At 60.4% G+C, this 57,671-nt stretch carries 45 protein-coding genes (2 of these 45 cut by a window edge); 20 read left to right on the top strand and 25 right to left on the bottom strand.

Going from position 1 to position 57,671, the window contains the following annotated elements; all coding sequences use genetic code 11:
* The 3 genes in view from JK176_RS12280 to hydA are tightly spaced (at most 30 nt apart) and all read left to right on the top strand, a layout consistent with a single transcriptional unit that may run on beyond the window.
* Positions 1-610 carry the 3' portion of a dihydrodipicolinate synthase family protein gene (locus JK176_RS12280; RefSeq protein WP_211573897.1) on the top strand. It extends 332 nt beyond the left edge of the window, so only the last 610 of its 942 coding nucleotides appear in the window; the start codon falls outside the window, past its left edge; the stop codon is at positions 608-610.
* The gene (locus JK176_RS12275) at positions 610-1,263 is read left to right on the top strand and encodes a GntR family transcriptional regulator (protein WP_211588088.1); all 654 of its coding nucleotides are present in this window, start codon (positions 610-612) and stop codon (positions 1,261-1,263) included. Before JK176_RS12280 ends, JK176_RS12275 begins: the two co-directional genes overlap by 1 nt.
* A gap of 30 nt (positions 1,264-1,293) precedes the next feature.
* Positions 1,294-2,682, top strand: a complete 1,389-nt coding sequence (gene hydA / locus JK176_RS12270; RefSeq protein ID WP_211588087.1) for a dihydropyrimidinase — start codon at positions 1,294-1,296, stop codon at positions 2,680-2,682.
* A 34-nt stretch (positions 2,683-2,716) separates the two neighbouring features.
* Here the strand turns inward: hydA and JK176_RS12265 are convergent, their stop codons facing one another.
* Positions 2,717-3,508: a deaminated glutathione amidase gene (locus JK176_RS12265; RefSeq protein ID WP_249194487.1), complete on the bottom strand. Its 792-nt coding sequence runs from the start codon at positions 3,506-3,508 to the stop codon at positions 2,717-2,719.
* Positions 3,509-4,003: 495 nt separating this feature from the next.
* Between JK176_RS12265 and JK176_RS12260 the strand changes: the two genes are divergently transcribed.
* On the top strand, positions 4,004-5,935 hold the full coding sequence (locus JK176_RS12260) for a hypothetical protein (RefSeq protein ID WP_211588114.1): 1,932 nt from the start codon (positions 4,004-4,006) through the stop codon (positions 5,933-5,935).
* Positions 5,936-5,957: 22 nt separating this feature from the next.
* On the opposite strand, the gene JK176_RS12255 is transcribed toward JK176_RS12260, so the two are convergent.
* Genes JK176_RS12255 through JK176_RS12245 form a run of 3 tightly spaced genes read right to left on the bottom strand, consistent with a single transcriptional unit; the run spans position 5,958 to position 11,359 of the window.
* Entirely contained in the window at positions 5,958-9,035 is a 3,078-nt protein-coding gene (locus JK176_RS12255; protein ID WP_211588086.1) for an efflux RND transporter permease subunit, read from the bottom strand.
* A gap of 9 nt (positions 9,036-9,044) precedes the next feature.
* Positions 9,045-10,208: an efflux RND transporter periplasmic adaptor subunit gene (locus tag JK176_RS12250; protein ID WP_211588085.1), complete on the bottom strand. Its 1,164-nt coding sequence runs from the start codon at positions 10,206-10,208 to the stop codon at positions 9,045-9,047.
* Positions 10,205-11,359, bottom strand: a complete 1,155-nt coding sequence (locus JK176_RS12245) for a TolC family protein (protein WP_249194492.1) — start codon at positions 11,357-11,359, stop codon at positions 10,205-10,207. Before JK176_RS12245 ends, JK176_RS12250 begins: the two co-directional genes overlap by 4 nt.
* Before the next feature lie 302 nt (positions 11,360-11,661).
* Between JK176_RS12245 and JK176_RS12240 the strand changes: the two genes are divergently transcribed.
* Entirely contained in the window at positions 11,662-12,345 is a 684-nt protein-coding gene (locus tag JK176_RS12240) for a Fe2+-dependent dioxygenase (protein ID WP_211588083.1), read from the top strand.
* A gap of 287 nt (positions 12,346-12,632) precedes the next feature.
* The gene (locus JK176_RS12235) at positions 12,633-14,390 is read left to right on the top strand and encodes a bifunctional diguanylate cyclase/phosphodiesterase (RefSeq protein WP_211588082.1); all 1,758 of its coding nucleotides are present in this window, start codon (positions 12,633-12,635) and stop codon (positions 14,388-14,390) included.
* Positions 14,391-14,444: 54 nt separating this feature from the next.
* On the opposite strand, the gene JK176_RS12230 is transcribed toward JK176_RS12235, so the two are convergent.
* Positions 14,445-16,751 (bottom strand): TonB-dependent receptor, encoded by a 2,307-nt coding sequence (locus JK176_RS12230; RefSeq protein WP_194261728.1) that lies wholly within the window; start codon positions 16,749-16,751, stop codon positions 14,445-14,447.
* 237 nt (positions 16,752-16,988) lie between these two features.
* Here JK176_RS12230 and JK176_RS12225 point away from each other — a divergent pair, with 237 nt between their 5' ends.
* On the top strand, positions 16,989-19,313 hold the full coding sequence (locus tag JK176_RS12225) for a TonB-dependent receptor (RefSeq protein ID WP_211588081.1): 2,325 nt from the start codon (positions 16,989-16,991) through the stop codon (positions 19,311-19,313).
* 15 nt (positions 19,314-19,328) lie between these two features.
* Here JK176_RS12225 and JK176_RS12220 read toward each other — a convergent pair whose 3' ends face one another.
* Both JK176_RS12220 and JK176_RS12215 read right to left on the bottom strand, forming a co-directional pair.
* On the bottom strand, positions 19,329-19,982 hold the full coding sequence (locus JK176_RS12220; RefSeq protein ID WP_211588080.1) for a TetR/AcrR family transcriptional regulator: 654 nt from the start codon (positions 19,980-19,982) through the stop codon (positions 19,329-19,331).
* A gap of 130 nt (positions 19,983-20,112) precedes the next feature.
* On the bottom strand, positions 20,113-20,586 hold the full coding sequence (locus tag JK176_RS12215; protein WP_249194486.1) for a cytochrome c: 474 nt from the start codon (positions 20,584-20,586) through the stop codon (positions 20,113-20,115).
* Positions 20,587-20,762: 176 nt separating this feature from the next.
* Between JK176_RS12215 and petA the strand changes: the two genes are divergently transcribed.
* From petA to JK176_RS12200, 3 genes are read left to right on the top strand one after another with little or no spacing between them, the layout of a single operon-like run.
* Positions 20,763-21,395: a ubiquinol-cytochrome c reductase iron-sulfur subunit gene (petA, locus tag JK176_RS12210; protein WP_211565837.1), complete on the top strand. Its 633-nt coding sequence runs from the start codon at positions 20,763-20,765 to the stop codon at positions 21,393-21,395.
* 12 nt (positions 21,396-21,407) lie between these two features.
* The gene (locus JK176_RS12205; protein ID WP_211588079.1) at positions 21,408-22,571 is read left to right on the top strand and encodes a cytochrome b N-terminal domain-containing protein; all 1,164 of its coding nucleotides are present in this window, start codon (positions 21,408-21,410) and stop codon (positions 22,569-22,571) included.
* Positions 22,568-23,260 carry a cytochrome c1 gene (locus JK176_RS12200; RefSeq protein ID WP_211588078.1) on the top strand — a complete coding sequence of 231 codons (693 nt, stop codon included), beginning with the start codon at positions 22,568-22,570 and terminating at the stop codon, positions 23,258-23,260. Before JK176_RS12205 ends, JK176_RS12200 begins: the two co-directional genes overlap by 4 nt.
* 15 nt (positions 23,261-23,275) lie before the next feature.
* Here JK176_RS12200 and JK176_RS12195 read toward each other — a convergent pair whose 3' ends face one another.
* Together JK176_RS12195 and JK176_RS12190 are read right to left on the bottom strand one after the other, a co-directional pair.
* Positions 23,276-23,698, bottom strand: a complete 423-nt coding sequence (locus tag JK176_RS12195; protein WP_211588077.1) for a hypothetical protein — start codon at positions 23,696-23,698, stop codon at positions 23,276-23,278.
* A 122-nt stretch (positions 23,699-23,820) separates the two neighbouring features.
* The gene (locus JK176_RS12190) at positions 23,821-24,363 is read right to left on the bottom strand and encodes a cupin domain-containing protein (protein WP_194261721.1); all 543 of its coding nucleotides are present in this window, start codon (positions 24,361-24,363) and stop codon (positions 23,821-23,823) included.
* Positions 24,364-24,617: 254 nt separating this feature from the next.
* Between JK176_RS12190 and JK176_RS12185 the strand changes: the two genes are divergently transcribed.
* Entirely contained in the window at positions 24,618-24,968 is a 351-nt protein-coding gene (locus tag JK176_RS12185; RefSeq protein WP_194261720.1) for a hypothetical protein, read from the top strand.
* Between the two features lie 6 nt (positions 24,969-24,974).
* Here the strand turns inward: JK176_RS12185 and JK176_RS12180 are convergent, their stop codons facing one another.
* From JK176_RS12180 to JK176_RS12170, 3 genes are read right to left on the bottom strand one after another with little or no spacing between them, the layout of a single operon-like run.
* Positions 24,975-25,769: a sulfite exporter TauE/SafE family protein gene (locus tag JK176_RS12180; RefSeq protein ID WP_211588076.1), complete on the bottom strand. Its 795-nt coding sequence runs from the start codon at positions 25,767-25,769 to the stop codon at positions 24,975-24,977.
* Positions 25,750-27,438: a bifunctional protein tyrosine phosphatase family protein/NAD(P)/FAD-dependent oxidoreductase gene (locus JK176_RS12175; RefSeq protein ID WP_211588075.1), complete on the bottom strand. Its 1,689-nt coding sequence runs from the start codon at positions 27,436-27,438 to the stop codon at positions 25,750-25,752. The genes JK176_RS12180 and JK176_RS12175 overlap by 20 nt, the downstream gene beginning before the upstream one ends.
* A gap of 51 nt (positions 27,439-27,489) precedes the next feature.
* The gene (locus JK176_RS12170; protein ID WP_211588074.1) at positions 27,490-28,416 is read right to left on the bottom strand and encodes an MBL fold metallo-hydrolase; all 927 of its coding nucleotides are present in this window, start codon (positions 28,414-28,416) and stop codon (positions 27,490-27,492) included.
* A 108-nt stretch (positions 28,417-28,524) separates the two neighbouring features.
* Here JK176_RS12170 and JK176_RS12165 point away from each other — a divergent pair, with 108 nt between their 5' ends.
* The 4 genes from JK176_RS12165 (at position 28,525) to JK176_RS12150 (ending at position 31,215) form a co-directional block, all read left to right on the top strand.
* The gene (locus JK176_RS12165) at positions 28,525-29,172 is read left to right on the top strand and encodes a peroxiredoxin (RefSeq protein ID WP_211588073.1); all 648 of its coding nucleotides are present in this window, start codon (positions 28,525-28,527) and stop codon (positions 29,170-29,172) included.
* On the top strand, positions 29,169-29,552 hold the full coding sequence (locus tag JK176_RS12160; protein ID WP_211588072.1) for a helix-turn-helix transcriptional regulator: 384 nt from the start codon (positions 29,169-29,171) through the stop codon (positions 29,550-29,552). Before JK176_RS12165 ends, JK176_RS12160 begins: the two co-directional genes overlap by 4 nt.
* Before the next feature lie 128 nt (positions 29,553-29,680).
* On the top strand, positions 29,681-29,938 hold the full coding sequence (locus JK176_RS12155) for a hypothetical protein (RefSeq protein WP_194267619.1): 258 nt from the start codon (positions 29,681-29,683) through the stop codon (positions 29,936-29,938).
* Positions 29,939-30,141: 203 nt separating this feature from the next.
* Entirely contained in the window at positions 30,142-31,215 is a 1,074-nt protein-coding gene (locus JK176_RS12150) for a LacI family DNA-binding transcriptional regulator (protein WP_099286334.1), read from the top strand.
* 15 nt (positions 31,216-31,230) lie between these two features.
* On the opposite strand, the gene JK176_RS12145 is transcribed toward JK176_RS12150, so the two are convergent.
* The 5 genes from JK176_RS12145 to JK176_RS12125 form a co-directional block, all read right to left on the bottom strand.
* Positions 31,231-31,896: an HAD family hydrolase gene (locus JK176_RS12145; protein ID WP_211588071.1), complete on the bottom strand. Its 666-nt coding sequence runs from the start codon at positions 31,894-31,896 to the stop codon at positions 31,231-31,233.
* A 61-nt stretch (positions 31,897-31,957) separates the two neighbouring features.
* Positions 31,958-34,123, bottom strand: coding sequence for a family 20 glycosylhydrolase (locus JK176_RS12140; protein WP_211588070.1), 2,166 nt, complete (start codon positions 34,121-34,123; stop codon positions 31,958-31,960).
* A 25-nt stretch (positions 34,124-34,148) separates the two neighbouring features.
* Positions 34,149-35,159, bottom strand: a complete 1,011-nt coding sequence (locus JK176_RS12135) for an ABC transporter substrate-binding protein (protein ID WP_249194485.1) — start codon at positions 35,157-35,159, stop codon at positions 34,149-34,151.
* Positions 35,156-35,938: an ABC transporter ATP-binding protein gene (locus JK176_RS12130; RefSeq protein WP_211588069.1), complete on the bottom strand. Its 783-nt coding sequence runs from the start codon at positions 35,936-35,938 to the stop codon at positions 35,156-35,158. The genes JK176_RS12135 and JK176_RS12130 overlap by 4 nt, the downstream gene beginning before the upstream one ends.
* Positions 35,935-37,053: an iron ABC transporter permease gene (locus JK176_RS12125; protein ID WP_349291930.1), complete on the bottom strand. Its 1,119-nt coding sequence runs from the start codon at positions 37,051-37,053 to the stop codon at positions 35,935-35,937. The genes JK176_RS12130 and JK176_RS12125 overlap by 4 nt, the downstream gene beginning before the upstream one ends.
* Positions 37,054-37,424: 371 nt before the next feature.
* Between JK176_RS12125 and JK176_RS12120 the strand changes: the two genes are divergently transcribed.
* The 4 genes from JK176_RS12120 to JK176_RS12105 all read left to right on the top strand — a co-directional run bounded on the left by JK176_RS12120 (position 37,425) and on the right by JK176_RS12105 (position 42,351).
* On the top strand, positions 37,425-38,759 hold the full coding sequence (locus JK176_RS12120) for a cytochrome c (protein WP_194261710.1): 1,335 nt from the start codon (positions 37,425-37,427) through the stop codon (positions 38,757-38,759).
* 26 nt (positions 38,760-38,785) lie between these two features.
* On the top strand, positions 38,786-39,262 hold the full coding sequence (locus tag JK176_RS12115; protein WP_062031771.1) for a (2Fe-2S)-binding protein: 477 nt from the start codon (positions 38,786-38,788) through the stop codon (positions 39,260-39,262).
* Entirely contained in the window at positions 39,255-41,570 is a 2,316-nt protein-coding gene (locus tag JK176_RS12110; RefSeq protein ID WP_211588068.1) for a xanthine dehydrogenase family protein molybdopterin-binding subunit, read from the top strand. Before JK176_RS12115 ends, JK176_RS12110 begins: the two co-directional genes overlap by 8 nt.
* 187 nt (positions 41,571-41,757) lie before the next feature.
* A complete protein-coding gene (locus JK176_RS12105; RefSeq protein WP_211588067.1) occupies positions 41,758-42,351 on the top strand; it encodes a DUF4339 domain-containing protein in 594 nt (197 codons plus the stop codon).
* 3 nt (positions 42,352-42,354) lie between these two features.
* On the opposite strand, the gene JK176_RS12100 is transcribed toward JK176_RS12105, so the two are convergent.
* Both JK176_RS12100 and JK176_RS12095 read right to left on the bottom strand, forming a co-directional pair.
* On the bottom strand, positions 42,355-43,395 hold the full coding sequence (locus tag JK176_RS12100; protein ID WP_211588066.1) for a glycosyltransferase: 1,041 nt from the start codon (positions 43,393-43,395) through the stop codon (positions 42,355-42,357).
* A 47-nt stretch (positions 43,396-43,442) separates the two neighbouring features.
* Complete coding sequence (locus JK176_RS12095; protein ID WP_194267611.1) at positions 43,443-43,973, bottom strand: hypothetical protein; 531 nt, start codon at positions 43,971-43,973, stop codon at positions 43,443-43,445.
* 165 nt (positions 43,974-44,138) lie between these two features.
* Here JK176_RS12095 and JK176_RS12090 point away from each other — a divergent pair, with 165 nt between their 5' ends.
* On the top strand, positions 44,139-46,838 hold the full coding sequence (locus JK176_RS12090) for a pitrilysin family protein (protein WP_211588065.1): 2,700 nt from the start codon (positions 44,139-44,141) through the stop codon (positions 46,836-46,838).
* A gap of 74 nt (positions 46,839-46,912) precedes the next feature.
* On the opposite strand, the gene JK176_RS12085 is transcribed toward JK176_RS12090, so the two are convergent.
* The 6 genes from JK176_RS12085 to aroA all read right to left on the bottom strand — a co-directional run.
* On the bottom strand, positions 46,913-47,881 hold the full coding sequence (locus tag JK176_RS12085) for a glycosyltransferase (RefSeq protein WP_211588110.1): 969 nt from the start codon (positions 47,879-47,881) through the stop codon (positions 46,913-46,915).
* A 117-nt stretch (positions 47,882-47,998) separates the two neighbouring features.
* Entirely contained in the window at positions 47,999-50,989 is a 2,991-nt protein-coding gene (locus JK176_RS12080; protein WP_211588064.1) for a glycosyltransferase, read from the bottom strand.
* 25 nt (positions 50,990-51,014) lie between these two features.
* Positions 51,015-54,362, bottom strand: coding sequence for a glycosyltransferase (locus JK176_RS12075; protein WP_211588063.1), 3,348 nt, complete (start codon positions 54,360-54,362; stop codon positions 51,015-51,017).
* A gap of 243 nt (positions 54,363-54,605) precedes the next feature.
* Positions 54,606-56,318, bottom strand: coding sequence for a 30S ribosomal protein S1 (rpsA, locus tag JK176_RS12070; RefSeq protein ID WP_099286339.1), 1,713 nt, complete (start codon positions 56,316-56,318; stop codon positions 54,606-54,608).
* 254 nt (positions 56,319-56,572) lie between these two features.
* The gene (cmk, locus tag JK176_RS12065; protein ID WP_211588062.1) at positions 56,573-57,214 is read right to left on the bottom strand and encodes a (d)CMP kinase; all 642 of its coding nucleotides are present in this window, start codon (positions 57,212-57,214) and stop codon (positions 56,573-56,575) included.
* Positions 57,211-57,671, bottom strand: partial view of a 3-phosphoshikimate 1-carboxyvinyltransferase gene (gene aroA / locus JK176_RS12060; protein WP_211588061.1) — the 3' end only. The gene runs 868 nt beyond the window's last position; 461 of the gene's 1,329 nt are visible here — the last part of the coding sequence; its start codon lies off the right edge, out of view; its stop codon occupies positions 57,211-57,213. The genes cmk and aroA overlap by 4 nt, the downstream gene beginning before the upstream one ends.

Genomic DNA, 57,671 nt, shown 5'->3' with positions numbered 1-57,671 from the left:
CCCGCCGTTTTCATGGGCAGTCTCACAGGATCACGACGCCATCATCGCCCATCATGCCGCGATCTGCGAGGCCGTTGATGCTCCGATCATGCTGTATCAATCCTCCGTCGGCAGCGGCGGCATGGCCTATTCTCTCCCCATTCTGGAAAGCCTGCTCAGGCTCCCCGGCATCGTCGCCATCAAGGAAGGAAGCTGGGAAACCAACGCCTATGACAAACACCGCAGGCTGGCCGCGCGCGTGGCCCCGCATGTGGACGTCATGGCATCGGGCGACGAACATCTCCTGCCCTGCTTCGCCATCGGGACGACCGGCAGCCTCGTCAGCCTCGCGGCCATCCTCCCTGTGTCGCTCGCCAAACTGTGGCGCGCGATGGAGAACGATGACCTGCCTGCTGCGCGCCGTGTCCATGACGCGATCCAGCCGCTGGCAAACCTGATTTACGGTCGTGCGCCCTCGGGTCGGGCCACGCTGCGTCTGAAGGCCTGTCTGGTCATGCAGGGCAAATGGCCCTCCTGCCGCACCCGCAAGGCTTCTGATATCATCGCCCCAGAAGAATGGCAGGAGCTGTCAGCAGCCTTGCACGATGCAATGGCACTGGAAGGACCGTAATGGGCGATTATATAGTGGCCGAACGCGAGCTGAATCTCGCGGAACTGGCCTATACACAGATCCGGCGCATGATCCTTGAAAAAGAACTCCCCGGCGGAATGTCCGTCGTGGAGGGGCGCCTGGCGGATCATCTCGAAATCTCGCGCACTCCCGTTCGCGAGGCCCTGATGCGACTCGCCGCCGAGGATCTTCTGGTCAAGCAGGGCTCGCGCTCGTTTGCAGTTCGGAACGTCTCGGCTACCGAATTCTTTCAGGGCATCCATATCCGTGAGATCCTTGAAAGCGAAGCCATCAACCTGTCATTCGACAGGCTTGATCGCAAAGTGCTGGAAAATCTCCGCCGCGAAGTCATCGAACTTGGCGAGACACCCGAACAGACTGCCGCGCAGTGGCAACTCGACGACCGCATCCATCTGATGTTTCCCAAAGTCTCGGGCAACACGGTCCTGCTCCGTTCCATCAACGAACTGCGGACCCTGACCCGTCTGTGCGAAGTCAGCTACCCGCTCGGACGTGTTCCCGCATCCACGCGCGAACATCTGGCCATTCTGGACGCGCTGCTCGACGGCGACAGCACCGGCGCGCGCGACGCCATGGTCATGCATCTGCGCAATGTCGCGACAGACTGCATGGACATTCTCAGGGGCGGCTGACCACCCCTGCCCATTTCAGGAGAAACCGTCATGACGACTTTTGACATCGTTATCCGCAACGGCATGATCGTGACCGCCACGGATAAATATACTGCCGATATCGGAATAAACGGCTCAAAGATCGTCGATATCGGTTTCGACCTGAAAGGCCATGAGACGATTGATGCCACCGGCCTGCTCGTCTTGCCGGGCGGAATTGACGGTCATTGTCATATCGAACAGGAAGAAGCCGACGGCACGATCCATGAAGACGATTTCGTCTCCGCCACCGGATCGGCACTGCTGGGCGGAACCACAACGGTCGTCTGTTTCGCGTCCCACGTCCCCGGCCGGGGCCTTGTGGAGCAGTTCGACGCCTATCGCGAAAAAGGCGGCAATTCCCGCATTGATTTCGCCATCCACCAAATCATCACCCGCACTGACGAACAGACCATCCGCGACGACATTCCCGTCGTGGCCGAGCGTGGCGCGGCAGGGCTGAAGGTCTTCATGACCTATGACGATTTCCATCTGACGGACGGCCAGTTTCTTCAGGTTCTGGAAGCGGCCCGCAAAAGCGACATCATCGTATCCGTCCACTGCGAAAACTATGACGCCATCCGTCACCTGATCCTGCAGCATCTTGCGGAAGGACGCACCGAGCCGCACGGACACGCAACCTCGCGCCCGCCTGCCGTAGAACGTGAAGCCACATATCGCGCCATGACAATGAGCGAACTGGTTGACCAGAAGATCCAGATCTTTCACGTCTCCTGCCCCGACGTCGCCGAAGAGATCGCCCGCGCACAGTCCCGGGATGTGAAAGTCGTTGCAGAAACCTGCCCGCATTACCTGACCCTGACGGAAGACGACCTCAAGCGGGACGGTTTTGAGGGGACGAAATATATCTGCAGCCCGCCTCTGCGCACGAAAGCCGCTCAGGACGGCATGTGGCAGTATCTTCGCAACGGTGTCATCAGCATCATTTCTTCGGATCACTGCGGCTATACGTTCGATGGGGCCGTCGGCAAGGGACGCCACGGCCGGGATGCTGATTTCTCGCTGATTCCCAATGGTATGCCGGGCCTCGGAACACGCCTTCCGGTCTTCTACGATGCCGCCATCAACAGCGGAAAAATCGACCTGACGGACTTCGTGCGTCTGACCGCCACCACCCCGGCCCAGCGCTATGGGCTCTATCCCGAAAAAGGAACGATTGCTCCGGGTTCGGACGCAGATCTCGTCCTGTGGGACCCGAACAAATCCGTCACGATCACCAACGCCCTGTTCCAGAGCAATATCGACTACACGCCCTATGAAGGGCGGCAGGTTCAGGGGTGGCCGGTCAAAGTGTTCCAGAGAGGCGTGCTGGCCATGGAGAACGGCACCGTTACCGCCCAACCCGGCACGGGACGTTTCCTCAGGTCACGCCGGGACTGAGGCTTCCGCCCCAGCCTCATGAGTGAAGGCCGACTTACCGGTCGGCCAGAACCGGATCAGCGAAGCGGCGGTTTTCCAAAACAGGGAGTACGCGCCGCGCATGGGCGATCCGCTCGCGATCCAGTGTGGCAAAACCCAGAGCGGGCGCTTCACCCAACGCGAGCGTAATCACGCCCAGCGGATCGACCACCATGCTGGCGCCGCAGTTGCGCGCGCCACATTCTCCGACCGCCACGACATAACAGGTGTTCTCCAGAGCCCGCGCCACGGCCATGATTTCCCAGTGCCGTTCCTTCATCGGACCTCTGACCCATGCCGCAGGCAACAATATGGCCTCGGCCCCCGCCAGAGCGAGATGGCGCGCCAGTTCCGGGAAGCGCACATCATAGCAGGTCATCAGACCGACCTTCATGTCACCGATCTGCACCACGGGCGGCAGCTCCAGCCCCGGTGATGTCCGCTGGGATTCCTTCATGCTGAACGCATCATAGAGATGCAGCTTGCGATACTGTGCGATAAACGTCCCGTCGCGCAGGACGAACTGCGTGTTGTAGAACCGCCCGTGCCCGTCCGGCACATTCACACATCCCGCCACGGCAATGCCCTGGCTGGCGGCGCGCAGTCCTTCCATGAACGGGCCATCCAGCGGCTGTGCCGTCTGAGGCAGAAGCTCCGGATTGTTGATGTCCTGCGCCAGAATGCCTTCGGGCAGAAGCAGCAGTTCAGCACCGCCCGCCTTTGCCTGCGCGATCAGATCCAGACATTGCCGCTGGTTGGTTTCCCAGTCCGGCGCAACAGCAAACTGTCCCAGAGCAACTTTCATCATTGCATTCCATTTTCCAAAAGAGCGGATACACGCCTACATCTAGGCCCCCACCATGCCCGACCCGTACGTCACGGTGAAGATGCAGGAGGTTGATACTTTTTATTACAGGAACAAATTCCTCAAACAGGAATCAGGAAAAAATAAATTCTAAAACAAATTCCGGAAAATAAAACATAAATTCCGAATAATATAATGTATTAATAATATTAATCAGCTTATCTCCTTAAATTTTCAGACAAGTTTTATCAAAATTTATCCTGATTTTTTCTTTCCTCAGTTCAGACCAACATTCCTATCTTTAAAAAAGACTTCACGATTCCGTTATGTTGATCAGATCCCTCCGAGAATATTGTCACTTTCCCGCCCGTCCCTTGCGGTTTCCGGCCTTCTGCCATTCCTCTGAAAATATTTTTAAGAGCTATCGGGCCCATGTTCATGCACATGCTCCTGACATCTTTTGACACGGGGGATTACTTGATTCTGCTCACCTTTCACATGCTGCGGTCCCTGCGTTATTCGGGACGCACATCCCTGTTTCTTGGAACGGCTCTGGGCGCACTCGCACTGAGCGCACAGGCGCGCGCTGACGACGATATTGTTTCGAAAATGGAACAGGAAATGAGCCGCCTTCAAGCCGCTCAGGCCCATGTGCAGGAAGAACAGCGCGCCATCAATCACGACATGGCCCTCCTGAAAGCAGAAATCGCCCGACACCACGCCTCAGGCGCATCACCGATCCGCACTGCTTCCCCCCATGCCGAACAGATTGCTACACAGGAAAATCATTCCGGGCACATCATCACCGCATCCGTCTATCATCACGGCAACAAAACGACTGAACCGCCCGAAACCTCCGGTGCCGAGCGTGAAATGACAGCAGCCTCCGGTTCGGAGCCAGTGCGTGGCGCTCATGCGCGGCGCGACAGGGTGTCCCTCTCGCCAAGCGGACGTGACCTGATAGACACCGGCAAAGGATCTGAACTTGCCGTTGTGGGGCATCGCGCCGAAGATGTTCTGGTTCATTTCGCAGAGAACGGCGTCGGCCCTCATCCGCGTGAAACCGTTGGCGCGCAGTCTGCGGGTGCAATTGGTGATCACGGGGTTTTCCATCTCGGCCCCGTCACACTCATGCTGGGTGGTTTCGTCGATACCGCCGCTGTGCTCGAAAACCGCCATATCGCTTCGGACACGTTCAATTACTGGCAGGACATGCCGTATCCGAACGAGCCGCGCTATCACACCAACAATTTCACGGGCGGCGCGCGTTACAGCCGCCTGTCCCTGCTGGCTCGCGGCAATATTGATGCGGAATCAACGATTTCCGGCTTTTTCGAGTCCGATTTCGGCGCCGGTGCTGTCACGACTGACCCTTACGAAAGCAACAGCTATTCCTTCCGTCTGCGTCAGGCCTATCTCGCCTATGACGACAACACGGAAGGCTGGCATTTCCTTGGCGGTCAGGCCTGGAGCCTCCTGACTCCAGGCCGTGCAGGCATCGTCGCGCGGCAGGAAAGTCTTCCGGAAACGATCGAGGCCTCCATGCTCGCGGGTCAGACATGGTCCCGGCAATGGCAGGTCCGTATCGTGAAGGATTTCTTCCATCACCGCCTCTGGACCGGCCTTTCCATCGAAAACCCCGCCACGCTGTATGATACGACCGGCTTTTCAAACACGAACGGCGCTGTCGCGATGCCCAATGGCTCGACCGTCACAATCGGCGAGAACGGTGTCGGTCTGACCAATGATACGACCAATTTTTCCAACGAAATCGCCCCGGATGTCATTGGCAAGGTCGCTTACGATCCCGTCTGGGGTCACTACGAAATGGAAGGCATCCTGCACTTCCCCCATGACCGCGTAACCATGGGCCATACCGGCCATAACAACACCGCTGTCGGCGGAGGAGCGGGTGGTTCCATGATCCTGCCCCTCATCCCCGGCAAACTGGAACTGCGTATGGCTGGCCTCGCGGGCTGGGGCATCAACCGCTACGGCTCCGTGCTGCTGCCCGACGCCACGCTCAAGGCCAATGGCAGCCCTGATCCACTCTTCGGCGTTCAGGCGCAGGCGGGCATCATCGCGCATCCCAATCCGCGGATTGATGTGTACGGATACTTCGGCACACAGCGCGTCGGCCATTCCTATTTCAACGAAAACGGCGGGTCTTACGGCTACGGCAACCCCGCCTACTCCAACGCTGGCTGCCTTCAGGAACTCTCCGCCCTGTCCTGCACGGCCAACACGCGCGGCGTGTCCGAAGTCACGATCGGCGGCTGGTGGCGCTTCTTCAAGGGCAAGTTCGGCACTGTCGAAGCAGGTACGCAGCTTGCCTATTCCCGACGTCAGATCTGGTCCGGCATCGGTGGCGATCCACATACCAGCATGAGTCAAATCTTCTTCGACTTCCGCTACCTGCCCTTCCAGTAAGCGCCCCCTGCACCGGGCAGATTTACTTCTGCTCCGGTGCGTCCTGATCGTCGCGGCCAAAGAAGCGGGCATAAAGCGTCGGCAGCACAAACAGCGTCAGCAGCGTGGAGGACATCAGCCCTCCAATCACGACAGACGCCAGAGGTCGCTCGACTTCCGCGCCAGATCCGCCCGAAAACGCCATCGGGAAAAAGCCCAGACTGGCTACCGATGCCGTCGCCAAAACCGGTCGCAACCGGCTCCGAGCCGCCTGAAACGCCGCATCCGCCGCTGCCAGCCCCTGTTCCCGGAACACGCGGATCTGACTGACCAGCACCACACCGTTCAGGATCGCCACGCCAAACAGTGCGATGAACCCGATCCCCGCTGCAATACTGAAAGGCAGCCCACGCAGCGCCAGCATGAAAATGCCGCCCGTCGCCGCCATCGGCAGGTTGGCAAACACAAGCGAGGCTGCGCCGAACGATCCCAGAGCCGCCACCAGCAGCAGGAAAATCAGCGCCAGCGCGATCGGCACGACAATGAACAGACGGTGCAGCGCCGATTGCAGATTGCGAAACTGCCCGGCCCAGACCATCCGGTAGCCCTGTGGCAGCTTCACAGTCTGCGCCACCGCTTTCTGCGCGGCCGCCACGAACGAACTGACGTCCCGCCCGCGGATATTGGCCTGCACGATCACCCGGCGATGGATGTTGTCCCGGTCGATGCGCGGCACGCCATCCGACAGCACGATATCCGCGACCTGTGACAGCAGAACCCAGCCCTTCCCATCTGCCCGGCGCACCTGCAGATGCCCGATCCTGTCCGGCGAACTAACCGCATCCGCCCGCAGACGCACCTGCGTCGGAATGATCGCGCCTTGCACCGTCACGGGCTTGCCCACATGACCGCCCACGGCCTCCACCACTGCCAGAATGTCCGGCACCGCGACCCCAAGCCGTGCGGCAGCATCGCGGTTGACGTCGATATGCAGGAACGGCACGGTCCCGCTTCCCTGCAATGCTACATCCGCCGCGCCCCGCACGGTTTGCAGCGTCGTGACAACCTGTCCGGCAATGCGGTTCAGCTCCGACAGGTCATCGCCATAGATCGAAATCGCAAGCTGTGTCCTGACCCCGGCGAGCAGATCGTCCATCCGCATCTGGATCGGCTGAGACCACGAATACGCCGCATCCGGCAGGGTTTTCTGTAGGGCGTCATTGATTTTCGTGACCAGCTCCGTCTGGGTAGACGCCGTTTTCCATTCGTCATGGGGCCTCAGAAAAACGAACGTATCGGTCTCGTTCGTCCCCATCGGATCGGTCGGGATTGCCGCTGTCCCCGTGCTGCTCACAACCGTCTGGACTTCAGGGAAAGAGCGCAGGATCTTTTCTTCCGCCGTCACGCTGGCCAGCACCGTCTCCAGCGAAGCTCCGGGCAGGCGCGTCGAGGTCACGACCAGCGAGCCTTCTTCAAGCTGCGGCACGAACTCCCCACCCAGTCGTCCGCCGATCAGTACCGCCGTAATAAATGCGACACCCGTGACGATCAGCAGCCGCCCGCTATGGTGCTCGGTCCAGCGCAGAGCCGGTTCGTAATACCGGCGCACGGTCCGGACAAACACGGTTTCCCGATCCGCCTGAACCTTGCGCATCAACATTGCCGCAAGGACCGGCACGCAGACGAAGCAGTAAACCAGCGACGCCAGCAGGGCCATGATGACCGTCTGCGCCATTGGCCGGAACATCTTGCCCTCGATGCCCTGAAGCGTGAGCACCGGCAGATAGACCATGATGATGACGAAAATCGCAAAACTCACCGGCCGTATCACGGCGCGCGCCGCGTCCGCTGTCAGCGCGGCAAAGGGCTTTCCCTCCCGGTTTTCGCCGCGCTCGACCATGATGTGTTCCACCACGACGAGCGAACTGTCCACGATCATCCCGAAATCAATCGCGCCCAGACTCAGCAGATTGGCCGACACGCCAAACAGCCGCATCCCCGCCATCGCCGCAACCAGGGACGCCGGAATGACAGACACGATCACCAGCGCCGCCCGCCAGTCTCCCAGAACGACCACCAGCACAAACAGCACCAGAGCCGCGCCGATCAACAGATTTTCCTTGACCGTATGGATGGTCTGGCCCGTCAGATCCGCCCGGCTGTAAAACGGCTCCAGCGTGACACCCGGCGGCAGGGACTGGCGGATCGTCGGCAGGACATGCCGGATCGCATCCAGCGTCGCATTCGAACTTGCGCCGGTCTGCATCATCACAACGCCAATGACTGCCTCGCCCTGCCCGTCCCGCGTCACGGCCCCAAGCCGCGTACGCGGCCCTGCGGACACAACGCCCATGTCGCGCAGCCGGATCACGTGACCATTCGTGCCAAATTTTACGGGTATGGCGCCAAAATCCGCCAGACTGCCCACGAGCGCACGCCCGACCACGACATTCTGCTCGGCATGATGCGCGATCCAGCCACCACCCGATGAGGCATTATTGGTGTCCACGGCCTGAACGATGTCGCCGATCGACACACCAAACGCCCGCATCCGAGCCGGATCGACCGCCACCTGATACGTCTCGACCGCCCCGCCATTGACGTTGACATCCACCACGCCCGGCACCAGCCGAAGCTGCGGCACGACCGTCCAGGTCATGAGCCGGTTCAGTTCCATCAGCGACAGGCCACCGCCGCGGATCTGGAGCTGCATGATCTCACCCATGCCCGTCGCAAGTGGTCCCATCGACACACTTACGCCCGGAAGCGTGATGCTGTCTCGCGCCGCCTGCAGCCGTTCCGACACCCGCGCCCGGTCCAGATCAATATCCGTCGCATCATCGAACTGGAGATAGACCGCCGACACGCCCGTCCGGGACACAGACCGCAGATCCGTCACGCCCGGAATTCCGGTCAGACTGGCCTCGACGGGGAAGGTAATAAGTTTTTCGACTTCTTCCGTCGCCAGCCCCGGCGCCGTGACAGAGACCATGACCTGTTTGGGCGAAATATCCGGTACCGGCTCGACCGGCAGTCCCGGCACGGTCATGATCCCGCCGATCATCAGCGCGACGAGCAGACCCAGCAGGACAAAACGGTTGGACTGGAAAAAACGCAGCATGAAACCCGCTCAGTCCGTATCCAGCCCGCTGACGAGCGACATGGATTTCAGGGCAAAACTGCCTTCCGTCACCACGCTGTCCCCCACTTTCAGAGGGCCCTGCACGACGGCGCTTTCATCGGTAGCCAGCCTGACCCGGACTTCGCGCGGCGCATACTGGCCTTCTGACGTCTGGACATAGACAAGATCATGCCCCTCGATCGTCTGCACAGCGTCGGCCGGGACGATCATGCCCTCAACCGCCTCGCTGGTTTCAAGGGTCGCATCCAGCATCACCCCCGGCCTCAAAAACGCCACAGGCCGGTCCACGACACAGACAACCTTGACCAGCCCCGTCACTGGGTCCGCAACGCCGTCGATCGTCGTAATCTTCGCCCGGAACGGCTCGGCCCGCGCATTGCCCGAAGGCCGAACCGTCACGACACTTCCCACGCCCAGTCGGGACACCTCATCGGGCCGCAGATCCGCGACGATCCACACGCCCGACAGATCCACAACCGTCGCCACAGCCTGTCCCGGCGTCACATCCGACGCTACGGAGGTCTGGATGGACTGCACCACACCCCGCACCGGCGAAATAAGCGTGGAGGCTTCATCCTGCACGATCTTTTCCGTCACGGAGGTGAACTCTTCCGTCAAACGATGTTCGATCAGCCCGATATCCGCTTCCCGCGCCACAACCATGCTGCGGGCCTGCTGCACCGCCGCCTGACGTCGCCGCACTTCCCCGACCGACACCGTACTGCCCACAAGTGCCTGCCCCCGGCGGTAGGCCAGTTCGGCCTCCCCGAGCGTCGCTTTCGCCGAAGCCAGAGCCGCCTGATCCTGCTCCATCTGAAGATGCAGCACATGCAGTGAATGATCGGTGTAATCAATAAGCGCCTGCCCCGGCTCCACGGTCTGCCCCGGCGTCACCCGAACCGCCGTGACCTTGCCGTCGCCGCTCGCACGGATCACGACCGTCCGTGACAGATCCGCGCTCACCTGAGCCAGCGCCGAGACCGTGTCATGCAAGGTTCCCTGCCGTACGATCACGGTCCGCAGATGCTCCGCATCCCGCGCCTGCGTCCCCAGTGTCAGCGGCTGCATCCAGCCCGGCGTTTCAGCCGCATGCGCGCAACCCACAGCACATGCAGCCACCCCGACAAGCAGAAAACGTGAAAAGCGGCTCATGGAATGGTCCCCGTCGCAATGCCCATCCGAATAACGGCCGCATGCCAGGCAATCTCCGCACGATTCAGATCCAGAAGCGCGCGATACGCATCCGTCCGGGCCCGAAGCGCCTCGATCAGTGGCGTCTCGCCTACCCGCCAGGACCGCTCCATCCCGTCTGCCCGATGCAGCATGGAACTGGCTTCGATACGGGCGTTGGAACGCGCGCCGGTCGCCGCCACCAGCCGCGCCCGGACCTGCGCCATTTCGTTCCGCACGGCCCGGCGCGCTTCGACTTCCTGTCGTGTCGCAGCCGCCATGCGGTCTCGGGCGGCGGATTCCTGCGGCGTATTCGTCACCGCACTCGGCAGCGGCACCCGCAGATTAACACCCACCTGCGTGTCCCACGGGCTGTCATACTGCCCCTGATCGATCGCATCGATGCCCACTTCGGGGTTGGGCATGAAGCTCCTGCGGACCAGCTTCATCTGATTCTGCGCCGCGATCACGGCCTGATGCGTTGCCCGCACCCGCGGATCAATGTCTTCAACCCAGCGTCCGTCATTCGCCCGTGTCAGCGCAAGCCAGTGGTCATCCGCCTGCGTGATATCCGGCACCCCCGGCAGACCGGTCAGGGTCCGCAACTGGCTCGCAGTGGTTTCGATGTCCTCGGCGGCCATGTCGGCTTCGGTCCGGGCCTGAGCAAGCTGCGCTTCTACGGCCTGCTGGTCCGACATCGCCGTCTCGCCCGCATGTCCGGCCCGCTGCACATCGGCCTCGATCCGGCGCAATGCGGACACCGTCGCCAATGCCGCAGTCTGCCGACGCATCGCCATAATCGCAGCCCCGGTCGCATCCACGACCCTTACCGCAACAGACATGCGCTCCACATCCAGACGCACGGTCGCAGTTTTGGCTTCGGCCTTCGCAACATTCTCGGTCGCCGTGCCCTGACCCGGCAGCCAGAGCGGCACCGAAACCCCTCCCTGCCAGGTGATGTAGCCGTGATTGTCCCCGCTGATACGGTCATCATAATATTCGCCGCTCAGCGTCGGGCCGCCCGCAAACCAGGACTGCGCCGCCTTCGCCCGCGCATCCGCGGACTCCTGATTGGTCTCAAGCTCGATCCGGACGGGATCGTTTTTCCAAGCTGCAGCAATCGCATCATGCATCGAAAGTGGTGCGGCCAGACTCCCTTCGGCACGGCCATAATCTGCGCCTGCGACACAGATTATGGTCAGAACCGCCACGCTGGCCAACAGCCTGCGCGACCCTCCTGCACATCGCGCAACGCAAAGGGGATGAAATGCCATTCCCGTCTCATCCCCCGCCCGACAGGACGTGTCAACGGACGGAAATGCGCTCTTTTGCCCAGTTCCGTATGCCGCACGGGGCTCCAGAGCCAATTGCTCCTCTTCTTAAACGATCTTATGACTCCAAGCTAAGAGTTATTCTCATTTGAGGCCCGACACCCATGCTGATCCACATTCCAAACGTCCTTACTCCCGAACAGGTCCGCCATTTCCGCGACAAACTGGAAGCAGCCGAGTGGACGGATGGTCGCATCACTGCAGGAGAACAGTCCGCACAGGCCAAACTGAACCTCCAGATCCCGCAGGACTCTGCGGAATGCCGGGAACTTGGGGAAATCGTCCTGCGCGCCCTGGGCCGCAATCCGACATTCAACAGTGCAGCCCTGCCGTTGCGCGTCTATCCGCCGCTCTTCAACCGCTACGACACCGGCATGCATTTCGATGCCCATGTGGACAATGCCATCCGCCCCATTCCCGGAACCGGGCTGCGCATCCGCACCGACGTGTCCTCCACGCTGTTCCTCACCGGCCCGGAGGAATATGAAGGCGGCGAACTCGTCATTCAGGACACTTACGGCACCCAGAGTGTGAAACTTCCTGCCGGGGATATGGTGCTCTATCCCTCGACCAGCCTGCACAGTGTCAACCGCATCACCAGCGGCAGTCGCTGGGCCTCGTTCTTCTGGTCCCAGTCCATGGTACGTGACGACACGAAACGCAGACTACTCTACGACTTCGACTGCTCCATCATCGAAACCCGCAAAGCCCTGCCGGACAGCCACCCTGCCGTCCTCGGCCTGACATCGACCTATCACAACCTTCTGCGGCAATGGGCGGAACTCTGAATCCGACCGTAACATTCCCGGTTATCGACACATATAAAAACAGGAAAACGGGTTCTCAAGCGCATATCAGAGGCGTTATGGAAGATCAGATTGCTGACGCGGTCTGACAAAAACCATCTTTATTGAAAGAGATTAAATAAAAGCTGACATCATCCGCGCAGAAAAGAAAAAATCCTGCAACAAATCCGGGAACGCTCCACCCGAACATACCCGGACAGCCTTTTAACGAACGTTTAATTATTGTAGGATAATAGTCAATTCTCCTATCGAGAGAGTCAATTCGGGTGATGGAAAAGCAAAAGGATGACTTCAGGGAAAGCCTGAATTCTGTCCAAAACTGGCCTCAGGGCGCCCGTGATGACTTTGTCCTTCACGCCCTGGACTGTTCCGCTATTGTCGCCATCACCGATACACGCGGTCGCATTCTTTCAGTCAACAACCGGTTTGAGGAAATCAGCGGTTATACCCGTGACCAACTCATCGGAAACGACCACCGCATGCTGCGTTCAAAGCAGCACGACAAGAAATTCTTCCGACAGATGTACCGCACAATTGCCTCAGGGAATGTCTGGCACGGCGAAATCTGCAATCGTCGTCAGGATGGCAGCCTTTACTGGGTCGACACCACAATTGTACCCCATATTTCGGAAAGCGGAAAAGTCACGAGCTATGTGGCCATCCGCTTTGACATCACTGACCGCAAGCAGGCTGAAAACCATCTCAAATCAAGTCGGCAGAAATTACAGAAAGTCGTCAATACCGATTTCCTGACCAAGATTTCCAACCGACTGCATTTTTCCCATATCCTGCGCAAGACCCTCCGCACGAGCACCGCAAGCCATCTCTGTCTGGCCCTGCTCGACATCGACACCTTCAAAACAATCAACGATACGTCCGGCCATGATTCCGGCGACCGCCTTTTGCGCAAGGTCGCCGAAAAACTGCAGGAATTCGAAAGCGAGAACTGTTTCATTGCCCGCATCGGCGGTGATGAATTTGCCGTCCTCATGACAGGCGACACTCTGGCTCTATTTGAAACGATCCTTCAGGACATCCTGGAACAGATGCGCTTCAGCATCCGCAACCGGACCATGACCCATGCCTGTACCGTGAGTATTGGTTATGTGTCCGTGCCCCTCTCCGATGCGCGGGAAAAAACTCTCCTGAAATGCGCCGATCTGGCCCTTTATGCCGCAAAGACCGAAGGCCGGAACCGCATGCGGGAATACCATCCCGTCATGGAGGAAAAACTGGACCTCGCGGCCCGTCTGCGTCGGCGCGTTCAGACCGGTTTGCGAGATCAGAGCATCAAAGTCTTCTATCAGCCGATTTTTTCCCTCAGCATCCCCGGGCGTATTTCATTTGAAGCCCTCCTGCACTGGGACCACCCACAACATAAAGTACTTTCTCCGCAGTATTTTCCTGAGGTGTTTGAAGACCACAGCCTGACCATGACCCTGAATACTTTTGTAACGCACAGGGTTATGGAAGATGTGAGCAGACTTCGCGAACAAAACATCCGCTTTGAGCGCATCGCCATTAACATCACCTCCTGCGATTTCGAGAATACCGACTTTTTCCGGAAACTCGACAGCCTCGCAGATGGCATGAATGTTCCGCTCAATTCTCTGGCGCTCGAAATTACCGAAAATATCTTTTCCCGACCGCACCACCAGCAGGTCGAGCGCGAACTTGATACCCTGCATCGCAAGGGGGTCCAGATTTCGCTGGACGATTTCGGCACGGGCTTTGCGTCCCTGACCCACCTCAAAACCATCACGTTCGACTACGTCAAGATCAACCGCGCATTCGTGGCAGGCCTGGAGCGTCACGGGACCGATGCGGCAATTATCAGGGGTGTGATCGACATCGTCCACAGCCTCGGACGCAAGGTGGTCGCCGAAGGAATCAGGAGCGCCTCGCAGGTCCGCGCGCTTTTGGAAATGGAATGTGATTTCGTACAGGGAGATTTTCTGTGCGAAGCGGTGCCTGTGATGGATATTCCGGCCGCGCTGGAAAAAATCCGGTACAAGGCGCTTCTGTAAAGGCTTTGTACCGGAGACATCTGACGGGAGTTTCAGCCCGTCAGATCGTGTTACTCAGAAACGCTGATCAATACCGGTCAGGATCGTGCGGCGCAGACCGTATTGCGGTGCCCCGACGCCGATGCCGCTACCGTCACGCAGCAGATAGGTTCGGTCAAACAGATTGGTCACATCCAGACGAAGCTGCGTCCGCTTGAGGAACGGAACCTGAAACAGATCCTTAAAGGACTGAACCAGAGACAGGTTGAATGTGGCGTATTGCGGAACCGAAGCACCGTTGGGTGTCGCACCATCAGCCCGCAGACCGCTGCCATAGACCATCGTAGCCGACAGACGCAGCGGATGACCGGTCCTGTGGAAGAAGGAGTAGCTTCCACCTGCCGAAGCAGTCCAACGCTGATCATGATCCAGATGGATCCAGCGCTTGCTGGTATAGGCCAGATCGTCCGGATCGAAGTTCCACTGAGCGGTCGTGATGTCCTTGCCGATCGCGCGGGACCACGAGAAATTGCCGTAAACGCTGAATGCGCCGCGGGTATAATCCGTGGCGAATTCATAACCATGAACCTGACCACGACGATAGTTGAACGCCGACAGGATAACCGGCGAGCCGAACTGGCCTTCATCAATCATGTTCTTGGCGAGCTTCACATACGCATCAAAAGAAGCGTGCCAGCCCGGCAGAATGGTCTGTGCGAAACCCGCATCGAAATAATGGTCACGCTCAGCCTTGACGTTGCTGTTCAGGAACGTTCCTGGAGCCGCAGACGTATTGGCGAACTTGTTAAGCGACGTACCCCCCACCAGTTCGAACGGCGGCGGCGTGAAGTAACGGGAATATCCCGCATGGAACGTGCCGCCATGCCAGGGCTTATAAACAATGTTCAGACGCGGGCTGACCTGCTTGGCATGCGTGTATTCATCCACGCCATCAAAACGCAGACCGTAATTGACTGTCAGGTTCTTGAGCGGACGCCATTCGTCCTGCGCATAAAGGCCATACATCCAGCCCGTACGGCCCGTGCCGTCATGAATGGTGAGCGGATTGTCGGAATAAATCGCTCCTCCGTCGGCGTCTTCGCCCGTCTGCGGATAGACGGTTGAATCCGATTTAGAAACGTTTCGCTCCACATAAATCTGGTAGCCGAAGCGGACAGTATGATCCTTCGCGGCCTGCCATGTCGCGTCGGACTGCGTTCCCGTCGAAAAGACCGAACGGGCCGCACGCTGTGCAATGCCGTTATAGACCAGATCGCCCAGCGGATCAGGCGAATAGCGCAGGGAACTGTAGCGCATCACGGCGGACGTCTGGAAACTCAGCTTGCCCATGTCCTTTTGCAGGGACAGGATGCCGAAATCCGTAATTTCCTTCTGATGCTCGTTCAGACTTGAGCTGTCGCCATTCCCGTAAAGCTGCTGCGACAGGTCACTGTTGGCAAAGGACGGATTGGCGAACTGGCGCTGCTGCCCGGGGTTATTGGGAAGCTGGTATTCAGCGTTGGACACACCGGCCGTAAAGCTGATCCGGGTGTTCTCATCAACCGTATAACGGCCGTGACCGAGGAAATGATACTGGTTGGTCAGATCGTGCAGAGCATTGAAGCTCGGCGTCGTGTTTTCGATACCGACGCGGTTATGCACGAAATCACCCGTCGCAAACCAGTCCCACTTACCGTGATGACCACCGAACTGCACGGACGGAAAGAAGTAATCGCGCGCGCCACCATAAATCGAAACGTCACCACCAGCATCCGAATAGCCGTTCTTGGTGGTGATATCGATCACACCTGCCTGAAGAAATCCGTATTCGCTGGGAAGCGCGCCAGTCGTCAGCGACATGGAATGGGCAAAACGCGTCATGAGCGTCTGTCCGAACACGCTCATGCCTTCCGGAAGCGCCACGCCATCGAGACGGAACTGCACTTCATTATGGTCACCGCGGATATGGATCTGCCCGTAACTATCCTGCGCCACGCCCGGAGCCTGAAGCAGCAGAGCGTTCAGCGGCGCATTGTCGCCGCCCGGATTGGTCTCGATCGCCTGACGCGAGAAATTATAAACCGTAGCCCCCGTTGACGGCTGAAGCGCAGCGCGGGCGCGTTCGAGATGGGCGTTGACCGTCACCGCATCCTCACCTGCCCGGCTTGTCTCCGTCGTTGTCGTTCCATGCTGGTCGTCAGCATGGCCGAAGCTGGAACGGGCGGCGGAAGCCTCATCGTCCGTCTGGGCATCGGCGGGAGCCGCAGTTGTCTGGGAAGAGGTTGCGGACGGCGTGACCGACTGGGCAAACGCGGAATCGGCAAGGGCGGTAGTGCAGCCCAGCAGCAGCAGAAAGGAACGGGCAGACACGAAAGACGGCATGAAACCTCCGGACGGGGATGCAGGCTAAAGACGAAGGATTGTCAGAGCGGCCCTCTTATTATGTTATATCATAACGATTCAAGCGAAATCTGCCCTGCCAACCCGCCACAAGGCGTTGCGCGTTGGCGCTGTTGCACAAGTACAATATAAGCACCGTGAATTGCCGGGTTTGCCTGCGCTCTCAGGCAGACTACCCCCACGACTGACGCCGTCCTTTTCAGGAGCTCCGACCTTTCCATGACGCTTCGCAAGGCTCTTCTCCTGAGCGCCAGCCTCCTCGGCCCGTCCCTCGCTCTCGCCGCCCCGACGGAGAAAGCGAAGCCGCTGCACGGAAAAACCGGAGCCCCCCATCACGCGAATGCCCATCCGTCAGGGGCAAAGCCAGCCCCGCGCAAAACCACTCCACAATCCGTTCAGGCCCGTAATACCGAAACGATCGCCGTCACCGCGCGCCGCACGGATTTCGCCTTCGTCGCAGCACAACACCTACCCGATGCCGACACCCGCCTGAGCGCAGAACGCCTGATCCAGCGCGGCGTCGTCACCCTGCGCGGTCTGGAGCGCGTGGCCCCCAACCTGACAATCCAGTCGGTCAACGGCACGGCCTCCAACAATTTCTATCTGCGTGGGGTCGGCTTCAACGACTTCACCCAGAACAATATTCCTACCGTCATGACCTATTTCGATGACGTGCCGTTCGCGTTCTCGACCCTATCGAGCGGGCTGATGTTCGATCTGGCGGACGTCACGGTTGCTCCGGGCCCGGTCGGGACCACGCATGGGCAGTCCGATACCGGCGGCGAAATCCGCTTCCGCACCGCCGACCCGACCAGCACATGGCACTACGGCGCCAGTCAGGACATCGCGTCTTACGCCCGAAGCCGGAGCGAGGCCTATATTTCAGGCCCGATCGCCAAGGGGCTCGATTTCCGTCTGGCCGGACAGATCCGGCAGGGCGGTGGCTGGCAGACCGATCCGCAGAACGGTGCCCATCTGGGAGACGCGGACTCCTACGCCCTGCGTGGCAAGCTGCGCTGGCATTCGGACGACAACCGCACCACGATCCTGCTGTCCGGGCATTTCGTGCAGGACAACAGTCAGGTCGTCACCAGTCAGGCCGTCCATCGCCTGATCGGCACAGCCGCTCTTCCGCATCTGGGTCAGCAGCAGGCCGAATGGTCGATGCGACCGCAATTCGCTAACCTGATCGGACGTCCGGAAGGTCTCAAACCCAGCGAACACAACCAGTTCTGGGGCTGGGACCTGCATATGGACCATGATTTCGGAGTTGCAAAACTCACCTCCGTCACGGCCTTCGAAACCGGACGACAGGGCGAATACACCGATCAGGACGGCACATCACGGGCCGAAGCCGACACCTACCGCACCATCAGTGCCAACGCCTTCACGCAGGAACTGCGTCTGGGCTCCAGCAATCCGGACAGCCGCCTGCAATGGGTCGTCGGCGCGTTCTACCAGCGCAGCCGGATGAAACAGCGCTTCTTCTTTGACTATACCGACTATGCGGCCCGCGGTTACATGATGGCGACGTCCTTTTCGATGAATCAGGAAAGCACGTCCGAATTCGGCCATGTCAGCTATCGCCTGCCTCATAACGTCACGCTGTTTGCGGGTCTGCTGCACGAAATCGACGACCGCAGCCTGCCGGGCCTGACGTCTGAAATTTTCGGCGGAAAGACGACGGCCTTCCACGGTGAGAGCACGGCTGCGGCCCAGTTCGCCGGACAGGTCGGCGTCTCATGGCAGGCGACAAAAACCACGCTCGTCTATTACAAGATGAGCAAGGGCTTCAAACCCGGAGGCTTCAGCGCCAACAATACCCAGATCCAGGCCCAGCTTGACCCGTTCGGCCCCGAGACGGTTCTGACCTACGAATTCGGCTTCAAAAGCGATCCGATCCCCAATGTCCTGCGCCTGAATGGTGCGGCATTCTATAACGACTTCCACGGCCAGCAGGTTGTCGGCACGGTCCTGATCCCGAATTACGGTCCGCTGAGTGAAATCACGAATGTCCCGAAATCCGAAAGCTGGGGTTTCGAAGGCACGGTCGAATTTCACCCCATACGCCATGTTTTCGTAACGCAGAACATTGGCTGGCAGCGTGGCAATTATCAGGACTTCCTGAACGTCAACCGCGCCGCCACGAATGCGGCCTATGCCAAAACGGGCGTCTGGCGGGCCGTGAACAGCAACTTCGCAGGCGTGGATAACGGCCAGCCCAAGCTGACCCTGAACGGTCAGGCGGAATGGCGACAGCCTCTGACATCGGCACTCGGGCTCGATGTCGGGCCGGACTGGTCCTATCGCGGCAGTCAGGCCATCGCGGTCGGCGGCACGGGCTTCTATCGCCTGCCGCCCTACTTCCTGCTCGGCGCCCATGCGACCCTGCGCCCCTCGTCAGGGAAGTGGGAGGCCACGATTTACGCCTCCAACCTGCTCAACCGCAGCTTTTTCGAAAGCGGCGGCATGGCGACGACGACCTATTTCTACATCCCCGGCCCGCCGCGCTTTATCGGCGGCCGGATTTCATACGGCTTCTGAAAAACACCCGTTTCCTCAGCAGGAAATCAGACACCGCGCGAGCGACTGGATTTCCCGCAGATTGCTCTGCGCGTCCATGGGCTCCCGCCCCAGCATGTTCATAGCGCGGAAATGGATCGTGCTGAGGAGCATGTCCAGCACCGTATCGGCATGCTGGCAGAAAACCTTTTCGCCCCGCTTGCTTGCGCGCTCAAGAAACAATGCCATCTGCGCACGCGCCGGCACGACGCTGACTTCCCACAGAACCTGACCGAACTCCGGATCATGCACAGCCTCGCCCAGCAGGGTTCCGTAAGTCCGGCCCAGCGGGGTAGCGAGGAAGCGGATGCGCGCGGCAATCAGCTCGTCCACGTCCCCGGCAAAGCTGCCCGTATCAATCTGCGGCGTCAGATCATCGCGCCACAGACGAATTGCATCGAAGAACATCGCCTGTTTCGTCGGCCAGCGACGATAGACCGTAGCGGTTGAAACGCCTGCTGCCTTGGCCACGCGACTGATGGTGAGGCCCTGATAGCCTTCTTCCGCCAAAACCTGCGCGATCGCCGCGAGGATATTGTCTTTCAACCCAAGATTGATCGGCCGTCCCGGCGCACGGATCAGAGTACGGTCCCGGACGGGAACATGAACAGGCTTTAGCGGTAAAGTGTGTGTCACTGCAGTCTGCGACATAAGTGTTCCCCTTCCTGACCATTTAATTCGGTCAACATCATCTCGTGATTTAACGCAGCTAGTCAGAGATGGACGCTTCGTTACAACACGCAATTGCGTTTATTTGATATCAAAAGATGTCCATTTTCCATCAGGGAATAACGTGACTCGCCTGAAGCGCCGTTCTTTTGGCCTGAACTGCCGCTGCATCCATCGAAACGGATCGGACTGATGCGACCTCCTGAGCGGAAATCCCGGACGATGATCCGCCCCCCAGCGTCGCCGCATAACTCAGCACAGCCGCAATATCGTCATCGGACAGCGTCTTAAACGACGGCATGAATCCCTTGTAGGACTGCCCTTCCACAAGAATCGGCCCATGCAGCCCGTTCACCAGAACCGCCGCAAGATATGCCTTCCCCTCGGGTGAAGACGCGATGGCACCAACCCGCCCCGCAAGGGCCGGAAAAGTACCGGGCCGTCCAGCGCCCGCAGGCCCGTGGCACATCGCGCATTTTCCCGCGTAGAGCGCCGCACCATCCGCCGCCATCGCCGCAGACGTTACAAACGGTCCCACGCCAAGTAGCCCCGCCAGCATGATCCTGAATCCGTGTCTCATCGTCATGGCCCGAAGCCCTCCGGAAGATGCATTGTCGTAGCAGTTTGAAACACACTACCCCCCGCTTCGTCTGAAAGCTACCGCTCCCGGCGCGGCAGCGTGTCTTTCTCGAAAGCGCAAATCCGCCTATCCTGCGCGCATCTTTCCTGCCGGAACTCCGGCACAGTCGGCAGAGGTTCCGCATGACCCAGAGCGAGACGTCCCCTTCCCCGGGCGGCACGAAACGGCGCGACCTGCTGACGACCGCAACCGTAACACTGGGCTGCGCGGGGGCCTGCGCCCTTGCCGTCCCTTTTCTCAACAGCCTGAAAAATCCGTCCGCCACGACTTTGTCCGACAAAACGCTGGAGGTCGATCTGTCTTCCCTTGCTCCCGGACAGGACATGACCGTGCAATGGCAGGACTGGCCCATTTTCATCCAGCGCCGCACACCACAGATGCTGGCCGCACTCCAGACCCCCGCGCACATCGCCACCCTGCGCGACGCAGACTCGAAAATGCTTCAGCAGCCGAAAGATGCCACGAACTGGCACCGCTCGGTCCGCCCCGATTATGGGGTTTTGGTCGGGATCTGCACCCATCTGGGCTGCGTTCCGTCTTTCGAGAAACCCGGCTCTGCGCCCGAGGCAGAAGGCGGGTATTTCTGCCCCTGTCATGGCTCGCATTTCGATGCCGCAGGCCGCGTCGCACAGCGCGCGCCCGCGCCGTATAATTTGCCGGTCCCGCCGGTGACGTTCCTCTCCGACACGAAAATCCGCATCGGCCACAGTGCGGGCGATCCGGGCTTCAGCATGTCCGACATCCAGCAGATCTGAGGACCGGCCCCCATGCCCGCACCCGAGAAAACTCCCGGATGGCTTGAACGCCGCCTGCCCGTCATGAGCGTCCTGCGCCGCGAATACATTGCCTTTCCGATGCCCCGGAACCTCAATGCCCTGTGGAGCTTCGGCGCCTTCCTGATGGTCACGATGGTCATCATGATCGCCAGTGGCCTGTTCCTCGCCATCAACTACACCCCCGACATCACACAGGCCTTCGCCAGCGTCGAAGCGATCGACCGTCAAATCCCCTCAGGCTGGTTCCTGCGCAGCCTGCATATGGGCGGCGTGACGATGCTGTTCGCCTGCCTCTACATCCATATTGCGCGCAGCCTTTGGTACGGCTCCTACAAGGCTCCGCGCGAACTGCTGTGGCTAACAGGGCTGGGCCTGATGCTGATGGTGATGGTCACGGCCTTCGCCGGTTATGTCCTGCCCTGGGGACAGATGTCCTACTGGGGCGCCACGGTGGTCCTGAATGCCGCCCACACCATTCCCCTGATCGGCAAGCCGGTTTCCGAACTGCTTCTGGGCGGCGAAACGCTGGGAAACACGGCCCTGCACCGCCTGTTCGTGCTGCATTTCACGATGGCTTTTGCGATCCTCGCCGTCATCGCCCTGCATGTTGCGGCCCTGCATGTGGTCAAGCCGAACAACCCTTCCGGCATCGACCCCGTCAGCCCGAAACAGACCCTACCGTTCCATCCGTATTACACCAGCCGGGACGGCTTCGCGCTCTGCCTGTTCCTGATGGTCTATGCCGGGCTGGTCTTTTTCCTGCCCAATCTGCTGACGCTCGCGGACAATTATGTTCAAGCCAATCCACTCGTGACGCCGCGTGACATCCGGCCGGAATGGTATTTCGCACCGTTCTACGCGATCCTCCGCGCCGTGCCGTCCCGCCTCGGAGGGCTGCTCCTCGCCGTCGGCAGCCTCGCCGTTCTGTTCGCCCTACCCTCGCTGGACCGTTCCCCCACCCGTCCGGCCACACGCCGCCCACTGGTGCGCCTGTCCCTGCCGCTGGCTTTTCTGTCGTTTATTCTGCTGGGCATCGCGGGGATGCATCCTCCGACCGAAACATGGCTGATCGTCAGCCGTCTGGCGATGGCATGGTGGTTCATCCATTTTCTGGTGGTCATGCCGCTCGTTTCGGAACGGGAGATCACATCATGAGCCGCCTGCTCCGGACTTTCGCTTTTGTCGCCAGCCTAGCAACCTTTCCCGCCGCCGCCAGCACACCCGCCCAGCGTGGCCTGATGGTCTTTCAGCAGGTCTGCGCCGCCTGCCACGGCATGGAGCATGTCGATTACGGCGATATGGCCGCCTTCGGACTCTCACCAGACGCCATCCGAAGCTGGGCCGCCGATCAGCAGATTCCGAACGGAACGGACGACAATGGCGATCCGAAAACCCGTCCCGCCACACCCGCCGATCCCATTCTCTCGCCCTATCCCAACGAGGCCGTAGGGCGTCTGGCCAATCACGGGCTGCTTCCGCCCGACCTCTCCCGACTGGCCATGACATTACCAGGGGGCGCAGAACAGATCCGGCGCATCCTCCTGTCCTATGCCCCCACACCTGCGGGCGTGAAACTCGATGACGGCCGCTATTACAACACTGCGCTGAAATGGAAGCATATCGGCATGCCGCCGCCCCTTCAGGACGGAATGCTGACCTACCCGGACGGTACAAAAGCCACCATCCAACAGATGGCAACCGACGTTTCGGCCTTTCTCAACGACGTCGCGCATCCGCACGCAGCAGAGCGCAGACGGATCGGCCTCTACGTTCTTGCGTACCTCGCCCTGATGGCGCTCCTGACCTTCGCGCTGCAACGCCGGATCTGGAAATCGCGCCCCTGATGAGTGGCGCAGAGCCTACAGATGCGAAGCGTGATCCCTGCGATGCGCCTCGCGATAGGTCAGCGGCATGACTGCCAGCCCCTGAACCGTCTCGATCACGTCCAGTTCCGCATTACCCAGCAGCCGCACCAGCGCATCCCGCGGTGTATACAGCCCCCTGACGGTCACGCTGCTTTTGTCCTGCAAAAGCGCATCATCCATCAGCACCGGGCATCGCGTCTTGCGCTCCAGCTCTGCAACAGCCGCTGCAAGCGCCTTCGTGTCGATCTGCAAAACGACTTTGCGAACCGGGCAGATGTCAGGCGTCCGCGTGACGGTTTCTCCCCATACCGTCCCCTCCAGAACGCACACGCACACCAACACGCGCAGCCCCGTCCGCACAGATCCGGATACGAGACGCCGCCAGTTGAAACGTTCAGGATACGGACGGTCTCGCATGCCCGTGGCTCTCCCCTGAGCACACCCATCTCACATGTCTGACAGGCCCACCAGACGATAGAACGCAGCAACCGGGAGACGGCCACACCCCTCCCGTTCTTTTGAAGATCAGAACAAAAAGCTCAGAATGTCGGTGGTGTACAGGCGCTGATGATCTCACAGCCTTCGGAACTCAGACATCGAAACCGGTGTGGCTGGCGACTGTCGAAATGATACGCATCCCCCGGCCCAAGGATCTCCTGCCGCTCTCCGACCGTAATTTCCACACGCCCGTGAAGGATGAAACCACCCTCCTCGCCCTCATGGGCATAAACCGCAGCCCCCGTATCAGCGCCGGACGCATAGTTTTCCCGCAAAATCTGAAGCGTCCTGCCGAATGAGGACGCCCCCACCTGCCGGAACACCACGCCTCCCTGCTCGAAGGTCAGGAGTTCGTCCGCACGGTAAAAGATCTTGTCTCCCCCTTCCGGGACGATGCTGAAAAATTCGCCAAGTGTTACGGGAATCCCGTCCAGAACCCGCTTGAGCGTCCCGACGGAGGGGTTCATGTCCCCGGATTCGATCAGGGAAATCGTGGAATTGGTGACGCCGGTCCGCTTGGCCAGTTCACGCTGGGACAGATTTCTGGCTGTCCGGACAAACCGCAGGCGCGCTCCCAGATCCATCCTGTCCCATGCCCCCTCTCCTGTTTCGTTTCATGATTATGTCATATCGAAACAGAAAGGAAACCTTGAAAATCATTATACCTGTAGGTGGTATTTGTTTGTGATATGCCTCCACAGGCAAAGACATGATCGTCCGGAACATATGGCCCGCAGAACCGTTCTGGAGTAGACAAACCACCAGAACGGCATGTGCGGACTTCCGACTGCTCCAGTCACGGCTCCGCGATTTTGCGCAGAGACAGGATGGACGACTGATGCTGTATGCTTCGACGGGGTGCTTCACTCTCACGGTGATCATGGGCGTCTGGCTCGCTATTTTCGCGGCCCGCTACAAGCGCCCTTTCAGCTTCCTCACGCCCGTCCATGTTGGATCGGCCATTGTTGGCGCGGTCTTTCTCGTCATTGCGATCAGCAATGGTGACAATCGCCTCATGCTGAACGTGGCGCTTGCCGTCGCCATCGCGGCCTTCGGTGTTTTGATGGCGTTTTTCCGCAGGCGCGGCGCCATGATCGCGCCGCTTTATATGTGTCACATCCTGCTGGCGGTCATGTTCTATTTCTCAATGGTGTGCTTCACGATTTTTCCGAATTTCGGCCTAGACTGACGCGCCTTACAACGCGGCGAGGCTCTTCCAGATCATGTACGCCGCAACCGTGAAAATGACGCAGGCAAAGAACGTCGTCAGCGCGGGACCGGAGCCTGAAAGGCGCTTCGCCGCACGGGTCCCGAGAAAGCTGCCGATGACGCCCCCCGCCACGAACAGCAGACCCATCACCCAGTCCACATAGCCCGAGAGCATGTAACTCAGCGCCGTACTGGCTCCCAGCGCCGCCACCGCGACCAGCGATGTGCCGACCGCATTGAGAATAGGCATCCGTGTGCAGGCGATCAGCGCCGGGACGATCAGAAACCCGCCGCCAATCCCGAAAAATCCGGACAACACGCCCGTCCCGGCCCCGGCCATCATGACGCGCGGCATGTTCTGACGGTTACACGCCGCCCCGGCCTCACCCTTGTTGCGACGCCCCCGCAGCATGAGCACACCGACCACGACCATCAGCAGCGCAAAACACAACAACAGCTTTTCGCCATTCACCGCCTTGCCAAACGCCGCCCCGATGAACGCTCCCGCCACGCCGCACGGCGCGAAAATGCCCGCGCATTTCCATTTGACCGTCCCCGCGCGGGCATGGCTGACCAACCCGGCCAGAGCGTTGACCGCTACCGCCATGGCGCTCGTTCCGATGGCGACATGCGCGTTTTTCACACCCACGACATAGACCATCAAGGGAACGGCAAGAATGGACCCGCCGCCCCCGATCAGTCCCAGCGTAAACCCGATCAGAACACCACAGGCCAGCTCAAGCGCAATATGCACGATCCGCTCAGCCGCCCTTTTTCGCATTCAGGGGCTTGGGCGCGACCATCAGCTCACGCCCTTTCAACATCCCGTCCCAATACATCAGCGGCATGACGTATTTCTTGAGCCACCAGGCAAGGCGCGTCGGCTTCTGTCCGTTGAGCAGCCATTTCGGCAACGTCGGAGCCAGTTTGCCGCCATAGCTGAACTCGGCCAGCACGATCCGCCCGTTCTCCACCGTCAACGGACAGGCGCCATAGCCCTCATATTCCGAAACCGGCCCCTGATGCTTCAGAAACGCCAGCACGTTGGTCGCCACCACAGGCGCCTGCACCCGAACCGCTGCTGCGGTCTTGGCACAGGACGTGCCGATCACATCTCCGAGGGCGAACACATCCGGGAAACGCACATGCTGCAACGTCGCCGGATTGACCTCAACAAACCCGTCCGATCCCGAGAGCGCACTGTCGCGGATCACCTGCGGCGCGCTCTGCGGCGGCACGACATGCAACATGTCGAACGTCCGCTCAACCCGATCCACATTCTCCCCGACCTTGCGTTCGAAAACGGCCTTGCGGTTCGGCCCGTCCACTTCCACGAGCTTCGATCCGGTGTGCAATCCGACGTGATAGCGCTTGATATATTCCATCAGCGGCGGCACGAAATCCTTCACACCGAACAGCCCCGGTGTTGCGGTATCGAACTCGACCGAAATGTTATCCAGAACGCCCCGGCGCTTCCACGCATCGCAGGACAGATACACGGCTTTCTGCGGCGCACCGGCGCATTTGATCGGCATGGGCGGCTGGGTAAAGATCGCAGTGCCGCCCTTGAGCTGCTGCACAAGCTGCCATGTGTAGGGGGCCAGATCGAAACGGTAGTTCGATGTCACGCCGTTCTTGCCCAACGTCTCCGCCAGACCGGGAATAGCGTCCCAGTTCAGCGTAATCCCCGTCGCCACGACGAGCGCGTCATAGGACACGACCGTGCCGTCCGTCAGCACCACTTCGCGCACATCCGGCCGGAACAGCTTTGCCGCCTGCTTCACCCAGACAACGTCTTTCGGCATGACATCCGCTTCTTTGCGGCGCGTTTGTGCGGCCTGAAAGACGCCCCCGCCCACAAGCGTCCAGCCGGGCTGGTAGAAATGCTCGTTAGACGGCTCCACCACACCAATCGACAGATTCCGGTTCCGCTTGAGCAGACTGCCCGCAGTCGACAGACCACCCGCACCACCACCGATGATCAGAACCTGAAAATGCGCCGCATCCTTGCGCGGGGCCGCCGCCGGAGCAGCAACACGCTCGATCCGTGCCCGTAAACGGCTGATATCCACCCCGGCCCGTTCCATTGCCGCGAAAATTTCAGCGGCAGGGCGCTTGCCAGCCTCGGCGAGAGCCCAGATCTGCCCGGCCCGTGTGCCTGAGCGGCAATAGCCGACAACCGGCGCGGGAAGCGTCGCCAGAACCTGCCGCGTTTCGGCGATCTGCGTTTCGCTCGGCACGGTTCCGGACTTTACCGGAATTGCGGCAAATGCCAGTCCAGCCTCTTTCGCGGCGGCCTCGATCACTTTCATTTCCGGCTGATCCGGCGCCTCCCCGTCAGGACGGAAACAAAGGATCGTGTGAAATCCCTCCGCCTTCAGATCGGCAATATCCTGCACGGCAATCTGGGGGGAAATGGCATAGCTGTCGGTCAGATGACGGGTTGGCATGGGAACTCCAGAAACGCAAAATAAGGCACAATCGTGCCGGACGGATGGATTTCAGACGCGATTGACGGGGATCTTGATGTAGCTCACGCCGTCGGCTTCGGGTTCGGGCAGGTGCCCACCGCGCATGTTGACCTGTACGGACGGCATCAGGAGGCGCGGCATCGCAAGCGTCGCGTCGCGGGCGGTGCGCATCTGCACGAACTCCTCTTCGCTCACGCCGTCATGAACATGAATGTTGTAACCGCGCTCGTGCCCGACTGTCGTCAGCCAGACATAATCGTCCCGTCCCGGCGCCTTGTAGTCATGACACAGGAACAGCCGCGTCTCGACCGGAAGTGACAGCAGACGGCGGATGGAACGAAACAACTGCCGTGGATCTCCACCCGGGAAATCTGCTCGCGCCGTACCAAAATCCGGCATGAAGATCGTATCGCCCACAAAGGCCGCATCACCGATCACGAACGCCATATCTGCAGGCGTGTGGCCCGGAACATGCAGCACCGTGACGGGAAGTTCACCGATCCGGAAGGTCTCGCCATCGCGGAACAGACGGTCAAACTGCGACCCATCCCGCGCAAAACGCGTTCCCGCATTAAAGATCTTGCCGAACACAGCCTGAACCAGCGTGATGTCCGCCCCAATCCCCAGCTTGCCACCAATTTTTTCCTGCAACCAGGGCGCGGCAGAGAGATGATCCGCATGGGCATGCGTCTCAAGCTGCCAGTCCACAGTCAGGCCTTCACGCCCCACATAATCGACAATCGCCTGCGCCGAGCCATGCGACGTTCGTCCGGCCGCAGCGTCATAATCAAGCACGCTGTCAATGACGGCAGCGCGCTTCGTGACGGGGCAATGGACCACATGCGTCGCAGTATTCGTGGCTTCATCGAAGAACGTACAGACGACGGGAATGGGCGTCGCACCCTGCTCGGTCCGCCGGATCTGGTCGGTCGCGGCCTGAATTGCTGCATCGTGCATGGCGTCCACCTTCTGGCTGCGGAATGTCTTTACGACACTTTCATTAACTGTTAAGTTAATATTGTAAGTGTTGCATGTCAAGCGCCCTGATGCTTTTGGAACCGGACCATGATCGTATCCCCTCCCGCTGAATCGTCTTTTCCGTCCCTTCGCATCGGCGACCGCGCTCCGGATTTCAGCGCCCGGACCACGCATGGCGAGTTCATCATGAGCGCCCTGCGCGGGCACTGGGTGCTGCTCTTTGCCCATCCGGCCGATTTCACACCTGTCTGCACCAGCGAATTCATTGCTCTCGCCCGCAGCGCGGAGGAGTTCCAGAAGCGGGACTGCGCGCTCCTCGGCATCTCAGCGGACAGTCTTCCAGCCCATCTGGCCTGGGTGAACGCGATCCGGACGCAGTTCGACGTCCATGTCCCTTTCCCCATCATCGAAGACCCATCCCTTGCCGTCGCCAAAGCTTACGGCATGCTCGACAGCACAGCTCAGGACAGCGCAACCGTCCGCTCCGTCTTCATGATCGACCCCACGGGCACCGTCCGGGCGATCCTGAACTACCCCGCCACAGTCGGACGCTCCGTCCCCGAACTCCTGCGCCTGCTCTGCGCCCTACAGGAAGTGGACCGCGCGGGCGCTCTCACGCCCGAAAGCTGGCAACCCGGACAGCGCACCATCGCGCCCCCGCTTCAGACGCAGGCCGCAGTAGAAAAAGCCGGGGCCAAATGGTTCTTCCAGCCCATGCCGAGGGAGCGTTCATGACCGTCCTGCTGCCCCTTGAGAAAAGCCGCGAACTGGCGGAATGGCTGCGTATTCTCGCTCAGCCCCAACGACTCATGATCCTCTCGGCCCTGCTCGACAGCACCCATGCCGTCAGCGAGATTGAAACCATGACCGGTATCGGACAACCGACACTGAGCCAGCATCTGGGCGCCCTCCGGCGCGCGGGGCTGATCGAATCCCAACGTGAATCCCGTGCCATTCACTACTGCTGGGCCGACACTCCAGATGCCAGACGCGCGCGCGTCCTTTTGATGAGTCTGCAACCCGGCGCCCTCCCGCCCGAGCTTCCGGCCCCCATCGTCGAAACGGCGCCCGGCCCGGCAGCGTCGGCACGGTTTGCCCGTATTCTTCACTCCTGAAAGTCGTTAATCCGGATTCAGGAAGTCCTTATTGAAGGATATTTCAGGACACAGAGTTGCGATAAAGTTCTTTCAGATTGAAACTGTGAAAAGCGCCACACGCTTACCTGAAGGTAAGGAGAAAACACATGATCCGTTATTGTATTGCCCTGGCCGGCCTGACATTTGCACTGACACAGGGTGCCTCCGCCGCCACCCGTGAAGAACAGACGCAGGCCTGCAAGGGCGATGCGCTTCGCCTGTGCGCGCTGGCCATCCCCAACGAAGCCAAGATCACCGCCTGCATGCAGAAGAAAATCGACAAACTCTCCCCCAAATGCCGCGCGATGTTTACCCCCCTCCCCCAGGCAAAAAAAGCTCCCGCTCCCAAGCCAAAACAAAGCTGATCTCCTGGTCGGAGAAGGGTTTGACAGATCCGTGATTGCGAAATCGTACATTTTCGCAATCCCTCCCGCGTCCGTGACTGGTTTCCGTCCGGCAGACTGGATATGGTGCCATCAGTGATTTTTAAGAGAAAACTGACATCATACCGCAGCCGTCAGGATCGGCCCCGACAGGTCTGGTGTCTTTTGCTGGACAGACCGGAACCATGACCCGACAGTACGATCGCCGCAAAGTAACCCTCAAGGACGTGGCAGCACAGGTCGGGGTTTCCCACACAACGGTCTCCAACGCCTATATCCGCCCCGGCCAGCTATCGGCCGCCCTGCGCGAGAAGATCCTCGCCGCCGCGCAGGAGCTTGGATATACCGGCCCCGATCCAGCCGCCAAACAGCTTGCCACCGGCCGCGCAGGCGCTCTGGGCTTCCTGTTCAGCGAAGACCTGCCCTACGCCTTCACCGACCCCGCAATCCTGAGCGTTCTCAACGGTGTCGCCCGGTCCTGTGACGATCTGGAAACCGATCTCGCCCTGATTTCCGCGGGCAGCAATCTGCGCAACCGCACCGCACCCGTCTCGCTCGGCAACGCCGCCGTGGACGGTTATATCCTCTATTCCGTAGCTCCCGACAGCCGCTGCGTGCTCATGGCCCAGCAGCGCAATGTTCCGCTCGTCGTGGTGGACCAGCCCCGCCTCGATGGCGTGCCGTATGTCGGGATCGACGATCGCGGCTCCGCGTATCGTGCCGCCAAAACCCTGCTTGAACTCGGGCACCGGCATTTCGGCATTCTGTCACTCAAAACAGCCCATGACGGTTATTTCGGCCCTCTGACGGCAAAGCGACGCGCCAATATCGCTCACAGCACCATCGCCATGCGCCTTGAAGGCTATCTTCTGGCGCTGCAGGAAGCGAAAATCGCTCCCGAAGACGTCCCGGCATGGGAAATCCCCATCAATTCCGAAGATATGGGAGCGGAAGGCGTCCGCCATCTGCTGAACCGCGCCCAGCGCCCGACCGCTATCCTCGCCATGAGCGACCGCGTCGCCATCGGTGCCATGCAGACCATCCGTGCGTTGGGCCTGAACATTCCGCAGGACGTCTCGATCTTCGGCTTCGATGACATCCCCGCTGCCGAAGGCGCCGATCTGAGCACGATCCGCCAGCCTCACGAACGCAAGGGGACGGAAGCCGTACGCCTGCTAAGTGCGGCCAGCGGCAGCGAGAATGTCATCCTCGATACCGAACTGGTCCTGCGCGGCAGCATCGGCCCCGCCGCCCCCTGACCAGACGGCGGCGTTTCAGTTCCGAAGTGCGGCAGGCAGGTCGCTGAAAGCCCCGATCCGCAGATCCGGGTCCAGTGCCGCGCACTGAGTGGCCGATCCGTGGCCGTAACTGGCCCAGCATGAGGCGATCCCGGCATTGCGGGCGAACTGAAGGTCGGCCACGGTATCGCCCACCATCAAAAAGTCCGAGCGCTGCTGCTTCGGAAACAGCGGCACAATGCGCTCATCCATCACGCGCGGATCAGGCTTGTGCGGAAAATGCGGTTCGGACGCCACAACACCTGAAAAGAACGGCGTCAGGCCAAAGCGCGCGATGCTCGCACACACGGTTGGCGCGTGTTTGTTGCTAAGAATGGCGAGGATGGTGCCCTGCTCTTTCAGTGCGGCCAGCGTGTCCACCACCCCGTCGAACAGGACCGTCTCTTCCTCGTCCGCCGCCGGATAGAACGCCCGGTAATGACGTACGAACGCCGCCGCATCCTGCTCGTCGCTTTTGGGAACGATCGCCTGAAACAGCGTCTGGAGCGTGCCGCCTCGCGTCAGTTCCTGTTTGAGCGCGTCCGACGTGGGCGCGGAGACACCCACGGCATCGAACGCCTCTGTCAGGCTGCGAAGAATGGCCGGCTGCGTTTCCGCCAGCGTGCCGTCATAATCGAGGAGGAGGATCGGAAAACGTGTCATGCTCTCCTTTTCCCCCGCCGCGCGCCGGAAATCCACCCCCAGAGGCGCAGATCCGAGACGCTTATCGCCCCCCTGCTGCAAGAAGTGCTTTGATTCCCGGCAGGATCGCAATCAGCAATCCTCCCGGCGGTTGCGGGGCATGGGCGGAGGCCAGCATACTGGCCGAATTCTCAAACGCCGCGTCCTGATCCTGAAGCAGACGGGCCGCATCCATCCGCCATGCCGAGCCGCTCCGCCCGTTCAGAACATTCAGCCCGGCGCGGGACAACTGCCCTACGGCGTGCGAGACGGGGACCACGGCTTCAAGCGCCGGAATTCCTTTCGCACTTGTCACGAACGCCGCGTCATTATCGGCCCAGCGCTGAAGCATCTGCCGCAGCGGGCCTGCCAGCGCCGTCTCGCCCTGCGCATAACGCTCTGCCATCGCATTGAACTGAGTCGCCACAAACGAATCAGGCTCCGCGACTGCCACAGGTGCCGACAGCATGGCCTCTCCGGTGGGGGCTGCAAGATGGTTGAGCGCATAATTGCGGACAGGAACCGTCACATCCGTCAGCACTGCCAGAGGCTCTGAACGTCCTGGCGCCATGGCTTCACGCATGGCATGACGATGCTGCGTGGCCTGCAATCCCGTCGCTTCAAGCTCCGTCATCACGACCGGCAAACGGCGCTCCAGATCAGGAACATCCCGCACGTCCTGCGCGGACCAAAACCGCTCGGCCAGTGCCGCCATCCGGGGCCAGAGCCGCGAGTCCAGCATCGGTTCGGACACCATTTCCGCCCAAAGCGTCCCTTCCGCCCCCAGCACCAGCTTTTTCTGTGCGTCATCCAGCGGCGGGGCGTTCACGTCCAGTTCAAACGGCACGGAGAACTCGGGATGTTTGGGCGGGAACTTCGCCAGCTGCTCGGGCGTGATGCCGTCCGCCCGCGTATCGAACGGATCGACCGCATAATGCGTGGCGGCAGGACGCAGCAGATCGAGATAATATCCCGCCGACACCACGACCGGATGCCCGGCGCGCGTGGCCGATCCCGTCCATTTCGACGCACGCCACGGCTCGACAACCACATTTTTCGGGATCGGGGCCTCGCTGACCTCGTCCCATCCCATCATCACATGTCCCTGCGCGGCAATCATGGCCGCGACCTGCGCCGTGAACGCAGCCTGAAGCGCTTCGGCGGTTTCGTAGCCATGTGCCTTCATATAGGCCGCAATCGCCGGATTTTTCGTCCACTGGGAGGATACGACTTCATCGCCACCCGCATGGATATAGCGGTCCGGAAAAAGGCGACCCATCTCGCCATAAAGAACCCGCACGAAGCGCAGCGTCTGCGGATTGGTCGGGTCGAGGGCAGCGTTATTGAGGTTCAGCCCCTTGGTGCTCATATCCGGCAAAGGCTGCGCCGCCAGTTCCGGATAAGCGCGCACGATGGCCAGCGCATGCCCCGGAACGTCAAATTCCGGCACAACACGAATACCGCGATCAGCCGCATAGGACACGACCTCGCGGATCTGCGCCTGCGTATAATACTGATCCGGGGCGGTCATGGCCTGAAGCTGCGGATATGCCCGGCTCTCGACCCGAAAGGCCGTTCCGTCACTCAGATGCCAGTGCAGGACGTTGAGCTTGACCAGTTCCATCGCATCAAGCTGGCGCTCCACGGTTTCGACCGTATCGAAATGCCGCGACACGTCCAGCAGCAGACCGCGCCACGCAAACCGGGGCGCATCCTCGATATGGATCCGCTCGACGACCGCACCATCCGGGGTGGCGCGGACAAGCTGAAGCAGCGTCGCCAGACCGTGAATCACACCCGCCGGACCATCCGCCTCCAGCCGCGCGCCCTTGGCCGCCGTCGTGAGCGCGTAACGCTCCTTTTCATCCACACTCAGATAAGCCCGGTCGGGCCCGGCGGACACATGCAGCACATACGGCTCATCCTGCCCCGCAGGCCCGGCGATGGCCGCAAGACGCGTCGTAAACCGTGCCGTCGCCCGTTGCAGCAGGGGCGAGGGGCGTGTGTCCCACACGATCTGCACCCCGCCACCGATCGGCGCCACACCATTGGGCACCGAAACGCTCTGCGGAACGGGCAGCAGACTCTCTTCCGCACGCGCCGCGCCGGCAGAAATCCCCGCCAGAACGCTTCCCGCAAGAAGCAGCCCCACTGCGCCACGAACCCTGCGGCGAACGATCCGGCCGCGTTGTGAAGCTGTCTGCGTCATCTGAAGCTGTCCCTGAGTATGAATTTCAGTGCGTATCGGGCGCAGGAGGACGCGCATCGAGCATCAGCTCCGCATCCCCGGCAGACAGCGCGATACCATAGAACGTGTGATAGAAAGAACGGATAGACCGGATCATCGCAGGCCGGTCCACCTGTCCGGTCTGAACGATCTGCCGCGACCACAGAACCTGAAGCAGAAGCTCCGGCCCATAACGGTCCCACGGAAACAACCCGGTCGGATTGCGATAGACGCGCCCGGACTGTACGGCCTTGATCTTCGACCAGACCGGGTCCTGCGTCAGCGTCGCCGGATCGCCCGCATTCGCTCCGATAATGACGATATCCGGGTTCCACGACAGGACCTGTTCGATCGAAACGGGCTGTTTGTTCCCATGAATGCCCTGTGCGGCATTCCGCCCACCCGCACTGCGGATCCACTGGTCGATGATGCTGGCGTCACCATCCACCCTGAGTGGCTTGAGGGATTCCACATGCAGCACAAGCGGCCCCTGCGGATTGGTCGGAGCCTGCGAGACAGCCTGAAGAAACGCCAGACGATATGCCTGCGCCCGCTTTGTCGCCAGTGGTGTCTGAAGCAGGGTCGCGGTTCCGTCCACGCAGTCGAGCATCGAATCAAACCGGTCGAACCCTTCAGGCACCACGTTCAGCCCGGCCCGCGTCAGGGCATCGGCGGAATGGCCCGAAGCCGTCACGAACACCAGATCGGGATGCAGCGCCAAAAGCTCTTCCGCATTCAGATTGCCGGGGTCCAGCGTCTCGGCTCTGGACAACGACGGCACCAGCTTGAACATCCAGGGCAACATCGCCGGACGCGCCACGGTTCCCACGATCTGGTTCTGCGCCCCCAGCATGATGAGCATCGCATTATGGGCGTACCAGCCTTCCACAATCCGGGTGGGAGGGGCCGCGTAGGCGGCCGGCCCCGGCAGCGCAACCGCACCCATCAAAGCCGTCCCCAGAAATGTCAGGGCCGAAAACCGCTTCAGGGTCCGTGACAATGTCAGTCCCAATGTCATTTCTCGTTCCTTTCCTGATGGAAAAAGCGGTTTCCGGCATGATCCATCTGCATTAGAGGCACCCCGTAAAGCGCTGACATCCGTTTTGCCGTCACGACGTCCTGCGGCGGCCCGTCCGCTTCGATCCGACCATGATCCAGAACCAGAACCCGGCTGGCACGCGCATAAAGCTCTTCCGGCCGGTGCGACGTGAGCATAACAAGCCGCCCCTCCCGCGCAAGTTCCGCCAGCAGCGCCATCAGACGCAGCTGATACCCGTAATCCAGCCCCGTCATCGGCTCATCCAGCAACAGGCCCCGCGCATCCTGCGCAATGGCCCGTGCCAGAACGACCCTCTGACGCTCGCCGCCGGACAGTTCCGTAACGGGACGATCGGCAAAACGCTCCAGCCCCATCCGCTCCAGTGCCGCCGCCACGGCCCTCCCGTCCGGCGAAGACAAACGCCCCATCAGGCCGGAATGCGGCACCCGCCCCAACTCCACCATCCGCCGCACCGTATAAGGAAACGTCGCCACATGACTTTGCGGCACATAAGCCAGATGCCGAGCAATGCCAGAGGCAGGCCACTCCCGCATAGACCGCCCCTGAAGAAAGACTTCTCCCGTCGAAGGTGCGAGAAAGCCCATCAGAAGCCGCAGCAGCGTACTCTTGCCCGCACCGTTCAGCCCCAGAAGCCCGACCAGTTCACCTTCCCGGAACGAAAGATCGATATCCTCCAGCACAAACCCGGCCTGCCGTGGCTGGCGGAAACCAAGATTGCAACACGACAGCAATGTCATGCCATCCCGCCCCGCAGGCGCCGCAGAACCAGCACGAAAGCCAGAGCGCCGAACAGTTGCGTGACGATCCCAAGCGGAACCTCGCCCGTCGTCAGACTGCGCGCGCAGGTATCGGCCAGCACCAGCCCCCCGGCCCCCAGCAGCGCCGTCACTGGCATCATGTTCCGGTGCTCCGCCCCGACGAGCAGGCGTGCCACATGGGGGACCAGAAGTCCGATCCAACCGATAATGCCCGCCATCGAAATCGTCATGGCACAGGCCAGCGTTGCCAGAACAATGAGTGCCGGACGCATCACCCGCAGGGAAACACCCAGACTGCGCGCCTCTTCGTCTCCCAAAGACAGCACATCCAGAACAGGCGCGCACAGAACAAGCGCCATTGTCAGGATAATGAGCGGACCAGACACCCACGCCAGTTCGTGCCATCCGCTCGGCGCCAGACTGCCCAGAAGCCAGTCCACAATGGCCGGAAGCTGGTCCATCGGATCGGCCAGATATTTCACCAAAGACAGCAAGGCCGTGAAAATCGCATTCCCGATCAGGCCACCCAGAAGCAGGGCCAAAACCCCGCCTCCCGGCAGGGTTCTGCTAATCAGCAACCCACACCCAACCGCCAGCAACCCGCCCCCGAACGCGCCCATCTGCACCACGAACGCCGATCCGCCACTGACGATCGCAAGCGCCGCCCCAAACGCCGCACCACTCAGAACGCCCAGCAGATCCGGCGAGACCAGCGGGTTACGGAACACAGCCTGATAGGTCGCGCCGCCACAGGACAATGCGCTTCCGACCAAAAGCGCCGCCAGAATACGCGGCAACCGCGCCTGCATCACCACCACCTGCGCAAGCGGGTCAACTCCGGCAGACAGATGCAACAAATGCCCGAACACACCCAAAACCCGCAGCGGTGACAGCGGATAGCGCCCCAGACAAAGCGCGCACAACACGCTCAGAACCACGCCTGCCAGAGCAAGGGAACGGATCAGGGCAGGACGGACGGAAATGGCAAACCCTCTCGGCAGAACAGCAGACGAAACCTGCCGCAGGAAAACCATAAGCCAAGCCTTCCTGCGCCACCAGAACCCCTTGCGCGACGACGTCAGGGCCTGAGCCACGCCCCTAACCTGCATTTAAAGTGCATCAGAAGCATAAGATTTTTTGGCACTCGGTGCCATAATAATTGTCATAAAATAGACTTGCTTCCAAAGGACATGTAACAGGATTTCAAACAATCTCCCCAGTATCGCCTGTTATCATCAGTAAGATCCCTGACAGGGAATACTGCAATCCGGACTGAAACAGTCCCGCTTTTACGCTGCAACATCCGAAAACCTGTGTTATTTTCATGACTCTGATTGCATTTATTTTAGGAAACGCACGGTTTTGAGATAGCGCAATCTTCCCTTTCATGGTCCGGTGCCTTAGGTTGCACGCAACAGCCGCCTTTTGTGGCAAATGATTTCAATCCTTCCGGGACAGTCCAACCATGCTCAAACGGATAGCTGCCGCTGTCATTGGCCTTGGTGCCGTGGGAGGCATCGGCTTTCTTGCCTATGCCTGGTACCCCGCCATCGCCCCGATCCCCCGGCCCGCCGCATCGTCGTTCTCCGCTGACGCCATCAGCCGTGGCGCCATCGTCGCGAATGGCGGCTATTGTGCGGAATGTCATACCCGCGTGGATGGCACCCCCGGCCCCGAACTGGCCGGCGACTTCAAAATGGCCACGCCGTTCGGCGATATCTTCTCGTCCAACATCACTCCGGACGAGCAGTGGGGAATCGGCAACTGGTCTCTGGCCGCGTTCAAGCGCGCCATGAACAAGGGCATCGCCCGCGACGGCTCCCAGCTCTATCCGGCGTTCCCGTTCGACCACTTCACCAAGGTCAACGACCAGGACGTCTCGGATCTCTACGCCTATCTGATGACGCGCCCGGCCATTCATCTCAAGCCGCGCGACAACACCGTTCCCTTCCCGATCAACATCCGCCTGATCGGTCAGGGCTTCTGGAAACTGCTGTTCTTCACGCCGGGCCGCTACCAGAACGACCCCAAGCATGATGCCCAGTGGAACCGCGGCGCCTATCTCGCCGAAGGTAACGAACACTGCGGTGCCTGCCACACGCCGCGTAATCTTCTCGGCGCCGAGAAAATGAGCAAGGTCTATGACGGCGCTGTCATCGACGGCTGGATCGCGCCGCCCCTAAACGACCATAACCCGACGCCAGTCGTCTGGACCGAAGACGAATTGTTCCAGTATCTGCGCTTTGGCGTGGCTCCGCTGCACGGTTCGGCCGCAGGCCCGATGTCCCCTGTGCCGCATCGCTTCCTGTCGAAAATCCCCGAGGAAGACGTACGCGCCATCGCTCATTATTATGCAGATGTGGACAAGGCCGCACAGCGCAGCGGCGGCGATCAGGCCGCGATTGCCCGCGCCATGCACATGTCCGGCATCAACCTGACCGGCCCGCTGACGCAGGATCCCGATGCCCGTCTGTATCAGGCCGCCTGTGGCGCCTGCCATTACAACTCCGGCCCGAACCCCGTGCTCGGCCGCCCGGAACTGGCTCTGAACAACGCGCTGTGGCTGGATGAGCCGAACAACCTCTATCAGGTCATGCTGCATGGCATCACCGCAGAGGAAGGTCAGGATCACATCTCGATGCCGAGCTTCTATTCCGGCCTGTCCGACCATGACATGGCCCGCATCGCCGCGTATCTGCGTCGCACACGCACCACGCTTCCCCCCTGGACGGATCTGGAAAAGAAGGCCGCCAGCGCGCGCGCCACGCTTGAAGCTCCGCCCATCACCGCTTCGCACTGATCCGGGCAGGACTGGGAATACAGGACATGACCACGAAATTTGAACTCAACGGACAGCCCGTTACGGTCGACGCCCCGGCAGACACCCCCCTGCTCTGGGTCATCCGTGACGACCTGAACATGACCGGCACCAAGTTCGGCTGCGGCATCGGCGAATGCGGTGCCTGCACCGTCCATGTCGGCGGCCGCGCCACACGCTCCTGCATCACGCCGCTTTCCGCCGTGGAAGGCGCTTCGATCACCACGATTGAAGGACTGGACCCGGAAGGCAACCACGTCGTTCAGGTCGCCTGGCGGGATCAGCAGGTGCCGCAGTGCGGCTACTGCCAGTCCGGTCAGATCATGCAGGCCGCAAGCCTCCTGAAGGACTATCCGAACCCGACGGACGATCAGATCGACGGCGTGATGGGGGGCAGCCTCTGTCGCTGCATGACCTATATCCGCATTCGCAAGGCCATCAAGGAAGCTGCTTCCAAGCAGCAGGAAGGCGCCAACAATGGCTAAAATCGAACAGATTGCGAAAAAGAGCGACGCCGCGCGCCTCTCACGCCGCAACTTCCTGATGACGGCCGCTGGCGGTGGACTGATGTTCGGCTTCGCCCGCAAGGCCGGTGCCGCCGTAACGCTGCCCTCCCCGATGCCGCCGGAAGCCGCGTTCGAGCCGAATATCTGGTGCGCCATCGCCCCTGACGGCGCGATCAACGTCAACATCGTGCGCGCCGAAATGGGCCAGCATGTCGGCACCGCGCTCGCCCGCATCATCGCGGACGAAATGGATGCGAGCTGGGACAAGATCAAGATCACCGAGGTCGACACCGCGCCCAAATGGGCCGGGAAATACGTCACCGGTGGGTCCTGGTCCGTCTGGGACACATGGGACACCTTCCGTCAGGCCGGTGCCGCAGCCCGCAGCGTGATGCTTGAAGAAGGCGCCAAGCTGCTCGGCACGACGCCGGAACGCTGCACCGTCAGCGAAAGCGTTGTTTCTGCTGGCGGCAAGAGCGTGTCCTTCGGCGACATCGTGGCCCGCGCCAAGCCGACCCGGACCTTCACGCCCGAAGACATGGCGAAGCTGCCGCTCAAGCCGGTCGCGGACCGCCGCCTCATCAGCAAGCCGGTTCCAGCACTCGATATCCCGGACAAAACGACCGGCAAAGCCATTTACGGCATCGACGTCAAACTGGACGGCATGCTGTATGGCCGCCCGAAAATGCCACCGACGCGCTATGCCTCGAAGGTCGTCTCCGTGGACGACAGCGCCGCGAAGAAAATCCCCGGCTATGAGCGCTATGTGGTGCTGGACGATCCGTCCGGAATCGTTCCGGGCTGGGTCGTGGCGCTGGCCAAGACCTATCCCGCTGCGATCCGCGCCGCCGACGCCCTGAAAGTGCAGTGGAATCCCGGCCCGACGATCCATGTCTCCGAAGCGGACATCATCGAACACGGCCGCAAGCTGACGCTCAATCCGAAGAACGGCGCCTGCGTCTTCAACGACAAGGGCGTGGACGAAGCGCTTGCGATCCATCCCAATCAGGTCTTCGAACGCAGCTATACCTGCGCATCCGTCGCGCATTACCAACTTGAGCCGGTCAATGCCGTGGCGCGTCATATCGACGGCATGTGGGAAGTTCATACCGGCAACCAGTGGCAGTCCCTCATTCTGCCGCAGCTCGCCAAGTCGCTTCAGGTTCCCGAAGAGCAGGTCGTCATGCGGACCTATATGCTCGGCGGTGGCTTCGGGCGCCGTCTGAACGGCGATTACTGCATCCCGGCCGCTCTGGCCTCTAAAGCCATCGGGGGCGCGCCGGTCAAGCTGATCCTGACACGCTCCGACGACATGGAGCTGGACTCCATCCGCTCGCCGTCCTTTCAGAACATCAAGGTCGCGCTCGACAACGATCGCAAAAAGATCACGACGATGGACTATGTCGCGGTCGCAGGCTGGCCAACCCAGGTCATGGCTCCGGCCTTCCTCGCCACGGCTGAAGACGGGAAGAAATACGATCCGTTCGCCATCGCAGGTGCGGATCACTGGTACGACACAGGCCCGACGCGCGTCCGCGCCGTCAGCAACGACCTTGCCAACGCCACCTTCCGTCCCGGCTGGCTGCGCTCGGTCAGTGCAGGCTGGACGCCCTGGGCGCTGGAATGCTTCCTCGATGAGGTCGCTCATTCCACAAAGCAGGACCCGCTGGAATTCCGTCTGTCCATGTTCACGGCGCAGGGCCGTAACGCCGGTCAGGCCCCGAACTCCGTGGGCGGCGCCAAGCGTCAGGCCGCCGTGCTCCAGCGCCTGGCCGACAAGATCGGTTACGGCAAGGAACAGCTTCCCGACGATACGGCCATCGGCATCGCCACCAGCTTCGGTCAGGAACGCGGCATGCCGACCTGGACAGCCGGTGCGGCGCAGGTTCATGTCGATCGCAAGACGGGCATCGTCACCTGCCAGAAGCTCTGGCTGGTGCTGGATGCCGGAATTATCGTTGATCCGGGCGGGGCACTCGCCCAGACCGAAGGCGCGGCGCTCTGGGGCCTCAGCATGGCCATGTTCGAGGGCACCGAAATCGTCGATGGCACGATCAAGGATCGCAACCTTAACACCTACACCCCGCTGCGTCTCCCCGACGTGCCGGAGATGGACATCGAGTTCGTCCAGAATACCGAAAAGCCCACAGGCCTTGGTGAGCCGGGTGTTACGGTGATCGCGCCTGCCATTGGCAATGCGATCTTCAACGCCGTCGGCGTCCGCCTGCGGCACCTGCCGATGCGACCTGCTGATGTGCGCCGCGAACTGCAACAGCACCCACGCTGAGCCGTCAGCCCATCAGGAAAAGGCCGTAGCCCCAGCCGGGACTGCGGCCTTTTTCATACAGGATCATAGGCCCGAACCCGTCATCCGGGCAGGAGGGTCTTGCCAAGCCCCCCGAAAGTCGTGACAGACTGCAATGTTCTGGACCCAACAGGCCCCGAACGATGCGCCGCCGGGAAAAGGACAAACTGTGAGCTGGTTTTACGAAGACCATGGCACCCGGAAGGGACCGGTGTCCGCAGACGGCATGAAAGCCCTCGTGACCGAAGGCATCATCGGGCATTCCACCCTGTGCTGGACCGAGGATTTCGGCGGCGAATGGCACCCGGCCGGAAGCTGCGTCTTCTGGCCTCCGCAACCCGAAGGCGTCCCTCCGGCCCTACCGGCCAGCCTGATCTCGAACCGCTGGCTATGGCTCAGTCTGGTTGGACCGTTTTTTGGCAGCATGGCGGTCAGTGTCCTTCAGGGTTTCGGACTCATCCCTGATTTCGCCAGCAATTTTGCATCCATGATCGTGAGCATCGGCATTTTCTACATGGCTCTCGTCATGGACCGTCGCAGCCTGCTCGCTGCCGGTTTTCGCCCCGGCACGATCCTGTGGATCCTGCTGCCACCGCTTTATTTCTGGCGCCGTATCCAAATTGTCGGACACGGCATGCTGCTCTTTTTCCTGTCGGTTCTGGTATTTCTGTGCGAATTCGTTCCAGCGCTCACCACGGGGTGGCACATCTTCCCGGATGTCGGCCTGTCGGATTACGTCTCCCGCCGCTACTACGAGCTGTAAGGTTCAGCAGTACCGGCGATAAAAAGCCTCGACGCTGCTTGCCGCCGTGGCGATCCGGTAACGGGACATATCCCACTGACGCGGCGCCGCAGCTTCAAGACGCCGCAACCCGGCCATCAGCGCCTCCAGACAACCGGACGGCAGCAAACATTCCGGCGCATCTGCCAGAATATCCTTCACCCCACCCGCCGCCGTCGCACAGACCGGCAACCCAGCCTCCATGGCTTCCAGCAGCACCAGCCCGAACGGTTCGTGACGTGAGGGCACGACGAACGCATCGAACGCGGCCAGAAGATCGGGCATGTCCGTGCGATAGCCGGTGAAAAGAATGTCTGCCCGGCCCTGCGCCGCTTTTTGCAGCGCACACCGCTCCGGGCCATCCCCGACCAGAACCAGCCGGGTCTCGGGTCTGAGACCGGCCTGTTTCCACGCCTTTATCAGAAGCTGGAAATTCTTTTCCTCAACCATCCGACCGGCTGCCCCGATCACGACCCCGCCCTCAGGAATCCGCCACTCAAGCCGCATCCGCTCCCGCAAAGCCGCCCGACATGCCGCCGTGGAGTGGGGAGGAACCGTCCAATTGGGGATCAGCGCGCACGCTTCACGCTGTCGTTCCGGCAGAACATCGCGCTGCCAGGACGCGATACAGACCAGCCCGTCATGCGTGCCATAGCTACGACCGCGATAGGAGGTGTGCAACGTCGCAACGACAGGCACCGATCCCGCAAGCCCTGCCCGGCGTAGCCAGCTCGCCCGGGCAGAGGCCCGCCCGAGATGGGTATGAACAATATCGTGCCGCCCGCTGCGAAGCTCTGCGGCCAGTGCGGGTAGATAACCCGCACGCCCAGCCCGCACGATTTTTACATCAGGACACAGAAACCCCTGAATGTCCCCGCCCGTGCGCGCATCGGTCGTTTTGCGTTCCAGAAGCAGCGTGACGTCATGGCTCCGCGCCTGAATGGCGGAGAGTTCCGCAAGATGTCGCTCCGTTCCCGCAAATTCCCGGGTCGAGAGACAATGCAGAATTCGCAGTCGGGATGTCACGCGCGTGTTCCTTGATGGGCGTGGCGAAGAAACCGGATATCAGGAGTTCACCGCCCCCCGGCCGTGCCCCAGACGCCTTCAATGACCGGGCCACTACGGCTGGACATGCGCTGGAACGGCGGACGCGGCTGACAGGCCACCAGATAAAGACCAATCGTAAAGAGAAGCTGGGAAATCGTCGTCAGCTGCGTCACCAGCCAGATGAAATCGGGCGCGCCCAGACCCCGGAACAGCTGGTACCCCAGAAAGGCCAGAGACAGCAGCCGCATGGCCCGGAGCAGCGGACGCAGCGGATTGAGCATACCAGGCCGAACCATGGGCGCAGAACGCCTCATGCCCAGAAAGAACGCCAGACTGACGCACCAGATCAGCGTGCTGTCGATCATGTTGCCCAGACTGGCCCCGAACAGCAGCATCGGCAGCAAAAGAGAAAGCCCCTCCAGCATCAACGCCCCAAGCTGACAGCTCAGGCCGAGATGGAGCGGCGTCAGACGCGCTGGAAGACGATCCGCCAGAGGCTGGAACAGCCGATCGAGCAGCCAGTCATCCACTTGGGCAATGCGTTCAGGTAAAGTCATCACACATACTTTATCCGCCTCTCCGCTCTACTGCACATAATTTTTTCTTCATCCGGCCGTCAGATACAGCGCTTCAGACACGGGTTACACATGGTGGACAGAAACCGACGCAACAGCTTTACTCTTTTGTGAAGATACGTTTCTCCTCAGGAAAGTTCTGAACCGATGTCCGCACTCTCCCGTCTCTCCCGCCTGTCGCTGCTGGCAGCCACCATGCTTGCCCCTCCGGTTCTGGCGGGCGCGCATGCCGCACCTGAAGCAGCGCCGGTGGCGAGTGCCGCTCCGGCGACGGTCACGCGGGCAACGCTCTCAAACGGATTGCGGGTGATCGTGGTGCGCGACACACTCGCCCCGGTCGTGCAGACCATGCTGAATTACGAGACTGGCTCCGTAAATGCACCGAAGGGCTTTCCCGGCACGGCCCATGCGCTCGAACACATGATGTTCAACGGTTCAAAAACTCTCTCGCGCGACCAGCTTTCCACCATCAGCGCGCAGCTCGGCAACAACGACAACGCCGACACGACCTCTGACGTCACGCAATATTACTTCAAGGCCCCCGCCAGCGATCTGGACGTTCTGCTGAAAATCGAAGCCGGACGGATGCGCGGCCTGAACATTACCGAAGCCGAATGGGCGCATGAGAAAGGCGCGATCGAACAGGAAGTCTCGCGTGATCTCTCCAGCCCGATCTACCGCTACCTCTCACAGATCCGCGCAGCCCTGTACGCGGGCACACCCTACGAACACGACGCTCTCGGCACGCGCCCGTCCTTTGACGCGACCACTGCTCCGCTGCTGAAAAAATTCTATGACACATGGTACACGCCCAACAACGCCGTTCTGGTCATCACCGGCGACGTGGACCCGCAGGAAACGCTGAAAAAGGTCGAAGCCGCTTTCGGCAGCATTCCGGCCAACACTCTTCCCGAACGCGGCACCGTCTCCCCGACCCCGGCCAAGGCCCAGAGCATTTCCCTCGACACCGACCTGCCGATTGGTCTCGTGACGATGGCATGGCGGATGCCGGGACAGCGGGACCCCGATTATGCGGCGACAACCCTGCTCGCAGACGCCATCAGCAGCCAGCGCGCCGCCCTGTTCGCCCTCGTGCCTGAAGGCAAGGCACTCGATACGGGCTTTATGTATGACCCTGATGCGCAGGCCGGGCTGGGCGTCGTGTATGCCGGCTTCCCCAAAGGTGCCAATCCCGACGGACTGCGGACGGCCGTTGCGGCCATCATGGAAAATTTCCGCACGCACGGCATTCCGGCCGAACTGATCGAAGCCGCCCGCCGCAAGGAAATCGCAGCGCTTGAGTTCAACGCCAACAGCATTTCCGGCCTCGCCGAAAGCTGGTCGCAGGCCGTTGCCATCCAGCATCTGAACGATCCGCAGGACATGCTCGCCGCTTTCCGCAGCGTCACGAAAGAACAGGTCGACGCGCTGGCGAAAAAACTGCTCGATCCGGCCCATGCCATCAGCGCGACCCTGACGCCAAGCGCTTCGGGCAAACCTGTGGGCCAGAAGGGCTTCGGCGGTGCGGAATCCTTCAATACCCCCCCTGCGGGCAAAGTCACCCTGCCGGACTGGGCGCAGCAGGCTCTTGCCCGTCTGACGATCCCTGCCGCAGCACCTCTGCCCACGACATACACGCTCCCCAACGGACTGCATCTTCTCGTCCAGCCCGAACATGTCAGCCATACGATCGAACTGATCGGCAGCATCCGCCAGAACGCGGACCTCGAACAGCCTGCCGGGCAGGAAGGCGTGGCAGACGTCACGCAGCAGATGTTCCTCTACGGCAGCAAAACGCATGACCGTCTGGCCCTCGCCCGCGCGCTCGATGACCTTTCGGCAGACGAAGAAGCCGGTCCGTCCTTCTCACTGAGCACGCTGACGCCGAACTTCGAAAAGGGCCTCGCCCTGCTGGCCGATCATGAACTGAGCCCGGCTTTCCCGGAAAAGGCCTTCCGCGTCACCCAGATGCAGGCCGCGCAGGCGCAGGCCGGTGAGCTTCAGTCGCCCGGCTACCGTTTCGGCCGCGCCGCCCGCAAGGCGCTCGTCCCCCCGCAGGACCCCACCCTGCGTGAAGCCACGCCTGCCACGATCAGCAAGCTCACACTGGCGGACGTTCAGGCCTATTATGCCCACACCTATCGCCCCGACCTGACCACCATCGTCATCGTCGGCGACATCACCCCCGAGGCCGCGAAGGCGGACGTCGAAAAGGCGTTCGGCGGCTGGAAGGCCACAGGACCCAAGCCTGACGTCGATCTGCCCGCAATCCCCCTCAGCCGCGCCTCTCAGGCCGTGGTCGCGGATCCGGGCCGTTCGCAGGACGAAGTCAAACTCGTCGAGACCATCGGCATGAAAGTAACCGACCCGGATCGTCACGCCCTTGCCGTTGGCAACACGATCCTCGGAGACGGGTTCTCCTCGCGCCTGATGCAGGATCTGCGCGTCAAGACGGGCTATGTTTACGGCGCCGGAAGCGGTTTCAATTATTCCCGCACCCGTAGCGGCTTCGGCATTACGTTCGGCGCTGATCCCGACAAGGTCAGCAAGGCCCGCGCACTTGCCGTGAAGGATGTCGAAAACATGCGGACCACCCCCGTCTCACAGGAAAGCCTCGACCTCGCCAAGGCCACCCTTCTGCGCAGCCAGCCCATGTCCCGCGCCAGCTTCAGCGCCCTGGCCGGAAGCTATCTGTCCCTGATCGCGCTGGACCTGCCGCTCGACAGTCAAGCCAAGGCCGCGCAGGCCATCTATGACATGACCCCACAACAGGTGCAGGCTGCTTTCCGCAAATGGGTCCGCCCGACCGATCTCGCCCAGATCGTCATGGGCCCACAGCCGAACTGAACCGGCTTTCAAACAAAAAAAGGCCGCGGAACTAATTCCGCGGCCTTTTTTATGAGGGTCGTCCTGAACGAGGGTCAGTCGATCAGGCCCTCGTCTTTCAGAACACGCAGCGCATACTGAATGCGGTGCCGGTACAGATGCTCGGCCTGCGTCCGCGCCTGCGCCTTGCGCGCCATCTTCACACGCAGTTCGTTGTTGTCGAGATAGGTCGCAACCAGTCGTTCGAAATCAACACGGTTCGAGAAAACCGGGATTTCATCAGCCGAATAATAACGACGGATTTCATGGGTGTCTTCATGGAACACCTGAAACGCCCCGGCCAGCGCAGCCTCGAACGTCCGTGGTCCCGGCGTGGAAGGCGCAATGACGAAGCGCTTGTTCTCGAAGCTCAGGGAGCGGCCCAGATTCAGGACTAGCTTGGAACGACGGTATAGTTCTACAAGCTGCGACTTCTCAATCCGGGCATCGGAAAACCCGATCCCCAGTTCGCCCCAGCCCGGCCCAACGATCTTGATGTTCAGATCCCGTAGCGCTGGCAGGAGATTGCGGACGATATCCTTGCGGTTGGTGAACGCAACACCACAGAACAGGACGTCGATCGTCTTTTCCGCATGATCTTCGATCTCGCCGTAATGCAGCTTGGGGCAGGCCGCCAGCGGCAGATGGAACACCCTCTCGCGCTGGTAGAAATTATGGCCCCAGCGATCACAGGAGAAAATCACATCGAAATCGTCGGCAATGCGATAATTCGCATCCTGTTCGTAGGGATCTTCCGTCGCCCAAAAAACCGTTACAGCGCCGATCTTCTTCGCTTCACGACAAACCTCACCGAAATAGGTGCTTTCGGGAAGATAGGAGCCGATGGCAAAGACGATCGTCGGCTTGAGGAACCGGATGGAGCTGGCTGCGGCCGAGATATGAACGGCCGTGACATTTTCCTCGCCAAAACAGTCCGCCCAGCCATCCATGATGGACTCACGGATCTGGGTGTTGGCCTGACTTTCATACCGCCCACCGCTACAGACGAGCACCCGGCCGGTCATTCCGGCTGGTGCGCTATCCGTCACGCTGACGTTTTCGACGTCCACGACCGTATCATTCACTGCGTCCATAACCTTCCTGCTCTCCCCAAACTTCTAAAACCGGTCGTATCCGGTCCGTCATGCCATGCAGCTCTGAACAATCTCAGACAGTGTCTGTCGGAAATCGGCCGGAGAACAGTCCCGCTCGACAGCCGCAAGGGCTCCGCTGCGCAGAGTCTCCCACAGTTCTCCGTCCCGATAAAGCCGTTCCACAGCCGCCGCGAAAGCCTGCGGATCATCCGCCGGAGCCGCCAGAATCTCGGCACCCTCAGCCCAGCCAAGCTGCTGTTGAAGCAACGTCGTCACGACCTGCGGCAGACCATAAGACGCTGCTTCATGGACCTTGAAGGGAATACCCCCCGCAAACCGCGTCGGCGCGACAAAAACCCTGTGCCGGTCGAACAGCTCCCGCGGATCCCCAACAGGCCCCACGATCTCGACCCGGCTGTTTGTCGAAAAGACCGTCATATCCACATCCGGCCCGACAAAACCCGCAATCGTAAAATGGACATCCGGCGGCAAAACCCTGTCCAAAAGAGGCAGAACGCTCTCCACGAACCAGACAAGACTGTCATGGTTGGGGGCACCCTCGTCATGAATCGCGCCAAAGAACAGGATGTTGTGACGGTTCTCGAACGGGGCGGGGGTCGGCTGGGGGCTCAGCTCATGTCCAAGTACCGAGACATTCACACAACCCGCACGGCGCGCGAGTTCGGCATCATGGGCCGTCACCGTCAGGACCTTCTGACAGAAACGGGCACAGTCCAGTTCCTGCTGAAGCATCTCGTCGAAACTGATCTCCGGAGCCGGAAGGCCCAGAATCCGTATCCGCTCCAGCGTCCGCGGCGTGGCAATCACCTCCGTATCCAGAACTGGTCCGGCGACCGGAAGATAGCGGCTTGATTCATTGAGCAGCGGCAGAAGGCGTTCCAGATTATGCGTGCGGCCGATCCAGACCAGATCGTAATATCCCACACGTTCCTGAATAAAATCGGCAAAGCTGGAAAAATTACGGTCGACGATCAGTTCCACCGTTTCGGGAAAATCCCCGAACAGGTCGATAGATGTCTGATCCCGCAGCAGAACGGGAAAAACCGTCACCTGATACCCAAGAGCCGTCATCTCGCGGATGATGTCGTTGGAACGGACATAGCCCGATCCCAGACGACGCAGCGGCAGACGATCTTCGATGAAAAGAATTCGCCTGCGCTGGCTGACGCGATGTTCACGGCCAAGCACGGCATTGCGGATATGGGCGGGCTGCTGATGCCGCAGGAAATCCTGTTGCAGACGCGCAAAGGTTTTCAGGTTACCGCGGATCAGGGCATGAGAGCCGGCCGCACCTGAACTTCCGAATTCCAGATGCTCGATGACCACGCTCGGATCATAGACAATCCGCTTCCCGGCCTTGAGAATCCGCACACACAGATCCGCATCCTCAAAATAAGCGGGCATGTAACGCGGATCATATCCGCCAAGACGACGCAGCAGTGCAGTCCGCACCATCAGAAAAGCGGCTGAACAATAATCCACGTCCCGAACAAAATTGGCGCTCGTCAGGTTCGGGTCGTCCTCACGCAGATAGCCGTAAGTCGCTCCGTCCCGCCAGATGATCGATCCGGCTTCCTGAAGACGCATGTTTGTCCGGATCAGTTTGCCGCCGACAGCCCCGATATCAGGTTGCCCATGAAACCGCTTCAGGGCGTGCAGAATGGCATCGGGATAAAGGCGGATATCGTTGTTCAGATACAATGTAAGCGGCGCTTCCGCTTTTTCCAGCGCAAGATTACAGCCCTGAAGATATCCGATGTTGTGCCTGAAACGCAGGACCGTGGCACCACGCACCATCCGGCCGATATGCCGCGTCTGGTCATGAGAACCGGAATCCACGAGGATGAGTTGAATATTTCCGCCATAGTTGGCACGCAGGGATGCCAGCGCCTGTGCCGTCAGGGCGATCCGGTCATAAACCACCATCAGCACACTGACTTCGGGCACGCCATGAACGGTGAAATCCAGCGGATGGCGGACCAGTGACGGCAGGATGGCTTCAGCCTCACGTTCGAACAGCGTCCGGGACTGTTCCTCTGGAATGGCGGAAACAGCCGCAAGAGCCGCCATCCGACCCTCGCCCAGACCCGTGCGCCCCGCCACAAGATGGGCAAACGCGCTGTCATACAGACGATTGCGCACATCGTTGCGGACCTGCGTCTGTGACATATGGGCCGCAAGATCCACGCCTGCCTGCGGAATACGGCCTTCCTGCGCACCGTAACGGACGAAATGATCATAACCGTTACGAAAAAAACCATGCTCCAGCGACGGAAGAATGTCGGGATGGGCCGAAGCGTAGAACTGTTCGGAAAAGAACTCCTGAGGATCGAAAAGCCGCGGCGTTTCGTTCGTAAGATAATGATGAAGCGCGCTTGAATAATGTCCGGCAGCGATCTCCTGACGGACTTCGGGATAACGCGTCAGATACCACACCGGATCGAAATACCAGGATACGCGTCCAGCATCGGCAACATGCGCCGACAGACCAAGCCAGGAGCCGAACAGGCCAATCCGGCTGTCGAAATGATCCGGAAATGTCAGCGCCAGTTCCCGGCAGAGTTCATCATCGAAGAAATGATGCCCCCGGTAGTAATGACTTTCGCCGATCTCAAGAAAATGATCGTAACCGTTGAGAAAGCCGTTTTCGGTCAGAAAACGCTGTGTCAGCTCCGGATAGCGGCGGCGATAGCCCGGTTCATCAAACAGCCAGTGTGGCGCATGGGTTTTGTAACCCGTCGCGATATAGTGCTCAAACCCTGACGCCCACTCTTCGCGGATGAGACCCTGACGCACATCCTTGTGGGTCTCGCGATACCACGCTTCGTCAAAATACCGATTGGGAGAATGTCCGTAACGCTGGCCCGTCTGCTGATAGAACTCATACGGCCCCTCCTGCCCCTCTTCCCGCATCCAGTCCCGAACCTCGGGATAGCGCAACAGATACCACTGCGCATCAAAGCGGGACCATCTAGGGATACGCTTCTCTGACAGTGGCGCTGCAACACTTTCAGACATCAGGGGCAAGCCTCCCGCTCGCAGGTCAGGAAATGATCTTTGTCGCGAGAAGACGCTCGGCACGCTCGACGTCATGGGGTTGCACGTCCGTCCGTTCGACCGTCAGGACAGCCCCCTCGGCAAATGTCACGACGATATCCGTCATTCTCGATCCGTACACATCTCCCACGACGTTCACGAGAATGAAGCGATAGACACCATCGAGCGGACGCGCATAGCCTTCACGCGGCAGGAACTCCCCCCTAAACCCGACGCAGAGAGGCGCGTCCCGGTGAACCTTGCCGACATCGGTTCGGGCTACCCGGTCCATTGCAAAGAAGATGATTTCCTCCCGACTTTCCGAAACCAGGCCGCCATAAACCTGCCCGGCTCGGGACAGATTACGGAAGAATATCCATCCGCAGACCACCAGAGGAGATTCAGGATCGGAGGGAAGAGGGAGATCACCGATCAGCCCACTGAACTCGTCGATGAAATACTCCAGAGCACCCGCCGTGTATGGATGCATCGAATGTTTGCCGACACCGGACAGTTTGACATTCCGCATCAGACCATCGCTGTGAGAAACACGATGGAAGTCAGACAGGACAAGATCGTTCGACGGAACACTGCGGGCAATGTCCCGGATCTGGCCGCCTTCAACCTCGATCTGAATCGGAGTCAGCTGGAACGCACCCTGACCGTTGATCACATTGATCAGACCGACGCGGAAACGCCCTTCACACCATTTGCCACGCAGAGCAACCTTCCCCGAGAAACCGGCACGCCGGGGTGCATCGACGAAAAGCTCCGCGATATCGCCCCTGATTTCGCGCTGGCATTCCAGAAAAATCATCGGACTATCCGGATCTTCGCCGATCAGAACTGTGAACATCTGCCCGGCAGAACTCACACCGGGAAGGATCATCCAGCCTCGGATATGGAACTCGGAAGCCCCCTGGAAAACGTCTTCCTCCAGACCGGAGAAAACATGATGGCAGATATCGTCGATATAGCACTCCGCACCCTGCACGGAGAACCAGTCCGAAATCGCGACCGGCAGCTCCACAGACAGGTCACGGGCGGTCGGAGGGTCGAAAATATGACGCGGCGGAGCCTGATGACGCCATGATGCATGCGGCAGCAGGTGAACCTGCCCGGCATCCAGACGCAGCTCGGACACGCCCATTTCACGCCGCGGGGCCGTGTCGTGATAAAGGGCGAGAAGCTCGTCCGCATAGTCTCGCGCATGGGTCCAGAGCGCGGGCGTAATGTTCTGCATGATCTGACGGCGCAGCGGCTCGGAAGAACGCAGAAGCTCCAGACGCTCAAGCACCATGCTGGGACGGCTGATGGGAACCTTGAAACCGTTGACACCGTCTTCGACGCGGTCTCCCAAAGCCCCGACATCCGTCACGATGGGAATAAGCCCGTTCTGCCATGCTTCGGAGAGGGAAATGCAATATGTTTCGGGCCAGATCGACAGGTTCAGTGCGACATCCGCGACTTTCAGCGCGTCAATGTCCCCCATGTCGTAACGGCCATAAATCTTGACATTCGCACGGGGGACAGCCGTCAGCACCGCCTCATATTCCGGGCTCAGATATCCGAAAATATGAAAAACGAAATGATCTGGATGCGCGATCTCGATCAGGCTGAGGATCGTGTCTGCACCCTTGGTCCGCAGGAAATTTCCGACAATCGCGACGCCGAGGGGGCGTTCCCCGAGAGGTTGATACGCTTTTCTCAGAACCGGAACCGTATTGTCCGGGCTCGGAATACCCATCACGAGGCTGCGCTTGCTATCGAGCACCGGATAGATCTCATGCGTCAGATTACGCGAGTGAACCGTCCCGAACAGGATAGCATCAACCGAGTGCAGCATCTTCGCCACGAAGGCGCGGCGAGTCTGCTCCCCACCATGTTCCACATTTTCTGACGCCTTGAGGGTAATGTCAGCCGCGAGAACGGAACGAATCTCGTCTTCGACATAACGCAGCTCATGATTGAGCAGATTGTAACGTGCGGAAAGCAGCCAGAAATCATGGGCGGAGAAAATCACGCCCGTGCCGTTTGCCTTAGCAATGATCGGCAGCGACAGGGCATGGTGGCCCAGATGCTGGAAATGGACGAGATCAATGTTGTACTGACTGAGAACGCTTGAAAACGCCATTTCTTCGGGCGCATCACACATGGCGTCCTGCCAGCCCACTTCCGGGACGTCAAAACGCTCCAGTTCGTGACCATTGGCTGTTGTCAGGCGGCAGAAATTTCCGCGACGCAACCAGTAGAAATATTCTACGTCACGCGCCAGCAGCGTGCAAAGACCCTGCTGATAGACCTCGACACCGCCCCATGCTTGCTCATGAATTGTGGAATGTGTGCACATCAGCACACGCAGCCGCCTGCGCCGGTGCAGCGGCGCAATCGCATGGGTGCGACGGCCAAAATCGGCTCCGGTAATACTGCGGATTTTCTCAAGTCGATGTTCGTAAAGATGCTGCGACAGAACCGACTTCTGCGCGGCCAGCGCAGCATTGCGACGCGCGCCTTTCTGCTTGAGCAGCTTTGCGATGGCAGCCACGACCTGATTGGCATCCCGGGCCAGCTCAATGCCATTCACTGTTTCGAAATGGGCGGCGTCCATACTTTCCGGAGCTTCCACGACCTGCGCCGCACCCGCCAGAGCGAGTTCGAAAAAACGCGGGCCAGGCGCCGTCGCCTGACTGACTTCGCCATGGCTCGCGTAATCGCGAAACATGGTGAGAGTAACGGCGCTGACATTCGCGAAATCTATGAAAGCCTCATGGCTGATAGGGCGCTGAATGGCGAGAGCCGCCAGATCGGCTGGCAGAGGCGGCAGGAACTCGTTGGTCGGACAGACCAGCTTGAGCCGGGCATCGGGGAACGCCGCAATGACCTTGCGCAGGGTATGGACGCGATTGGGCCACATCGTCCCCGCAAAGAAAATATCGTATTCCAGAGCGTCAGCGGGAAGTACGCTCCGTTCATGGATCGACGGGCTGGCAGCCAGGGGAAGGTAATGTCCCTTGCCATGATAGTATTCGGCGCAGGACGGGTCATTCGTGAAGACAAAGTCAAAAAGCTCGGCATTCTCGACATTGAAATCCCGCATGAAAGGATCTTCAAACGTCCAGAGGATCATGGTTTTGAAAGCAGGACGGACCCGACGGATCAGCGGAAGATTGATGCGCTGGGCGTCCAGACAGATCAGGACATCATGTTCGCCTGAAGCGGCGATCCCCGCAAGGCTCATGTTGTCTGCAACCGCGACATTGTCTTTGCCGAAAAGCGCCTGAGCCGCCCGCTGTACGGCCAATGTCAGATAGGAATTGGGATTGTGGGTATAGTTCGTGTTGTAAATGACCGCCATCAATCTCCTGGGCGCTGACGCCCACTCCCATATTCAATATTGGCCAGCCGTCCGGATTTCAGCAGAGCATGCCTTCCGTTTACGGTATTTTTTTCTCAACGCATCTTCTTGTGTAGCGGATGACACGTTTAAGAAAAAGCCCACCGCAAAAGAATGAATTTTTAATAAAAAAAGGGCCGCCGAAGCGACCCTTTATTCTCCGACCGAAAGAGGAAACCCTCTTTCAGTGGCCTGTGCAGATACTCAGGCGTCCGTGTTGCGACGGCGGATGGCGGCACCCAGGATATCACCCAGGGACGCGCCGGAGTCAGAAGACCCGTACTCGTTGATGGCAGCCTTGTCTTCCTCGACCTCACGGCCGCGGATCGTCAGAGCCAGCTTGCGCGACGCGCGGTCAACGGAGACGACCTTGGCGTCAACCTTTTCACCGACTGCGAAACGCTCCGGACGCTGCTCGGCCTTGTCACGGGCCAGTTCAGCGCGACGGATGAAGCCCTGCAGGACGTCATCAACCTTCACTTCGATCCCGTTGCTCTGAACAGCGGTCACAACGCAGGTCACGACAGCACCCTTCTGAACGCGGGACAGGGTGTCAGCTGCCGGATCTTCCTGAAGCTGCTTGATGCCCAGGGAGATACGCTCTTTCTCAGGATCCACATCGAGAACCTTGGCCTTGACGATCTGGCCCTTCTCGTAGTGCGCCATGGCTGCTTCGCCGGCTTCGTCCCAAGAGAGATCGGACATGTGAACCATGCCGTCGATGTCTGCGGAAAGACCAACGAACAGACCGAATTCGGTGATGTTGCGGATCTCGCCTTCGATGATCGAACCGACCTTGTGCTCTTCCTCGAACTGTTCCCAAGGGTTGCGCTGAACCTGCTTGAGACCGAGGGAGATGCGACGCTTGGAGCTGTCCACATCCAGAACCATGACGTCGACTTCCTGCGAAGTGGCGACGATCTTGCCCGGATGGACGTTCTTCTTCGTCCAGGACATCTCGGAAACGTGCACCAGACCTTCGACGCCCGGCTCCAGCTCCACGAATGCACCGTAATCGGTGATGTTCGTGACGCGGCCCGTGAAGCGTGCTCCAGCCGGATACTTGATGGCGACGTTTTCCCAGGGGTCAGCTTCAAGCTGCTTCATGCCCAGGGAGATACGCTGCGTATCGGAGTTGAAGCGGATGACCTGCACGCGAACCGGCTGACCGATCTGCAGAGCTTCGGACGGGTGGTTGATGCGCTTCCAGGCGATGTCGGTGACATGCAGGAGGCCGTCAACGCCGCCGAGGTCAACGAACGCACCGTAATCGGTGATGTTCTTGACGACGCCGTCGAGGATCATGCCTTCCTTCAGGCCCTGGATCAGCTCGGAGCGCTGTTCCGCACGGGTCTCTTCAAGAACGGCACGACGCGAGACAACGATGTTGCCACGGGCGCGGTCCATCTTGAGAATCTGGAACGGCTGCGGATGACCCATCAGGGGTCCGACGTCACGAACCGGACGGATGTCGACCTGGCTGCCCGGAAGGAACGCCATGGCGCCACCGAGATCAACCGTGAAGCCACCCTTGACGCGACCATAGATCGTGCCGTTGACGCGCTGGTTGTTGCCGAATGCACGCTCCAGAGCGGTCCATGCCTCTTCACGACGAGCCTTCTCGCGCGACAGGACGATGGAGCCGTCACGGTCTTCGTAACGCTCGACATAAAGCTCGACAACATCGCCCGGCTTCACGTCCGGAGCAACGCCGGCCGGACCGAATTCCTTAAGGGAAACGCGGCCTTCGCTCTTGAGGCCGACATCGACGATGGCGAATTCATCGGTCAGGCGGACAACACGGCCCGTGACAACCGAGCCTTCAAAGCCGGTATCGCGACCCAGGGTCTCGTCGAGAAGGGCTGCAAAATCCTCGAAACCGCGATCGGTCGAGGTGTTCTGAGTGGCTGAAGCCATGTAGATACGATATTCCCGGACGCCCGTTCCTTGACCGGAGCGGATGTCCACGTCTGCGCCAGACCCAGTAATGGACCGGACGTCTCCCCGCCGCCGCTAAACGGTCAGATCGGGTTGTTGGCTGTAAGACCTGCCCGCCAGACGCGGGACAGACCATCCCCCTCCCCTTCGGGGCGGGCGATACGCTGCACCAACACCCTGCAGGGGCGTGGTGTCAACAAAAAAAGCCGTTTTTCTGCTGCTGTCGCGTCGGTTCAGCGCCGCGTGTGACGCAGGGCCACGATTTCGCAGGCTTTATCAAGGACCTCTGCGGCAGAAAGCCCGTCCGTTTCGATCAGCACGGCGTCCGCAGCCTGAACCAGCGGAGCTGTTTCCCGCGAGGAATCACGCGCGTCCCGTGCCACGAGCTCGGACACGGCCGCATCAAGGGCAGAGCCTTCCAACGGAGTCTCGGCCGCCACCTGACGATGTCGGCGCAGAGCGCGGGTGCGCGGAGACGCCGTGATGAAAAACTTCACGTCCGCATCCGGGAAAACGACAGTCCCGATATCGCGCCCGTCCACGACTGCACCGGTTTCGGACGCAAAAACGCGCTGACGGTCCAGCAGGGCCGCGCGAACAGCAGGCTGTGCCGCCACCAGAGACGCCCCACGATCGATCTCGGGAACACGCAGGTCCGTCCGGGCCAGATCGGCCTGTTGCAGAGCCTGCGCCTCAGCGGAAGCATCACCAGCCGGGTCCAGTCCGGCATTCACCATCCGGCGGGCAACGGCGCGATACAACAGCCCGGTGTCGAGATAGGGCAGCCCCAGTTTCACAGCCAGAGCCTTGGCGAGCGTCCCTTTACCGGCCGCCGCAGGCCCGTCGACAGCGATGACAAGCGGGCGACCTGTCACGCCGTCAGCCCTGCGCCGAGAGCGTTCATCAACTCCACGAAGCCGGGGAAGCTGGTTTCAATGAAAGCCGTGTCGTCCACATTCACAGGCTTTCCAGCCGCAAGACCAAGCACAACGGCACTCATGGCAAGGCGATGGTCCATATGGGTCTGGACCGTGCCGCCGCCGAGAGGGGCATCAGCCCCCTTCACGATGAGGTCGTCTCCAATCACCTCGGTTTCGGCGCCGTTCACATTGAGCAGGGCGACAGTAGAGGCCAGACGATCGCTTTCCTTCACGCGCAGCTCTTCCAGCCCACGCAGGCGGGACGGACCCTCTGCAAAGGCGCAGGCCACGGCAAGGACCGGGTATTCATCGATCATGGACGGCGCACGCTCGGGCGGAACGTCCACGCCTTTGAGCTGGCTGTGACGGACATGCAGATCGCCAACCGGCTCCCCACCTTCCACACGCTCGT

The sequence above is a fragment of the Gluconobacter sp. Dm-73 genome, assembly GCF_018256215.1.
Classification (GTDB): Bacteria; Pseudomonadota; Alphaproteobacteria; order Acetobacterales; family Acetobacteraceae; genus Gluconobacter; species Gluconobacter cadivus.
This window is presented reverse-complemented; position numbering and strand designations above follow the sequence as displayed.

Excerpts from the sequence above, each read along its gene's own strand:
- JK176_RS12135 (WP_249194485.1), bottom strand. The coding sequence starts at position 35,159 with ATGACATTGGGACTGACATTGTCACGGACCCTGAAGCGGTTTTCGGCC.
- JK176_RS12160 (WP_211588072.1), top strand. The coding sequence starts at position 29,169 with ATGACCGTCCTGCTGCCCCTTGAGAAAAGCCGCGAACTGGCGGAATGG.
- JK176_RS12120 (WP_194261710.1), top strand. The coding sequence starts at position 37,425 with ATGCTCAAACGGATAGCTGCCGCTGTCATTGGCCTTGGTGCCGTGGGA.
- petA (WP_211565837.1), top strand. The coding sequence starts at position 20,763 with ATGACCCAGAGCGAGACGTCCCCTTCCCCGGGCGGCACGAAACGGCGC.
- JK176_RS12080 (WP_211588064.1), bottom strand. The coding sequence starts at position 50,989 with ATGTCTGAAAGTGTTGCAGCGCCACTGTCAGAGAAGCGTATCCCTAGA.
- JK176_RS12190 (WP_194261721.1), bottom strand. The coding sequence starts at position 24,363 with ATGGATCTGGGAGCGCGCCTGCGGTTTGTCCGGACAGCCAGAAATCTG.
- JK176_RS12175 (WP_211588075.1), bottom strand. The coding sequence starts at position 27,438 with ATGCCAACCCGTCATCTGACCGACAGCTATGCCATTTCCCCCCAGATT.
- JK176_RS12275 (WP_211588088.1), top strand. The coding sequence starts at position 610 with ATGGGCGATTATATAGTGGCCGAACGCGAGCTGAATCTCGCGGAACTG.
- JK176_RS12260 (WP_211588114.1), top strand. The coding sequence starts at position 4,004 with ATGCTGCGGTCCCTGCGTTATTCGGGACGCACATCCCTGTTTCTTGGA.
- JK176_RS12200 (WP_211588078.1), top strand. The coding sequence starts at position 22,568 with ATGAGCCGCCTGCTCCGGACTTTCGCTTTTGTCGCCAGCCTAGCAACC.
- JK176_RS12240 (WP_211588083.1), top strand. The coding sequence starts at position 11,662 with ATGCTGATCCACATTCCAAACGTCCTTACTCCCGAACAGGTCCGCCAT.
- JK176_RS12225 (WP_211588081.1), top strand. The coding sequence starts at position 16,989 with ATGACGCTTCGCAAGGCTCTTCTCCTGAGCGCCAGCCTCCTCGGCCCG.
- JK176_RS12205 (WP_211588079.1), top strand. The coding sequence starts at position 21,408 with ATGCCCGCACCCGAGAAAACTCCCGGATGGCTTGAACGCCGCCTGCCC.
- JK176_RS12185 (WP_194261720.1), top strand. The coding sequence starts at position 24,618 with ATGCTGTATGCTTCGACGGGGTGCTTCACTCTCACGGTGATCATGGGC.
- JK176_RS12250 (WP_211588085.1), bottom strand. The coding sequence starts at position 10,208 with ATGAGCCGCTTTTCACGTTTTCTGCTTGTCGGGGTGGCTGCATGTGCT.
- JK176_RS12215 (WP_249194486.1), bottom strand. The coding sequence starts at position 20,586 with ATGACGATGAGACACGGATTCAGGATCATGCTGGCGGGGCTACTTGGC.
- JK176_RS12255 (WP_211588086.1), bottom strand. The coding sequence starts at position 9,035 with ATGCTGCGTTTTTTCCAGTCCAACCGTTTTGTCCTGCTGGGTCTGCTC.
- JK176_RS12170 (WP_211588074.1), bottom strand. The coding sequence starts at position 28,416 with ATGCACGATGCAGCAATTCAGGCCGCGACCGACCAGATCCGGCGGACC.
- rpsA (WP_099286339.1), bottom strand. The coding sequence starts at position 56,318 with ATGGCTTCAGCCACTCAGAACACCTCGACCGATCGCGGTTTCGAGGAT.
- JK176_RS12230 (WP_194261728.1), bottom strand. The coding sequence starts at position 16,751 with ATGCCGTCTTTCGTGTCTGCCCGTTCCTTTCTGCTGCTGCTGGGCTGC.
- hydA (WP_211588087.1), top strand. The coding sequence starts at position 1,294 with ATGACGACTTTTGACATCGTTATCCGCAACGGCATGATCGTGACCGCC.
- JK176_RS12180 (WP_211588076.1), bottom strand. The coding sequence starts at position 25,769 with ATGCGAAAAAGGGCGGCTGAGCGGATCGTGCATATTGCGCTTGAGCTG.
- JK176_RS12145 (WP_211588071.1), bottom strand. The coding sequence starts at position 31,896 with ATGACACGTTTTCCGATCCTCCTCCTCGATTATGACGGCACGCTGGCG.
- JK176_RS12085 (WP_211588110.1), bottom strand. The coding sequence starts at position 47,881 with ATGACCGGCCGGGTGCTCGTCTGTAGCGGTGGGCGGTATGAAAGTCAG.
- JK176_RS12245 (WP_249194492.1), bottom strand. The coding sequence starts at position 11,359 with ATGCATGATGCGATTGCTGCAGCTTGGAAAAACGATCCCGTCCGGATC.
- JK176_RS12115 (WP_062031771.1), top strand. The coding sequence starts at position 38,786 with ATGACCACGAAATTTGAACTCAACGGACAGCCCGTTACGGTCGACGCC.
- JK176_RS12195 (WP_211588077.1), bottom strand. The coding sequence starts at position 23,698 with ATGCGAGACCGTCCGTATCCTGAACGTTTCAACTGGCGGCGTCTCGTA.
- JK176_RS12090 (WP_211588065.1), top strand. The coding sequence starts at position 44,139 with ATGTCCGCACTCTCCCGTCTCTCCCGCCTGTCGCTGCTGGCAGCCACC.
- JK176_RS12155 (WP_194267619.1), top strand. The coding sequence starts at position 29,681 with ATGATCCGTTATTGTATTGCCCTGGCCGGCCTGACATTTGCACTGACA.
- JK176_RS12150 (WP_099286334.1), top strand. The coding sequence starts at position 30,142 with ATGACCCGACAGTACGATCGCCGCAAAGTAACCCTCAAGGACGTGGCA.
- JK176_RS12140 (WP_211588070.1), bottom strand. The coding sequence starts at position 34,123 with ATGACGCAGACAGCTTCACAACGCGGCCGGATCGTTCGCCGCAGGGTT.
- JK176_RS12110 (WP_211588068.1), top strand. The coding sequence starts at position 39,255 with ATGGCTAAAATCGAACAGATTGCGAAAAAGAGCGACGCCGCGCGCCTC.
- JK176_RS12165 (WP_211588073.1), top strand. The coding sequence starts at position 28,525 with ATGATCGTATCCCCTCCCGCTGAATCGTCTTTTCCGTCCCTTCGCATC.
- JK176_RS12220 (WP_211588080.1), bottom strand. The coding sequence starts at position 19,982 with ATGTCGCAGACTGCAGTGACACACACTTTACCGCTAAAGCCTGTTCAT.
- JK176_RS12130 (WP_211588069.1), bottom strand. The coding sequence starts at position 35,938 with ATGACATTGCTGTCGTGTTGCAATCTTGGTTTCCGCCAGCCACGGCAG.
- JK176_RS12235 (WP_211588082.1), top strand. The coding sequence starts at position 12,633 with ATGGAAAAGCAAAAGGATGACTTCAGGGAAAGCCTGAATTCTGTCCAA.
- JK176_RS12265 (WP_249194487.1), bottom strand. The coding sequence starts at position 3,508 with ATGATGAAAGTTGCTCTGGGACAGTTTGCTGTTGCGCCGGACTGGGAA.
- JK176_RS12075 (WP_211588063.1), bottom strand. The coding sequence starts at position 54,362 with ATGGCGGTCATTTACAACACGAACTATACCCACAATCCCAATTCCTAT.
- JK176_RS12095 (WP_194267611.1), bottom strand. The coding sequence starts at position 43,973 with ATGACTTTACCTGAACGCATTGCCCAAGTGGATGACTGGCTGCTCGAT.